This is a genomic window from Arsenicibacter sp. R0_47, assembly GCF_057652235.1.
The window spans coordinates 265,507-323,177 of record NZ_JBYFCJ010000004.1 but is presented as its reverse complement, the minus strand read 5'-3'; the positions used below and the strand labels follow the sequence as shown (position 1 = coordinate 323,177).

General features: G+C 51.7%; 43 protein-coding genes and 1 tRNA gene (1 of these 44 running past the window's edge). 19 read left to right on the top strand and 25 right to left on the bottom strand.

All coding sequences use genetic code 11. From position 1 onward, the window contains the following. On the bottom strand, positions 1-176 hold the beginning of the coding sequence (locus AC23NW_RS10040) for a type 1 glutamine amidotransferase domain-containing protein (protein ID WP_487449229.1). The gene continues 409 nt to the left of window position 1, outside the view; the window shows 176 of its 585 coding nt (coding positions 1-176); the start codon lies at positions 174-176; the stop codon falls past the left edge of the window. A gap of 176 nt (positions 177-352) precedes the next feature. On the opposite strand from AC23NW_RS10040, the gene AC23NW_RS10035 reads away from it, so the two are divergent. Further along, positions 353-835 carry a DUF4126 family protein gene (locus AC23NW_RS10035; RefSeq protein WP_293837436.1) on the top strand — a complete coding sequence of 161 codons (483 nt, stop codon included), beginning with the start codon at positions 353-355 and terminating at the stop codon, positions 833-835. 132 nt (positions 836-967) lie between these two features. On the opposite strand, the gene AC23NW_RS10030 is transcribed toward AC23NW_RS10035, so the two are convergent. Together AC23NW_RS10030 and AC23NW_RS10025 are read right to left on the bottom strand one after the other, a co-directional pair. Further along, positions 968-2,287 carry an ABC1 kinase family protein gene (locus tag AC23NW_RS10030; protein WP_487449227.1) on the bottom strand — a complete coding sequence of 440 codons (1,320 nt, stop codon included), beginning with the start codon at positions 2,285-2,287 and terminating at the stop codon, positions 968-970. Beyond that, complete coding sequence (locus tag AC23NW_RS10025; RefSeq protein WP_487449226.1) at positions 2,284-2,958, bottom strand: TetR/AcrR family transcriptional regulator; 675 nt, start codon at positions 2,956-2,958, stop codon at positions 2,284-2,286. Before AC23NW_RS10025 ends, AC23NW_RS10030 begins: the two co-directional genes overlap by 4 nt. A 284-nt stretch (positions 2,959-3,242) precedes the next feature. On the opposite strand from AC23NW_RS10025, the gene menD reads away from it, so the two are divergent. Continuing rightward, positions 3,243-4,943 carry a 2-succinyl-5-enolpyruvyl-6-hydroxy-3-cyclohexene-1-carboxylic-acid synthase gene (menD, locus tag AC23NW_RS10020; RefSeq protein ID WP_487449225.1) on the top strand — a complete coding sequence of 567 codons (1,701 nt, stop codon included), beginning with the start codon at positions 3,243-3,245 and terminating at the stop codon, positions 4,941-4,943. Positions 4,944-5,061: 118 nt separating this feature from the next. Here the strand turns inward: menD and AC23NW_RS10015 are convergent, their stop codons facing one another. Together AC23NW_RS10015 and AC23NW_RS10010 are read right to left on the bottom strand one after the other, a co-directional pair. After that, positions 5,062-6,573 carry a malate:quinone oxidoreductase gene (locus tag AC23NW_RS10015; protein WP_487449223.1) on the bottom strand — a complete coding sequence of 504 codons (1,512 nt, stop codon included), beginning with the start codon at positions 6,571-6,573 and terminating at the stop codon, positions 5,062-5,064. Positions 6,574-6,674: 101 nt separating this feature from the next. Further along, the gene (locus tag AC23NW_RS10010; RefSeq protein ID WP_487449222.1) at positions 6,675-7,763 is read right to left on the bottom strand and encodes a tetratricopeptide repeat protein; all 1,089 of its coding nucleotides are present in this window, start codon (positions 7,761-7,763) and stop codon (positions 6,675-6,677) included. Between the two features lie 123 nt (positions 7,764-7,886). On the opposite strand from AC23NW_RS10010, the gene AC23NW_RS10005 reads away from it, so the two are divergent. Then, complete coding sequence (locus tag AC23NW_RS10005) at positions 7,887-8,135, top strand: hypothetical protein (protein WP_293841891.1); 249 nt, start codon at positions 7,887-7,889, stop codon at positions 8,133-8,135. 109 nt (positions 8,136-8,244) lie between these two features. Here the strand turns inward: AC23NW_RS10005 and AC23NW_RS10000 are convergent, their stop codons facing one another. Beyond that, a complete protein-coding gene (locus tag AC23NW_RS10000; RefSeq protein ID WP_487449220.1) occupies positions 8,245-9,159 on the bottom strand; it encodes a sugar phosphate isomerase/epimerase family protein in 915 nt (304 codons plus the stop codon). 463 nt (positions 9,160-9,622) lie between these two features. Here AC23NW_RS10000 and gyrA point away from each other — a divergent pair, with 463 nt between their 5' ends. After that, positions 9,623-12,151 (top strand): DNA gyrase subunit A, encoded by a 2,529-nt coding sequence (gene gyrA, locus AC23NW_RS09995; protein ID WP_487449219.1) that lies wholly within the window; start codon positions 9,623-9,625, stop codon positions 12,149-12,151. Between the two features lie 131 nt (positions 12,152-12,282). After that, positions 12,283-13,713: a tetratricopeptide repeat protein gene (locus tag AC23NW_RS09990; protein WP_487449218.1), complete on the top strand. Its 1,431-nt coding sequence runs from the start codon at positions 12,283-12,285 to the stop codon at positions 13,711-13,713. An 824-nt stretch (positions 13,714-14,537) separates the two neighbouring features. On the opposite strand, the gene AC23NW_RS09985 is transcribed toward AC23NW_RS09990, so the two are convergent. Further along, positions 14,538-15,008 (bottom strand): helix-turn-helix transcriptional regulator, encoded by a 471-nt coding sequence (locus AC23NW_RS09985; RefSeq protein WP_293841879.1) that lies wholly within the window; start codon positions 15,006-15,008, stop codon positions 14,538-14,540. A 161-nt stretch (positions 15,009-15,169) separates the two neighbouring features. Continuing rightward, positions 15,170-15,991, bottom strand: a complete 822-nt coding sequence (locus AC23NW_RS09980) for a 2,3,4,5-tetrahydropyridine-2,6-dicarboxylate N-succinyltransferase (RefSeq protein WP_293841876.1) — start codon at positions 15,989-15,991, stop codon at positions 15,170-15,172. A gap of 1,190 nt (positions 15,992-17,181) precedes the next feature. Between AC23NW_RS09980 and gap the strand changes: the two genes are divergently transcribed. Then, entirely contained in the window at positions 17,182-18,177 is a 996-nt protein-coding gene (gap, locus tag AC23NW_RS09975; RefSeq protein ID WP_293841903.1) for a type I glyceraldehyde-3-phosphate dehydrogenase, read from the top strand. Between the two features lie 42 nt (positions 18,178-18,219). Here the strand turns inward: gap and trmB are convergent, their stop codons facing one another. From trmB to AC23NW_RS09945, 6 genes are all read right to left on the bottom strand, one after another. Next, positions 18,220-18,885, bottom strand: coding sequence for a tRNA (guanosine(46)-N7)-methyltransferase TrmB (gene trmB / locus AC23NW_RS09970; protein ID WP_487449216.1), 666 nt, complete (start codon positions 18,883-18,885; stop codon positions 18,220-18,222). A 2-nt stretch (positions 18,886-18,887) separates the two neighbouring features. After that, positions 18,888-20,177, bottom strand: coding sequence for a bifunctional folylpolyglutamate synthase/dihydrofolate synthase (locus AC23NW_RS09965; protein WP_487449215.1), 1,290 nt, complete (start codon positions 20,175-20,177; stop codon positions 18,888-18,890). A 68-nt stretch (positions 20,178-20,245) separates the two neighbouring features. After that, positions 20,246-21,178: an energy transducer TonB gene (locus tag AC23NW_RS09960; RefSeq protein ID WP_293838456.1), complete on the bottom strand. Its 933-nt coding sequence runs from the start codon at positions 21,176-21,178 to the stop codon at positions 20,246-20,248. Positions 21,179-21,486: 308 nt separating this feature from the next. Next, complete coding sequence (locus AC23NW_RS09955; RefSeq protein ID WP_487449214.1) at positions 21,487-22,725, bottom strand: HU domain-containing protein; 1,239 nt, start codon at positions 22,723-22,725, stop codon at positions 21,487-21,489. A gap of 22 nt (positions 22,726-22,747) precedes the next feature. Further along, positions 22,748-24,400 carry a TonB-dependent receptor gene (locus AC23NW_RS09950; protein WP_487449213.1) on the bottom strand — a complete coding sequence of 551 codons (1,653 nt, stop codon included), beginning with the start codon at positions 24,398-24,400 and terminating at the stop codon, positions 22,748-22,750. Positions 24,401-24,469: 69 nt separating this feature from the next. Continuing rightward, the gene (locus AC23NW_RS09945) at positions 24,470-27,508 is read right to left on the bottom strand and encodes a tetratricopeptide repeat protein (RefSeq protein WP_487449212.1); all 3,039 of its coding nucleotides are present in this window, start codon (positions 27,506-27,508) and stop codon (positions 24,470-24,472) included. Between the two features lie 208 nt (positions 27,509-27,716). Between AC23NW_RS09945 and AC23NW_RS09940 the strand changes: the two genes are divergently transcribed. From AC23NW_RS09940 to AC23NW_RS09930, 3 genes are all read left to right on the top strand, one after another. Next, positions 27,717-29,570, top strand: coding sequence for a M61 family metallopeptidase (locus tag AC23NW_RS09940; protein WP_487449211.1), 1,854 nt, complete (start codon positions 27,717-27,719; stop codon positions 29,568-29,570). A 452-nt stretch (positions 29,571-30,022) separates the two neighbouring features. Then, complete coding sequence (locus tag AC23NW_RS09935) at positions 30,023-31,510, top strand: capsule assembly Wzi family protein (RefSeq protein WP_487449210.1); 1,488 nt, start codon at positions 30,023-30,025, stop codon at positions 31,508-31,510. A 234-nt stretch (positions 31,511-31,744) separates the two neighbouring features. Continuing rightward, the gene (locus AC23NW_RS09930; RefSeq protein WP_487449208.1) at positions 31,745-32,287 is read left to right on the top strand and encodes an RNA polymerase sigma factor; all 543 of its coding nucleotides are present in this window, start codon (positions 31,745-31,747) and stop codon (positions 32,285-32,287) included. A gap of 105 nt (positions 32,288-32,392) precedes the next feature. On the opposite strand, the gene AC23NW_RS09925 is transcribed toward AC23NW_RS09930, so the two are convergent. The 4 genes from AC23NW_RS09925 to AC23NW_RS09910 form a co-directional block, all read right to left on the bottom strand. Further along, positions 32,393-33,259 (bottom strand): N-acetylmuramoyl-L-alanine amidase-like domain-containing protein, encoded by an 867-nt coding sequence (locus tag AC23NW_RS09925; RefSeq protein WP_293838436.1) that lies wholly within the window; start codon positions 33,257-33,259, stop codon positions 32,393-32,395. Positions 33,260-33,305: 46 nt separating this feature from the next. After that, the gene (locus AC23NW_RS09920) at positions 33,306-35,051 is read right to left on the bottom strand and encodes an alpha-amylase family glycosyl hydrolase (RefSeq protein WP_487449206.1); all 1,746 of its coding nucleotides are present in this window, start codon (positions 35,049-35,051) and stop codon (positions 33,306-33,308) included. 178 nt (positions 35,052-35,229) lie between these two features. Continuing rightward, complete coding sequence (locus tag AC23NW_RS09915; RefSeq protein WP_487449205.1) at positions 35,230-35,463, bottom strand: hypothetical protein; 234 nt, start codon at positions 35,461-35,463, stop codon at positions 35,230-35,232. Between the two features lie 58 nt (positions 35,464-35,521). Next, on the bottom strand, positions 35,522-37,114 hold the full coding sequence (locus AC23NW_RS09910) for a peptide chain release factor 3 (RefSeq protein ID WP_487449203.1): 1,593 nt from the start codon (positions 37,112-37,114) through the stop codon (positions 35,522-35,524). A gap of 300 nt (positions 37,115-37,414) precedes the next feature. Between AC23NW_RS09910 and AC23NW_RS09905 the strand changes: the two genes are divergently transcribed. Both AC23NW_RS09905 and proB read left to right on the top strand, forming a co-directional pair. Continuing rightward, positions 37,415-38,977 carry an FMN-binding glutamate synthase family protein gene (locus AC23NW_RS09905; RefSeq protein ID WP_293838430.1) on the top strand — a complete coding sequence of 521 codons (1,563 nt, stop codon included), beginning with the start codon at positions 37,415-37,417 and terminating at the stop codon, positions 38,975-38,977. A gap of 154 nt (positions 38,978-39,131) precedes the next feature. Beyond that, positions 39,132-40,166 carry a glutamate 5-kinase gene (gene proB, locus AC23NW_RS09900; RefSeq protein WP_293838427.1) on the top strand — a complete coding sequence of 345 codons (1,035 nt, stop codon included), beginning with the start codon at positions 39,132-39,134 and terminating at the stop codon, positions 40,164-40,166. 146 nt (positions 40,167-40,312) lie between these two features. Here proB and AC23NW_RS09895 read toward each other — a convergent pair whose 3' ends face one another. The 5 genes from AC23NW_RS09895 to AC23NW_RS09875 form a co-directional block, all read right to left on the bottom strand. Next, on the bottom strand, positions 40,313-41,002 hold the full coding sequence (locus tag AC23NW_RS09895) for a hypothetical protein (RefSeq protein ID WP_487449201.1): 690 nt from the start codon (positions 41,000-41,002) through the stop codon (positions 40,313-40,315). Next, on the bottom strand, positions 40,989-41,390 hold the full coding sequence (locus AC23NW_RS09890) for a GntR family transcriptional regulator (protein ID WP_487449199.1): 402 nt from the start codon (positions 41,388-41,390) through the stop codon (positions 40,989-40,991). Before AC23NW_RS09890 ends, AC23NW_RS09895 begins: the two co-directional genes overlap by 14 nt. A 2-nt stretch (positions 41,391-41,392) precedes the next feature. Further along, entirely contained in the window at positions 41,393-42,178 is a 786-nt protein-coding gene (locus AC23NW_RS09885) for a hypothetical protein (protein ID WP_487449197.1), read from the bottom strand. Between the two features lie 38 nt (positions 42,179-42,216). Then, entirely contained in the window at positions 42,217-43,101 is an 885-nt protein-coding gene (locus AC23NW_RS09880; protein WP_487449195.1) for an ABC transporter ATP-binding protein, read from the bottom strand. Positions 43,102-43,337: 236 nt separating this feature from the next. Continuing rightward, a complete protein-coding gene (locus tag AC23NW_RS09875; protein ID WP_487449644.1) occupies positions 43,338-45,818 on the bottom strand; it encodes a PIG-L family deacetylase in 2,481 nt (826 codons plus the stop codon). Positions 45,819-45,941: 123 nt separating this feature from the next. Here AC23NW_RS09875 and parS point away from each other — a divergent pair, with 123 nt between their 5' ends. The 4 genes from parS (at position 45,942) to AC23NW_RS09855 (ending at position 49,503) form a co-directional block, all read left to right on the top strand. Next, complete coding sequence (gene parS / locus AC23NW_RS09870; protein ID WP_487449194.1) at positions 45,942-46,430, top strand: type II RES/Xre toxin-antitoxin system antitoxin; 489 nt, start codon at positions 45,942-45,944, stop codon at positions 46,428-46,430. Further along, positions 46,430-46,879 (top strand): RES family NAD+ phosphorylase, encoded by a 450-nt coding sequence (locus AC23NW_RS09865; RefSeq protein ID WP_293841471.1) that lies wholly within the window; start codon positions 46,430-46,432, stop codon positions 46,877-46,879. The genes parS and AC23NW_RS09865 overlap by 1 nt, the downstream gene beginning before the upstream one ends. Before the next feature lie 70 nt (positions 46,880-46,949). Further along, positions 46,950-47,819: a carbon-nitrogen hydrolase gene (locus tag AC23NW_RS09860; protein WP_487449192.1), complete on the top strand. Its 870-nt coding sequence runs from the start codon at positions 46,950-46,952 to the stop codon at positions 47,817-47,819. Between the two features lie 67 nt (positions 47,820-47,886). Further along, positions 47,887-49,503: a hypothetical protein gene (locus AC23NW_RS09855; RefSeq protein ID WP_487449190.1), complete on the top strand. Its 1,617-nt coding sequence runs from the start codon at positions 47,887-47,889 to the stop codon at positions 49,501-49,503. Here the strand turns inward: AC23NW_RS09855 and AC23NW_RS09850 are convergent, their stop codons facing one another. Next, complete coding sequence (locus tag AC23NW_RS09850; protein ID WP_487449188.1) at positions 49,504-50,073, bottom strand: RNA polymerase sigma factor; 570 nt, start codon at positions 50,071-50,073, stop codon at positions 49,504-49,506. Between the two features lie 364 nt (positions 50,074-50,437). On the opposite strand from AC23NW_RS09850, the gene AC23NW_RS09845 reads away from it, so the two are divergent. Continuing rightward, a complete protein-coding gene (locus AC23NW_RS09845) occupies positions 50,438-52,654 on the top strand; it encodes a bifunctional alpha,alpha-trehalose-phosphate synthase (UDP-forming)/trehalose-phosphatase (RefSeq protein ID WP_487449187.1) in 2,217 nt (738 codons plus the stop codon). Between the two features lies 1 nt (position 52,655). Further along, entirely contained in the window at positions 52,656-54,056 is a 1,401-nt protein-coding gene (locus tag AC23NW_RS09840; protein WP_293841485.1) for a chloride channel protein, read from the top strand. 4 nt (positions 54,057-54,060) lie between these two features. Here the strand turns inward: AC23NW_RS09840 and pdxH are convergent, their stop codons facing one another. After that, positions 54,061-54,705, bottom strand: a complete 645-nt coding sequence (gene pdxH / locus AC23NW_RS09835) for a pyridoxamine 5'-phosphate oxidase (RefSeq protein ID WP_487449185.1) — start codon at positions 54,703-54,705, stop codon at positions 54,061-54,063. Positions 54,706-54,919: 214 nt separating this feature from the next. On the opposite strand from pdxH, the gene AC23NW_RS09830 reads away from it, so the two are divergent. Both AC23NW_RS09830 and AC23NW_RS09825 read left to right on the top strand, forming a co-directional pair. Then, on the top strand, positions 54,920-57,103 hold the full coding sequence (locus AC23NW_RS09830; protein ID WP_487449183.1) for a DUF349 domain-containing protein: 2,184 nt from the start codon (positions 54,920-54,922) through the stop codon (positions 57,101-57,103). Positions 57,104-57,500: 397 nt separating this feature from the next. Continuing rightward, a tRNA-Thr gene (locus AC23NW_RS09825) sits at positions 57,501-57,573 on the top strand. The last annotated feature ends 98 nt before the right edge of the window (positions 57,574-57,671 follow it).

Genomic DNA, 57,671 nt, shown 5'->3' with positions numbered 1-57,671 from the left:
ATGTCCCAGCCCTTCACTTCACCGCCTTTGGGGGCAATCAGGTGTGTGGTTGCGCCGGCCTGTTTCAGCGCCTCGCGCGGTTCGGTCATTTCAATTTGTTCAAAGCCATCTGTCAGGAGGATCGCGACTTTTTTACCGTCCAGCCGGTTGTTTTCCGTGTTTTGTTGATTGTTCATACGTACGTTGAGAAATTGACTACTCTACTATAACCGTAGAAATTGACTATTGTTTGGGGCCGGTGCCGGTATTTGTCCGGTTGCCGGCCGTGGGGCGCATTAGATAATGAAACCGAAACAAAGCCGTGTTACAGCGGGTATAGGGAGATACGAATTCACATTAAACAGAGAACAACATGCTACGATCATATCTCAACGCCTTTCAGATCGGTCTGGTAGCCGGTATGCGGGCCATGTCGGCTCCGGCGTTAGTCAGTCATAAATTATCGCATACATTGCTGAATCCGATGCCCGGTTCAACATTAAACTTCCTGACATCACCGGTTACGGCGAATGTACTGAAGGTACTGGCGGGCGGGGAACTGGTTGGGGATAAGGTACCGTCTGCACCCGATCGGATCGTCACACCACAATTGCTGGCGAGGCTGGCAGCGGGGGCAACAAGCGGAGCGGCCCTGAATGCTACCTCGGGTGAGCCGGTAGCAGCCGGTGCGGTAGCCGGCGGACTGGGTGCCTTGGTAGGGTCTTTTGCTTTTTTTCACCTGCGCCGCTGGCTGACGGAAGAAAAAGGAATGCCGGATACGGTAGTTGCGCTGGTGGAGGATGGACTGGCACTGGGTCTAGGCTGGCAGGCTGTCCAGTCAACGGAGGTGGTATAGCCAAACAATAGCTGTTAAACGACAGGACAGTCAATTATTAGTTTACCACATAGCCACATAGAAGACATAGCATTGGTTTAAAACGCTTTGTTTAGTTATGTGGTTATGTGGTATGTTTACTTATCGGTTCCGCTAACCGGTAACCGGCCTCAGCCAGTCCGGACGGGTGGTACGGACCTTTGCTTTAAGCTCATTTAAAATGGCGTAGAGGCCATAATAGGTACGGTTGATATAAAGGCCGTCCTGAGAGCCGCGTGCGCCGTTAGCGCTGCGTAATTCGTCCATTTTCGAGAGGTTATCCGCAAAGGCATAGACCTTATCAAAATAAGCATCATTGCCGAAATCAAACTCCTCAACTGCGAACGGTTCTCCAAGCATAATGATCATCTGCCGGAAAAGATCGGAGAAAAACGTACGCTCTTTAGCCGTATCCGAAGGGAGCAGGTATTCCAGCTTATCAAAAATCTGTTCGGTCAGGGCATTGTCCTTCAGGGTGTCGGGGTTAATGAGCCGGAAATAGTTTTCGTAATAATAATCCGGAATCACCTTTACACAGCCGAAATCAATAATGCCCATGGTGCCGTCGGGGCGCATCAGGAAGTTCCCGGGGTGCGGATCCGCATGTACCTGCCGCAGCGTATGGATCTGAAAATCGTAAAAATCCCATAATGCCTGGCCGATCCGGTTCCGTACCTCCTGCGACGGGTTGGTGAGTAAAAAGTCTTTGAGGTGCTGCCCGTCCACCCAATCCATGGTCAGAATCCGTTTGGCGGAGTATTCAGGATAATAGCGGGCAAAAACCAGATCGGGAATGTGGGCGCAGGCCGCCGAAATGTCCATTGACCGCTTCAGCTCCAGCGAATAGTCCGTTTCTTCCAGCAGTTTTGATTCTACCTCACCCATATACCGGTCAATGTCCTTCTCGTTGAGATTGAGCAGGCGGACGGCAAGGGGCTTGGCAATCCGTAGATCAGAGCTAACCGAATCGGCAACGCCGGGGTACTGAACTTTTACCGCCAGCCGTTTGCCGTCTTTCCACGCTTCGTGTACCTGACCGATGCTGGCAGCATTGCTGGCTTTGATAGCAAACGAATCAAAGAGCTCGCCCGGAGATTTACCGAAATACGTCCGGAAGGTTTTAACCACCAGCGGGCCCGACAGCGGCGGGGCGGAATACTGCGACATCGCAAATTTCTTGGAATAGGCCGTTGGCAGAAGCCCGCGGTCCATGCTCAGCATCTGCGCCATTTTCAGTGCCGACCCTTTCAGCTCACTCAGCGCGTCGTAAATATCAGCGGCGTTATCTTTATGCAGGTCTTCCTTCGTCAGCTCCGGATTGACCAGCTTTTTACTGTAATGCTTCAGGTAATTACCCCCGACTTTTACCCCGGCTTTAACGAACTGACCGGCACGGGCTACTTTGGAGGTGGGGATGGAGGTTTGTGCTTTCATCGGTTTTGGTACATAAACTTTGCCAGATCGAACAGCGAATCAAGCGGCGAACGACCAATGAGGTCGAAGGTTGTGTTGACGGCTTTTTCGATGACGGTATCGGTTTTTTCAAAGTTTTTGCTGACATCGCGGACCCAGAAGTCCAGAATCAGGAGCGTTTCGGCCCACAGGGCTTTCGGGTACCGGTCCGTAAGGAATGGCCGTGGTTCTACTTCCCGGCTTTCCCGTCCTTCGGCCATCAGGTCGCGGGCATAATCATCGAATGCCTCGCGGAAGGGCTGTAAGGCCATTGACCGGAGGGTATTCATCCGGTGCCGTGCCAGTGCAGGTCCTGCCGTGGCAGGCTGTTCACCTCGGATGCGGGAGAAACTATACACCACAAAACTGCGCTGCGATTTCAGTACTTCAATCCAGGTGTAAAAGAATGCCAGTACCTTTTCGCGTACCGAATAGGTTTGATAGGTCGGATCGGCCTCGACTGTCTGCCGTGCCTGCTCAAACGCCGCCAGCCATACATCGGCCTCGATAGCGTCGAAGGATGCATAGTGGGTATAGAATTCGGTTTCCGGAAGTTTGAGCTTTTTGACGAACTGAAAGACAGAGGCAGGTTGTTTCCCGTGTTCAAGGACATACTCTGTGTACGCCTTCCGTATTTTTTCGGTTGTTTCCATAAATCAAGTTAAGCCAGGCGGTAGATGGGAAATGATTAATGAATAATGAACAATGATTAATGAATAATGGGCAATGATTAATGGGGTTGATCACCGGTAACGGGCAGGCAACGGCATGGTAGAGCCTCATTATACATTATCAATTAGTCATTGTACATTATCAATCAGACATTCTCCTTTTATACATAGTTGTCAACGGTCTGTTAAGTGGAAAAGTTTGCGGATTTTTGCAGAATCATTGAGAAGAACCGAATCGTATGCCTATACTTCAACCCATAGTGAATATGGCGGAACTGCTTTCCCGGAAAGGGATGACGGATGTCATTGTTTCGCCCGGATCCCGGTCAGCGCCGTTAACCCTGGCAGTGGCACGACACCCCGGCCTGCGGGTTCGTGTTATCCCCGATGAACGGTCGGCAGGGTTTATTGCCCTCGGACTGGCGCAGCAGCAAAAGCGGCCCGTCGGCATAATCTGCACGTCCGGCAGCGCGGTCTACAATCTGGCCCCCGCCGTAGCAGAGGCGTATTTTCAGGAGATACCGTTGCTGTTGCTGACCGCTGACCGCCCGCGTGAATGGGTGCACCAGCAGGACGGACAAACGATGTTCCAGACCGGCATTTTCGGGCAACACGTCAAACGCAGCTATGAATTACCGGCCGACTACGGACATCCGGATTCCCGCTGGTTTATCGAACGCTCCGTCAATGAAGCGTATAACCTGACGTTGCTGGATGCACCGGGTCCGGTCCACATTAACGTGCCGGTCAGAGAGCCGTTTTACCCCGGGCCCGATGAATCCTACCGGTATGAACCGGCCCGGGTCATTGAGACATTGCCGGCCGAAACGACGCTTAAGCCGGAAGACTGGCACCGTATTCAGTCGATCTGGGAAGACAGCGACCGGAAGCTGATTGCGGTCGGACAGTTACCGGATAATCCGGTTCTGACGGAGCTGCTGCGTAAAATCAGTGACGAATTTCAGGTACCCGTGGTGGGCGAAATCGTCAGTAACCTGGGGCGGAACGGGCAGTTCATTACCTTCGCCGATACCTTTCTGGCACTTCCGGATGATACGCTGAAGCGTAGCCTGCAGCCGGATCTGCTCATTACCATCGGCCTGTCCTTTCTGACCAGAAACCTGAAGACGTTCCTGCGGCAGTTTCCGGCCAGCCTGCACTGGCACATTGCACCGGCTGTAGACAGGGTGACTGATCCGTTCCGGACGCTGACGACCCAGATTCCGATGGAACCCGCCGCGTTTTTCGGCAAGCTGTTCAGTGATCTCGACTACCAGCGGTTTCTGCAGGGGGATGAGGAGGAGGAAACCGAGGGATATCTGGAGCAGTGGCAAGCGGCCGACCGCAAGGCAGGGCGCGTCATCGGACAATCGCTGGCGGGAGAAACACTGACGGATTTCCGGGCGACCTCCCTGGTGCTGGATGCCTTGCCGGTGGGCTCTGAGCTTCATCTGTCCAACAGTATGCCGGTGCGCTATGCCAGTTTATGCGGTCTGGAGGCCGTGCAGCAGATTGCGGTGCGGGCAAACCGCGGGGTGAGCGGTATCGACGGATGCCTGAGTACCGCCGTCGGAGCCGCTCTGGGAACCGACCGGCTGGTTACGCTCCTGATCGGCGATGTGGCGTTTTTCTACGACCGGAACGGGCTTTGGAACAACTACCTGCCGGCCAACCTGCGGATTGTATTGTTCAATAACCACGGCGGGCATATATTCCGGATGATTGACGGGCCGGGGCAGCAGCCGGAGCTGGAAGAATTCTTTGAGGTAGCCCAGCCGCTGACCGCCGGACGAACAGCGGCCGATGCGGGGATCGGCTACCAGCTGTGCACGACACTTGATGAAGTCCGGTCAGCCGTTGGGTCATTCTTTGCCCCCTCGCCGGTAGCGCAGCTGCTGGAAATTAAAACCGATAAATACCGGAATCAGGAAGAGTTTGCCGCCTACAAAGCCGCTGTCCGAGCGTGAATTAATGAAAAAGGGCGACCGCATGGGGTATTGGGCGACCAAATGGGGAGAAAAGGGCGACCACATGGGGTCGCCCGTACGGGATGGGATATGGATAAAGCAATAAATGAAACGGATATTAAACGTGCACATCCAGCCCCAGGACACTGCCCGTCCAGCTGCGGATCTGCTGCACCATGACCGCGTCATCCTTAATGGATTTGCCGTAGGTCGGAATCAACTCCTGTAGTTTCTGTTGCCAAGCCGCCGACCGGAGCTGTTCCGGAAAGCAGCGTTCCAGCAGGGTGAGCATGATGGAAACAGCGGTAGACGCGCCAGGCGATGCCCCTAAAAGCGCGGCAATACTGCCATCGGCAGCACTGACGATTTCCGTACCGAATTCCAGAACACCGCCTTCTTCCTCGTCTTTTTTAATAACCTGCACCCGCTGTCCGGCAACTTCCAGTTCCCAGTCTTCCATCTTTGCATTCGGGAAGTACTCGCGCAGGGCAGTCAACCGGTCTTCCGGCGATTGTAACACCTGCTGGATGAGGTACCGTGTCAGGGGAATATTGTGCAGACCAGCCATCAGCATCGGGGCGATGTTGCTCATCTGTACCGATTTCGGCAGGTCTAAATATGAACCGTTTTTAAGGAATTTCGTTGAGAATCCGGCGTAGGGGCCAAACAGCAGTTCTTTCTGTCCGTCGATCATCCGCGTATCAAGGTGTGGAACCGACATAGGCGGTGCACCGACGGATGCCTTGCCATATACCTTCGCCTGATGTTGTTCGATGACCTCGCGGTTGGTGCATTTCAGCCACTGGCCGCTGACCGGGAAACCACCGTAGCCACGGCTTTCCGGGATGTCTGATTTCTCCAGTAAGCGGAGCGAACCACCGCCTGCGCCGATAAACACAAAATCGGACTGGACATCCCGCGTTTTACCCCCGTTCAGATTCTCCAGCCGGATTTTCCAGCCGCCGAGCGATTTTGACCGCCAGATATCACGGACTTCATAACCGAAATGGATAGTCACCCCGTCCATAGCGGCAAGTTTATCGAACATGAAGCGGGTAAGCGCCCCGAAATTAACGTCCGTACCAATATCCATGCGGTTAGCAGCAACTTTCTGTCCGGGTTCGCGGCCCTCCATCACGAGCGGAATCCATTCACGGATTACCTCCGGATCTTCGGAGTATGCCATGTCGGCAAAAAGGGGTGAAGCCTTCATAGCTTCGTACCGCTTGCGGAGGTAACTGACATTGTCGTCGCCCCAGACAAAACTCATGTGCGGAATCGGCCGGATAAACTGAGGCGCGTCTTCGAGGAAATGGCGCTGTACGAGCGAAGCCCAGAACTGCCGCGACACTTCAAACGATTCGGCAATTTTAACGGCTTTGGAGATGTCGATGGTGCCGTCGGGTTTCTCCGGCGTATAATTGAGCTCACAGAAGGCTGCGTGTCCGGTACCGGCGTTATTCCAGGCGTCTGAACTTTCGGCAGCAGCCTGATCAAGCCGCTCAAAAATGTCAATGGTAATATCAGGTTGTAGCTCTTTTAACAGGACGCCGAGGGTGGCGCTCATGATACCTGCGCCGATCAGGATGACGTCAGGACCTTTTTGTCCAGTTTTTTCGTGTTTTGGCATAATTTATCAGGAGAGACTTACTCCTAAAAGGTACACAGTATAAACAACCACAGAATATTGGAATAAGTTTAGTCTGAATACGTCTCTCCTGATGATACACCTTACCGGCATTGGACTTTTGCGAGTTCCTGCGCCATCGGATCACCGGCCGTTATACCGCGTTTCCACTGTTCGCAGGCCTTATTCCGGTCGTTTTTCAGTAACCACGCTTTCCCGGAATAACCATATAAATTGTCAACCGACGGATCGAGTCTTCCGGCTTCCGTTAATGACGCAATTGCCTGGTCAGGCTGTTGTTGACGGAGGTAATAAATACCCAGATTCCGGTGGGCCCAGGCATTTGCAGGGTCTTTTCGCAGGGCTTCCTGAATGACGGGTAACGCTTCCCCGTCCCGGTTCAGCATCAGCAGGCAGTAGCCTTTGTTGTTCAGGTAATATGGTTGGCCTGTCCGGATGGCCAGCGCCTGATCAACCAGCAGGAGCGCCTGCTGATACTGTCCGCTGTTTGCCAGCAGCAAGGCCTTATTGTTAAGAGCTTCGGGCTGTTCAGGATTCAGCGTAAGTGCCCTGTCAAGGTCCTGTCCGGCCTGTTCATAAGCTTTTTGCTGGTAAAAGAGGGCCCCCCGGTTGGTAAGCGCTTCAACATTGCCGGCATCGAGCCGGATAGCCTTATCATAGGCAGCCTGTGCCTGCCCCGGCTTTTTGAGCTGCATATACGCATCACCCAGCCGTGTCTGGTAAAAGGTTGAATCGGTATATGTTTTTTCAATGCGCTCGAGATCGGATAGTCCACGCAACGCGTGGTTTGATTCAAGCCAGATATCAGCACGGTTAAGGTATGCTTCCGCAAAATCGGGATCGGCATCTATGGCTTTGTCATAATCGGCCAGTGCGCCGTCGCGGTCACCGTTCCGGTATCTGGCGAGGCCCCGGTTGTTGTACGCATCGGCAAAGTCTGCTTTTTTATCAATGGCTTCGGTATAATACCGGATGGCTTCGCGGAATTCGCGTTTCTGGAGCTGAACATTACCGCGGAGAAAAAACTGTGCCGCTTCTTCCTGATCACTGTTACCACAGGAGACAGAACCGGTGAGAGCCGGAAGGCAGCATGCATAGAGGGCAAGCCGGCGTATGATCCGGTTAGGGATTGTGCGTTGTATAAACGATTTTTGCAGGCGTAACTGATTCATAAAACGTATCAGGTTATAGTATAAACCGTATCGTGCCACAGAAGACCTGCGTGTAACACACTGTTTACTGTGGCTGTCAGTATATTGTTAATACAAAGATGCAGTACGAATCCTGATTAAACGATGAGATATATCAAAGACATTCCCGATCCGCGGTTTAAAGTTGGTTTATATGCCTGGAACAATAAATACATTGTCAGGATTGAAGCCGGTATGCTTGAGCAAACCTATAAGATTTCTGAAATGGATATTACGGAGCCGGATGACGTGCCGGCCATGCTGGATCAGTCTTTTCTGGATCAGGTTGCTGCCCAGTTCGATACCATGCAGGCAGCCTGGAGCGCCGCTGCTGAACGGCAGGGGATTTTTTAACGGGTTGGCGGGGCGGCCGGTTACGGAGTTGCCGGTTGCAGCACGGGAACAGTAGCGCTGACACTGCATCCTGAAACCGGTACTGCCAACCGGCAACCCCGTACAAAAACTATAAGACTAAAAACTGCGCCAGGTAATTTCGTGCGGTGAGGATGGCAGTCTGTATATCTTCCGGACTACCTTCATAGGCCTTATCTTCTACTTCAATACATACCGGTCCCCGATACCGGACATCAGTCAGGGCCGCAAAGAACCTGCCCCAGCGGACATCACCAAGGCCGGGTAACTTCGGGGAGTGATACTCGAGCGGATTCGCCATAATTCCCACACGGTCCAGCTTGTCCTTATACAGTTTAACGTCCTTAAGGTGGATGTGATGCAGGCGGTCCTTGTAGGCGTAGATTGGGTTGATTTCATCCATCATCTGCCAGATCATGTGGGAGGGGTCGTAGTTCAGACCCAAAACAGGGGAGGGAATAATCCGGAAGAGTTCGTCCCAGATCGCCGGCGTGGTTGCCAGATTCTTACCCCCCGGCCACTCATCATTGGTAAACCACATCGGACAGTTTTCGATTCCGATCTTTACATTATAGAGTTCAGCTTCACGGACAATGGCCGGCCAGTGTGCTGCAACCAGCTTCAGGTTGTCGGAAACGGACAGGGAGGGGTTACGCCCGATAAAGGTATTTACCACCGGAATATCCAGTGCAGCGGCCGTCCGGATGATTTTCCGGATGTGTTCGCGGTAGAATGCTGCTTTTTCCGGATCAGGATCCAGCGGATTAGGGTAATAGCCGAGTCCGGAGATGGTTACCGGCTGTGCGGCAAGGGTTTGTTTAAGCTGAGCGATATCGACAGTATCAACATCAATATGGGTTACGCCGGCATAGCGGCGTGTATCCGCATTGGATGCGGGCCAGCACATGACTTCCACGCACGAAAAGCGGTGTTCTGCCGCAAAGCGGAGGACATAATCCAGATCGTGGTCGGCCAGAATTGCGCTGACAAAGCCAAGGTTTAACATAAAGTGAAGCGTTTTTGGGTCGTATTGTAAACAGCGATCATTGCGGACAAAAGTACGACATGCCGGCGGATTACTGTTGCCGGCCGGTAAAACACAGGCGCATAGCAATACGTTACAATTTGTCAGAAAAATCTGACAAAGCAACGGTTATCCGGAATACTCGTTTGATTGCACTATTCTGATGGAACCAAATTCGCCTGAACTGTGACATCGCGGCCTGAAAGGCATCTGTCAACTAGTCGTCAGGGGGGCGATAGAAAAAAGATCGGATCACCATGAGCCTGTAAAGGGCTGTTAAATGGCTATTTGCGCGATTATTTCCTGTTTTGCCAAAAAATGAGTATATTTGTCTAAAGCGCCGTACCCTTCCGGTAGAGCGCGTATTATTGTATAATTTCGAGAATCTCCCCGCCGTTCCCGTTTGGGTATGAACGGACCGGCGTCCGGAGATAGTTCCTGTTTTATGGCAGAAGAAACCACAGGTATTGATTCCACCGGTCAGGATGCGACCGGACCGGGCAACATTATTCCCATTAACATCGAAGACGAAATGAGGGGTGCCTACATTGATTATTCAATGTCGGTTATCATTTCGCGTGCGCTTCCCGATGTGCGGGACGGGCTTAAGCCGGTACACCGCCGGGTACTCTTCGGAATGGCTGAACTGGGGGTCAATTATAATAAACCCCATAAAAAATCAGCCCGTATCGTAGGGGAGGTGCTGGGTAAGTACCACCCCCACGGTGACTCCTCGGTTTATGATACCATGGTACGGATGGCCCAGGACTGGTCATTACGGTATCCGCTGGTTGACGGACAGGGTAACTTCGGGTCAATTGACGGTGATTCGCCGGCGGCGATGCGGTATACCGAGGCACGGTTACGCCGGATTGCGGAGGAACTGCTGGGCGATATCTACAAGGAGACGGTTGATTTCCAGCCAAACTTTGATGACTCGCTGGAGGAGCCGTCGGTGATGCCGGCCAAACTGCCGAACCTGTTGCTGAACGGATCATCGGGGATTGCCGTAGGCATGGCTACCAACATGGCGCCGCACAACCTGACAGAGGTGGTGAACGGCATCATTGCCTTTCTCGACGATCCGGAGATTACGGTTGAGGGCTTGATGGAGCACGTGATTGCGCCGGACTTTCCGACCGGTGCAACGATCTACGGGATGGAAGGGGTGAAATCCGCATTCCGGACCGGCCGCGGGCGGGTTGTTCTGCGGGCCAACGCTACCATTGAAGAGAATAAGGGCAAAACCCAGATCATTGTGACGGACATTCCGTACATGGTCAACAAGGCCGTTATGCTCGAAAAAACGGCAGATCTCATTAATGAGAAGAAGATTGAAGGCATCACCGCCTTCCGGGATGAATCTGACCGCGACGGTCTTCGGATTGTGTATGACCTGCGGCGGGATGTTATTCCGAACGTTGTCTTAAACAACCTCTATAAACATACATCGCTGCAGTCCTCATTCGGGATCAATAACGTGGCGCTGGTCAAAGGCCGGCCCATGTTGCTGAACCTGCGGGATATGATCCGGTATTATGTTGATCACCGCTTCGAGGTGATTACCCGCCGGACGCAGTATGAACTCCGGGAAGCCGAGAAACGGGCGCATATTTTACAGGGCCTGCTGATTGCGCTCGACCACATTGACGAGGTAATTGCGCTGATTCGCGGGGCTAAGGATCCGGATCAGGCCAAGTCGGGTCTGATTGAGCGATTCGGTCTCAGTGAGGTACAGGCCAAGGCGATTCTGGACATGCGTCTGCAACGGCTGACGGGTCTGGAGCGGGATAAAATCCAGCAGGAGTATGATGAGCTGATGGCGCTGATTACAGACCTGAAGGATATTCTGGCGAATGATACCCGCAAGCGGCAGATTATTAAAGACGAATTGCTGGAAGTAAAAGCCCGCTACGGGGACCAGCGCCGGACGGCAATCAATGCCCTGGGCGACGGTAATATCAGTGATCTGTCCCTGATTGCCGACGAAGAGATGGTCATTACCATTTCACACGAAGGCTATGTCAAACGTACCCCGCTGACGGAATACAAAACCCAGGGACGGGGAGGGGTCGGCTCCCGTGCCGCCGCCACGAAAGACGATGACTTTACGGAGCATTTGTTTACGGCAACCATGCATAACTACCTGCTGATCTTTACCGAGCGCGGGCGGTTATACTGGAAGCGGGTGCACGAACTGCCGGAAGGCAGCCGGATTTCGAAAGGCCGGCCGGTGCAGAACCTGATCAACATCGAAGCCGATGACAAGGTACGTACGGTCATTAACGTGAAAAACCTGGACGATCCGGACTACATCAACAACAATTATCTGGTGATGTGTACCGAGCATGGAACGATTAAAAAGACCATGCTGGAGGCATTCTCCCGTCCGCGTCAGAGTGGTATTATTGCCATTACGATTGAAGAAGGAGATCAGCTGCTGAGCGTGTGTCTGACCAACGGTGATAACGATATTGTGGTGGCGTCGAGTTCGGGCAAGGCGGCGCGGTTCCACGAAAGCCGTGTGCGGCCGATGGGCCGTACGGCAGCGGGTGTGAAAGCGATTACTCTGGACGAAGAGAATCCGGATGACCGTGTTATCGGCATGGTCTGTATTGTGTCAACGGATGCGCAGTTGCTGGTTGTTTCAGAGAAAGGCTACGGAAAGCGGTCGGAGGTAGACGAATACCGGGTGACTAACCGTGGTGCCAAGGGGGTAGGTACCCTCAAGGTAACGGAAAAAGTCGGCCGTCTGGTGGCTATTCTGGATGTGACGGACAACGATGACCTGATGATTATTAACCGGTCCGGGATTGCGATCCGGATGGCGGTGAGCGAAATCCGGGTGGCCGGCCGAAATACGCAGGGGGTGAAGCTGATCCGTCTGAATGAAGGCGATGAAATTTCATCGGTAACAAAGATAAAGCAGGAGGAAGGCGAAGATTCTGAACCTCAGCCGGCTACAGACGAATAAAAAAGCAGGGGGGTGGGGAATTAAACCTCATCCCCTTTGTACAATCTAAAGCATAAAGATAACTTTTTGCATCTTTGTGCAGAAACGTTTTTAATTTAGCAATACCTATCAACCAATTACAACCCAGTACAATGAAAAAAGTCGTAGTTGCAACGGCGCTCAGCCTGACCTCGCTGGTGGCCGCAGCCCAGACCAGCGCCATTCTTAACTTTCAGAATGGGACGCTTGACAAAGCGAAAACAGAAATTGATAAGGCGGTGACCGATGCCAAACTGTCGGCGAAAGCGAAGACATGGTATACCAAAGGTCAGATTTACGAAGCGATTGCTATCGATCAGACCGGCGTATATGCCAAGCTGGACTCGAGTGCGGCACTGGCGGCCTATGAAGCGTATAAAAAAGCGCTGGAAGTAGAGCCGAACGGCGGTAAGATGAATAAAGAGATTACGGAGGCATTGGCCGGCCAGAAGCTGTATCAGGCATTAATGGGACAAGGTGCAGCCAAGTATCAGAATAAAAACTTTAAGGATGCCATCAAAATGATGTCGCTGGCAGGAGAGGTGATGCCGAAAGACACCCTGTCGCCATTATATACCGGTATTTCGGCCCAGCAGGCGCAGGATGCGACACTGGCAAAGTCACAGTTTGAAAAGTATATGACAAACGGTGGTAAGGATGCGAGTGTGATTTATTCCCTGGCAACCCTGTACCGGAATGATAAGGAAATCGATAAGGCACTGGCCACGATTGACAAAGGGTTGCAGGTGCTGCCGACGAATAAGGATCTGGCGGCTGAGAAAGTAAATATCATGCTGTCATCAGGCCGGATGGAAGAAGCGATTGCGGGAATGAAGCAATTGATCGAGAAAGATCCGACCAATGCTACAAATGCCCTGAACTTAGGTATCGTCTATACGCAGGGAGCTGATAAGCTGGGTGACGAACTAAAGAAACTGAACGACGATGCAAAGCGTGGCGGTGATCTGAAGAAGAAGGTGACAGCCGAAAAAGACGCTTTAGATGCGATTAACGGAGAGATTGCCCGGTTGAGTGCTGCGATCAAGAAAAACCCGAAGGCAGCTGATTTAAAGCGCCAGTTAGCGGATGTACAGAAGCGTCAGGGCGAAGCGGCTGCGAATGTGAAGCAGGCAGAAGAAGCGCTGAAAGCTGAAGAAGCAAAAGGTATCAATCCGGCCGCTAATGACCAGAAAATTGCTGAGACGCGTAAGAAGATGGAAGATCAGCGTAACATGGCAAAGGAATACTACGCAAAAGCGCTGTCAATCGATCCGAATAATTACGATGCCAACTTTAACATGGGCGTTGCTTTCTTTAACGAAGCGGCTGAACTGAACCGTCAGTTGAGCAACATGGATGTTAAGGAATATCAGGCAAAAGGTAAAGAGGTCGAAGGCCGTGTTTGTGGTAAATTCAAAAAAGCGTTACCATACTTCGAAAAGGCAAAAGCAGTAAAAGATGATACTGAAGTGCAGGAAGTACTGACATCGCTGCAGAATAACCTGAAGCAGATGGAAGAGAAGAAAGTAGTCTGCGTAGAATAAATGTAGGGGCGATCCCACGTGGTCGCCCTTTTAAAAGAACAATCTAGTTAACATAATATAAATTATAAAACAATTGGTATGGGTCTGTTAAAATAGATTAGTTTATATATATGTAAAAGGCAAATGTGTTATGTTGAAATACTACCACTCGGGATGTGTTAAGTGGAGAACATAAACATAATCGTATCGATCTTGCATAAAGTGATGGATTGATGGAAAGACCCAGGGATGTGGTTCGCAAAAAGTTTGATAGTATTTATAATTGTAAACGTACTGTGAATCGAAACTAATCCGAATTTCTGCTTCAAACAAAAAACTAAAACAGCGTCGAATGATAAATCAATACCAGTGATCAGAAACCGGTAATAGTTGTGACTCCATATTGACCGCAGAAACAGTTCAGCTTAAGCGTCACAAATTGTTGTCTGAATAGTTTTGCGGGTGAACGGTCCTTCCCTAACTGATTGCCGGAAATCAGATATTTTAGTATTGTACAAAACTTTCTTGATCACCCCCAATGCCTGTGAGGTGATTAATCTTTCCTGAACTGAATGCGACAAATTGTTAACAGGTATAGCGTTGATGTAGTTAACCGGGGAGTTTTTTAGCGCTTATAGTCTGGATTAGTCAGCATAACTTATACTTTACAGAAAGGTCAATTCACGTGAAACGTTAAAGTATTGCTTTACAGGATGTTACAAAAAAGGGCCAAAACATTGCGTTTTGGCCCTTTTTTGTATAAAGTCTATTTAGCCTATTAGGCCTATTATACAGATATATAATATAAAAAAGCGACGTTCCGTCGCGATAACATCCGTTATCCCTTACATCGGCGAGTATTCCTTGAACGTGCCGTCAGAGTAAAAAATAAGAATGCGCTCAACCGTTTTATTAATGTTTTTTTCTGGTTCAGGCAGTAGTTCATCAGCCGGATAAGCAGATGGCATTGGCGGAATTTCGGCGCGTTGAGAGCGTATCCCTGTGTTGTTATAGCCTGAACTCTGGTAATTTCCTCCACCCTGATTTGGGATCGCAATTGCCCGTTGTTGCTCTGTAAACCGATTTGGATTCCGGAACGTGGGCGTTGTTGGTACAGGTTCTTCTTCCAGAATCCAGTCGAATCCCAGGTCAGGAAACCGGCGGATTATTTTTTGAATGATGTCAAAACTCGGGCGGTTCCGACCAGACAGGATATGTGAAATACTGGATCGCTGTACACCAATTTCATCTGCGAAATGCGATGGTGACAGGTTTTTTTCAATCAATATCTGTTTAATCTTATCGTTGATGTTCATTGTCAATTGCAAGTTATACGCAAATATAATCACAAATATCAATTTACAGTAAATATATGCTAGTTACAATTGTTTTTTGTATATAAAAAAAATCTCACAATTTGTAAATTATACAATTGTGAGATTTATAAGTGTGATTTAATATTGTGTATTGTTAATTATCAAACCGATACATTATTTTCACGCAGTGCGTCATTCAGTGATGTCTTTAAATCGGTAGATGCTTTACGCTTCCCGATTATTAACGCGCACGGGACATCAAATGTCCCTGCTGGAAACTTTTTAGGATAGCTACCGGGAATCACGACCGCATCTTCAGGCACAAATCCTTTATATTCCACCGGTTGTTCACCGGTTACATCAATTATTTTTGATGAGCCGGTAATGGTAACGCCAGCACCAAGTACGGCGCGTTTACTAATTCTGGCTCCTTCAACAACGATACAGCGGGAACCAATGAAAGCACCGTCTTCTATAATAACAGGAGCTGCCTGTGGTGGTTCCAGCACTCCTCCGATTCCTACTCCCCCACTTAAGTGAACATCCTTCCCGATCTGTGCGCAGCTTCCGACAGTTGCCCATGTATCAACCATTGTACGTTCATCTACATAAGCGCCTATGTTAACATATGATGGCATTAGTATTACACCTGCAGCCTGATATGAGCCATAACGGGCAACCGCTGGCGGTACAGCACGGACGTTTGCGGCAGCAAAGTTAGATTTCAGCGGGATTTTGTCATGGAACGTAAAAATGCCAACTTCCTGTACACTCATTTTCTGGCTCACGAAATAAAGCAGTATGGCTTTTTTTACCCATTCATTTACCAGCCAGTCCCCTGTTTGCTGACCGGAGGGCTGTGCCACCCTCAGTGTACCTTTATCTAATTGGTCAATAACACTCAGAATGTTTTCTTTGGCAGATGGGTCCTGTAGTAACTCACGATTACTCCAGATTTGTTCAATAGATTCCTGAAGAGACATTGCAGATTAAAGTTGTAATTTAATATGTACTATGTAAACTGCTTATAAGCAGTCATATAAGCGTAGTTGCCAAATATTATTTTGGGCTTTATTTTGACGTAATAGCCGATTGATAAATTCATACTCAGCCCTACAAATGTAGGTCTTTGTTGTTAAAAATTTATTTTTATCTGTCAAAATCTCTATTCTCCTGTATAGGCTCTTACCGGTGATTGCCTGGTATATATTTTGACTCTAATCTTCAGTATGTAAAGAGTCTTACTTTCATGATTTATGGGAATGGATATTGATTCAAGAGTCTTATATTGTAACAAGCAATATACCATCTCAAACGCTTACATGTCTAAAGTCTATCTTTTAGTCAATCAGGGCGCTTTCAAAAGCGGACAAACAACAGGGGCTGTATCGGATCGGCCGATTGAGTGGATTTTCCCCTGCTGCTGACTAAACAGGTCTTCAAAGTCGGAGACTCTGAGCAAGGGGTGCTCAATCTGGTAACAAACGACTTGACGGCCGATACGGTCAGCATATAAGGTCAAACACAGTGTATGCCTGCTCTTCGGCTCACACAGTACGCCCGCAGATTTATCTATGTTGGCCTTCGTTAGGTTGGAAGTTCTGCGGTTGTCAAAAAATAATTTCTATTGACTAATGCTGCGTAACATCAGTTAGTAACAAAATACAGCATGCAACTTTTTGTAGTTTATTAAACCCTTCCGGAAGATTATCCCCACCCCCTATACACATATACAATTAAAATAAATTCTGAGATACTATAAACTGTTTATGTGTTGAAGAAAACCTTAGGATATTGTTATTTCTACTAACCTAAATAATTGTGTTAAAAAAGTAGAATAGATTCCTGCCACTATTTCCAATAGATATAAAACTAGCATTAGCAAATAGTAAAAAGCGACTATTTAGCAATACTTTTATTTAGTAAATACTAGTAGAACGCTAATTTATTAGTAATAAGTATAGTATTTAGCTAAATTTATACTATTAAAACCTAAATTGTCTTAATTGGATACTAATCGGATGCTAACGTGTTTATAGTGTACTAATATGATCCAAACCAATTATAGATTCCAGATTGAATTGGTTTGTGTATCTCCAAAATGACAAGAAAAGCCTTCATTTATTCGAAAAGGCATATATTTGAGCCGAAAATCAAACAATTAGTCAATTCAATGGGAAAAATTCGCGTAGCCATCAACGGTTTTGGTCGAATTGGACGGTTATCCTTCCGCAGACTGTTAGAAAAAGAGAATGTCGAAGTAGTTGGTATCAACGATTTGACAGACAATGCTACACTTGCGCACCTGCTGAAATACGATTCAGTACACGGCAAATTCAACGGAACTGTTACTTCTGACAGCGAAAGCCTCACTGTAAATGGTGTCCGGATCAATGCTTATGCAGAACGTGATCCAAAGCAGCTTCCTTGGAAAGAACTTAACGTAGATGTTGTTCTGGAATCAACAGGCCGCTTCGTTGACGAAGCCGGTGCTGGTCAACACCTGACAGCCGGTGCTAAAAAAGTAGTAATCTCTGCCCCTGCTAAAGGAAATATCCCTACAGTAGTATTAGGTGTAAATGAAGACACACTTACAGGTGACGAAACAATTGTTTCGAATGCTTCATGCACAACCAACTGTCTGGCCCCGATGGCCAAAGTGCTTGATGATGTTTTCGGTATCGAAAAAGGATACATGACAACCATCCACGCCTACACAGCGGATCAGAATCTGCAGGATGCGCCTCACTCCGATCTTCGCCGTGCCCGCGCAGCCGCCCTGTCAATTGTTCCTACATCTACAGGAGCCGCAAAAGCAGTTGGTCTGGTACTGCCGCAGCTGAAAGGTAAACTTGACGGAAACGCCATGCGCGTGCCGACGCCGGACGGATCACTTACGGACCTGACTGTAATACTGAAAAAAGAAGCTTCGGCTCAGGAAATTAATGATGCGCTGAAACAGGCATCGGAAACGTACCTGAAGGGTATTCTTGAATTCTGCACAGACGAAATCGTTTCTGCCGATATCGTTGGGAATCCTCACTCATGTATTTTCGATTCGAAGCTGACAACAGTTAACGGAAATCTGGCGAAAGTTGTAGGCTGGTACGATAACGAATTCGGTTATTCAAGCCGCGTGGCAGACTTAATTGAGCGCTTAATTAACTAAATTAAACGCTCAATCCGGGAATGCCTTTAAAAGGGTGTAAGCTTAATTGCTTGCACCCTTTTTACATTGTAAATAATTAATTAAAAATCCCTTCTCTGTGAATATACCTTCGTATTTCGTTTTAATGCCCAGATGAATCAGATTCATGGGCGATGTATACAGGTCTTTCGTCCATACCAGATCCGTAAAACCATGCTGTGGAAGGGTTTCCAGTGAGTAATCGAAGAACGGCAGATTATCCGTTTTTAAATGTAGTGTTCCGCCGGGCTTCAGAATCTGTTTATAGCGGTCAAGAAACCGCGGATGAGTCAACCGGTGCTTTTCCTGCTTATCTCTCGGCTGCGGGTCCGGAAACGTTATCCAGACCTCGTCTACCTCTAGGTCTTCAAAAAACTCCGTCAGGTATTGAATATCGGTTCGCAGAAAGGCAACGTTTTGCAGACCAAGATCTGAAGCCGCCCGGGATCCTCTGGCAATACGGTCTCCTTTTATATCAACCCCAATAAAATTTTTCTCCGGAAATGCCTGACCGAGCCCTACAGTGTACTCTCCTTTACCGCAGGCAAGCTCCAGTACAATCGAATTTACATTTCTAAAGTAATTCTCTCTCCATTTACCCTTGATAGTTTTGTAAACTTCCTTTCCAGCCTCAATTACATTTGTACTTAAGGCATTTTGCCTGAATCGCTCTAATTTTCGTCTAGTCACAATTATAAACAGTTTAACTCTGACACAATGTAATTACTTCCTACTGTGACAATTACATCATTTACATCTGTATTACCAATCGCTTCACTGATTGCCTCGTTGACATCAGTGAACACGCTTCCGTTGAGTCCAAATAGGGAGGCTTCCTTTTGTAAATCGGTTGATTTTAGTGAACGGGGACTATCCGCTTCACAAAAATAATAACGGGCCGTTCGAGGCAGCTCAGCCAGCATAGCCCCTGGATCCTTATCGGCAACCATCCCGAAAACGATATGCAGTTCCCGCTTCGGAATTGAATCCAGCGCGTTAAAAAAGGCCCGCAGCCCCGGCTTGTTATGCGCCGTATCAATGACTATCGTTGGTGATTGCTGAATAATCTGGAAACGTCCCTTCAATCCGGTACGCGGCACAACCGACGATAAGGCATCCGTAATCGCCGCCTCTCCTACCGGAAACTGATCCTGCAGTATGTCCGTAGCCAGTAACACGGCCGGAAGATTCAGTGCCTGATAATCGCCGGCCAGATCCAACTCCAGCTTTCTGGTTAATCCTGTTTTACGGGCTTCTGCAGCCACCTGTAGCCGACCGTTCAGATGACCTTCCACCGTTACGGAATAGTACTGGCCGGCGCTGAATAACGGAGCATCTTTCAGGGCGGCAGTCTGCGCAAAAACCGGTTCGGTTTCGGGCAGCAATTCACCAATAATTACCGGAATTTCCGGCTTGATTATACCTGCTTTTTCCGCCGCAATTTTGTCAAGTGTATCGCCCAGAATATCGGTATGATCAAACCCGATATTGGTAATAACCGATAATTGCGGAATAATAATATTGGTGGAATCCAGCCGGCCGCCAAGCCCTACTTCGATGATGGCAATGTCAACGGCATTCTGCGCAAAACAACCGAACGCCATAGCGACGGTTACCTCAAAAAAAGAAGGGGAAATCGCCTCGATTAATGCTTTATTCGTCTCCACAAAATCCGCCACTTCCTGCTCCGGAATTGGCTGGCCGTTGATACGGATTCGCTCGGTGAATGATTTTAAATGCGGCGAGGTATAAAGCCCTACCCGGTAACCGGCAGCCTGATAGATGGACGCGAGCATATGGGAGGTACTCCCCTTTCCATTGGTTCCGGCGACATGAATGCTTTTAAACTTCAGATGCGGATTACCGAGCGCTTCACACAGCCGCTCCGTATTCTGCAGACCGGGCTTAAAGGCTTTCGGCCCGATCCGGTGAAAGACGGGCAGCCGGCTGTACAGATAGTCGATTGCTTCCTGATACTGCATAAAAAGAAAAATGGCCGGCGCGTAGCCATGAAACCCTCAGAAAGGGCCCATAACCTTGCGCTGACCACTTATTTTGATTTAATAATAAATGTAATCGTTCCGGTAGAAACAGGCGGTGCAGAAGACGATTTCGGCACCAGCCGTAAACGCTGCACGGCCTTGCGGTATACTTCGACAACCGCCGGACTCACCGTGCTCTGTACCTGACGTACCGAGACAATATCCCCGCTGCTGTCTACTTTCAGCTGAAAAACAATCTTTCCCGTCTCGTCTGAATCATCATTTACATTCGGACGGCTCGCCAGGGACCAGCCCGATACGTCAAAGGAAACCCCGCTTCCGGTACCGCCCGGCTGGCCGTAAAACTGGCCGCGGTCAATTTTACCGTCCGGATGGCCCTTATCACCGACTCCGCTTGCATCATCACCGTTATTGTTACCGCCAACGCCGCTGCCGCGACCGACTGTTCCGTTCGACCCTGCACCACCCGACGAACGCTTATACAAGGCATTCGGGTCAACCGTCTCCACTTTTTTGGCCGGTTCGGTCCGCGGCGGGGCCGGTGTCGGCTTCGGAGCTTCGGTTTTCTTAGGCTCTGCCTTTTCCGGAACGGATACCGGACTTTCGGTTTTACTCGCAATCACCGGCTTTTCCGTAACTGTCTTGCCCGTTTTAACCTCTTCTACCTTAGGGACAGGCGTTACCGGTGTCTTCTCCACCCGCGGAGTTGTCGTTACTTTGGGATTCGGGCGGTCTTCGGCCTTCTTAACGTCTACGTCATTCTTTGAATCATTCGCCTTGTTATAGGTCTGTATCTTGCCGCTGCCGACCGCATCAGTTCCGAAATTCACTTCAACAAACTGAATCGGCGGCGGATCAGGAATGGATTGCCAGAGCCGGATATACACCAGAATAAAGATTAACAACAGATTGATGGCAAATGCACCGGCAAATGCCACAACCCGGACTTCTTTTTCATTTTCAAATGCCGTGCGAATCATGCGCGCCTTGGTTGATGTTTTGCGTACTAACGATGAAAAGGTGCAATTTGGTTTATGTTTGCTAAAAAACTGCTACTAATCCCTAACTTTCCTCGCTGTGATTTGCTAATCGCTTCATATTCTATAAGTATAATATGCTTTATATTTCAGATAGACTTATAAGAATCTGACAGCTGTGATCTATTGGGCGACCACGTGGGGTCGCCCCTACGGCAATGTTTCCGCTACGCTGTCCGAATACAGGAATATAAATAAAAAAAAAGGCAACCCATCCGGATTGCCTTTTCAACCTTGTGTTTTCAAGTGAATCAATTCCGCATTACCCACGCCGGAATCCCGGTTAGCTTGCTGAGACTATCGACACTTGCCACAGCCTCCGCTTTCTGCGGAAAACCAAGTGCGGCAACTTTGTATAACCGGGTCGACTGATCCGGTAGTATAATATATGCATCTGAATACCCTGCCTTCATTAACGATTTACGGAAACGAACCGCATTGGGGCGGCTGGCAAAACTACCGGCCACAACAATAAACGCAGGCCGGTCCTCACGCATCGCCGGTTGACCTGTTTCCTCTGTTGTTGCGGTGACGGTTTGTTCAGGCTGAGCAGGTGCGGCTTTTTCAACAGCGCGCAAAGGCTTTTGTGTTTCAGGCTTCGCGACGGCTGCAACAGCTGCAACGTCTTTTACCGTAGCAGGCGTCTTCACCACCGGTTCGGCCGGAACGGTTTCCGGCGCCGGCGTTGCAGCCGGCTCAACCGATGGCGGTGCCACAGGTACGGTCATTACCGGTAAGTGCTGCGGTTCGGTCAATACCGGAGCCGTCTGCTGCTGTACCGGCTTTTGAACCGGCGTTACCTGTGTCAGCCGGTTCCAAGTGCTCGTCAGGGCAGCCGGTATCTGAAAAACGGACGCGGGGTTAAAACTGCTTTGCAGCGGCTGCCCCGGCTGAATCACCGAGAAATAACTCAGCACCCCCAGGGTACCCACCACTACCGCAGCCGCTACCCAGCGGATATATACCCGCTGCGGACGATGCACGACCATAAACGGCGTCTGCTCTACCACCTCTTCCGCTAAAACCGGTCCCAGCGACACAACGGATGCCGTTTCGGCAACCACCTCTTCCGTCAGCCGGACCGCCGGAATGGCCGTCATTCCGAATACCTCTCCGTAAAAGTTATGACGCAGTTCAGGGTCAAACTGCAGGCTGCCTTCATCATTCAGGGTAAACAAGCCGATCCCCTCCAGAGCGAAACGGCCGGTTTCCTGCACCTGTAAACGAAGGCCGGTTACGAACTGACTGATTTTCCGCTGTGCCTCATCCCGTGTCAGCTGATCGTGCAGCATCACATAATTGAGTAACAGTCCGTCATCCAGCCGCAACGCTTCATTAAACCCTACCCGCTTCCGTGGTGGCAGAAACTGACCCGAACCAGCCACAAACGTAGCCGGTTGATAGTTCGTCAGAAAACCACCCAGCTCCGGTACAATCACACAGTCGTACTGGTACAGAAGCTTTCGCAGATAGGCGCCAACAGTAGTCATAACTTCGTTATTTATAGTTACTTCAGAAAGAATAACTGATTCCTCCCAGAAAGTTAAGTCCCTGAACCGGATAATACAAATAACGCTGGTAATTTTGGCCGGCGATGTTATTCAACGATACAAAAGCCGCAAACTGTTTACCAAGGAAGTAATCAATCTTCAGGTTTGCATCCCAGATTACCGGTAACTGATAGGTCGTATTCGTTACAAAGTTCTTTGCCTGAATCCCTTCATACATATACAGGTCGGCCGTAATAAACAACTTCCTGTTGAGGATAAACGAGTTTGTCCAGGTGGCTGTCGTCCGCGGCCGGTGGTAGGCAATCGCCATGCGGTCCAGACCGTAGCGATAGAACTCCCCTTTCAGCGTTGACCGGAATTTATCCTTCAGGGCGTAGCCCAGCTGCCCGCTGATGGTCAGTACCCGCGCTGTTCCGCCGTCGTAGAGCACAAAGAATTTTGAGGTATCCGGCCAGCTGTTGTTGAAAGCGTAAAAGTTCCGGTAGGTGGCATAGGACACTTTCCCTTCGTAGGTAAAACCACCGCCGATTTCGCCTTTTGACCCGCCGTAAAAATCGGCTGACTTGATAGTATTCGCCAGCAGTACGTTCGGAGCCAGCCAGCGGTTTTCTTTCAGCAGCGACCGCAGGGTGTTCCGCATGATGTCCCCGTCGATACCGGCAAAGAAGTGTATGTTCCCGGTCGGCACCGCATCCACGCTAACCACCGGAAACGCCTGCGTCCGGTTAATGCCCAACCGCTTGTCGGTTTCATTCACCGCATTGACCCCGACCGTAGCCGTAAACAGCGGCGAGGCATATTTAAAGGTCGGGGTAACCCGGAACAGATTCCGGTTATCGACCAGCTGATCGGTACGCTGGGTTACATAGGCATCGGCCGTCAGCAGGGCATACACCTGATCCGTGATGGCCATCGACGCATTAAAGTTTGTCCCCCAGTCAAGCTCTGAGGCACTGTAATAATCCTTTAATACAGTCACCCCGGTTTTCAGCGAATAATCGACGGCCGTTTCATTATCGGTATTTTCAAACCCCAGCTTAAAATTGAGCGTATTCAGCCGCTGGCGGATACTGTCCCGCGGCGGGGCTTCCGTCCGCGGACGATACCCGTAAAATCCGTATACATCGCGGTTATACCCCAGCTCGGCCGAAAACTTCAGGGCATTCAGGGCATAGTTCCCCGCCAGCCGGAACCGGTTTTCACTCTGTCCCGAATTGCGGCCGTCTTTGGGGCCCAGATTTGACGACAGATGCCGGAACGATCCCTCCCAACCCAGATTCGACGTATTAGGTGAGGCAACAAAGGCTTCCCCGAGAAAAGAGCTGTAGTTCCCCGCCCCAAGCTTGACATAGTTGTTGAACGGTACCTGCTGATCGGGTTGGGTAACCGACGGGGGCAGTACGTTCGGGGTTGTTTTCGGATCGGCTACCGTCAGCGGCCGGTCCTGAAACTCGTACGTAATCTTCCGCTGCTCTTCAGACGGCTTCAGTGAAGGTATTTTGTTGAAAAGCCGGTTTGCCTGCGGCAGCTCAATCTTCCGGCTTTTCTCAACGGTGATTTCCTGATTCTCGATTTCACCTTCTTTCTTTGGCGGACGGGGCTGCTGGTTCTGGGCCAGCAGCGGGCCCGTTGCCATCGAAAAGGCAAGGGCCATGATATATATCGGATGTTTTTTTAATACCAGCATATGTGTTTCCGGCAATAATGAATGTACAGGGCGTGATTAGTTTTTAGATTCCAGAGAGGCTAGTTTCTGTTTGGCTTCGTCAACAATAGCCGGTTCGGGGGAATTATCAATAATTGAGCGGAGCACACCTTTAGCCTGCACCAGTTCATTCATCGCCACGTTGTTTTCCGCAATCAGCAGGAAGGCTTTTCCTTTCCAGTATTCCAGATCGCTGAACTGCTCATTGAACTTTAACAGCGTCGCAATCGACTCCTTATATTTCTTCTGCCGGAACAGGATATCCCCGATCAGATAATTGGCCTCGGCCCCGTAGACATCCTTGGCGAGGGCAATGGTTTTTTCGAAATCGGCCTGCGCGGTCTTAAAATCGTTCTTGGCCAGCGCCACCTTACCGGCCATCAGCTGGGCGCGGTTCTGGGCACCCGGCACGACATTGCCGATGCTGAGAATTTCCCTGGCAAAATGGGCCGCCGAATCCAGCTTCGGATACTGATAATAGGTATCCATCAGCCCCAGCATCGCCGTTACCTGCTCATTTTTACCGTCGGTCAGACCAAGCACGTAGTAATAGTTCTTAACCGCCCGCGGATAGTTCTTCAGCTGGGTTTCCAGCTCGGCGGCCCGGACACCCGCCCGGACACTGAAATCCGATTTCGGCGAACCGGTTACCAGACTATAGTAGCGGAGCGCGTTCTGCCCATCCTTTGTCTGCCGGTACGCTTCGGCCAGGTAATAACGGGCTTCGCCGGTACTGCGGCTGCCCGGATATTCCTGCATGAACGACAGGAAGGATTTGATAGCCTGCTCGTACTTCTCGTTAAAGAAGATGTTTTTGGCATTTTCAAACTGCACCCGCTCCACTTCCGTGCTGTTCGGGTTCGCCGTCTTGTAATCACCCAGTACCTGCGAGAACTCCTCCGGCCGGCCGGCATCATTCAGGGTATTCTGCAGGCCCAGTAAAGCACTCTGGGCCTGGGTAGTACCCCCGAATTCGTTCAGGATCCGGCGGTAATCGGCAACGGCCTGATCATACTGTTCGAGGTTACTGTAGGCAATTGCCCGTTTCAGCAGGGCCGCCGGAATCAGGTAACTCTTCGGTTTCTGCTGGATCAGCCGCGAAAAGCCGCCGATGGCCACCTGATAGGCTCCCTTTTCAAAATCAACGTTGGCGGCCTGAAATTCGGCATCATCGGCAAAACGTGACCCCGGGTACTGGCGCTTGAGCTGATCAAACTGGGCCTTCGCCTCCTGATCACGGCCGACATAGGTCAGGATAATGCCTTTCTGATAGGTGGCATAATCACGGTCACCCCGTCCCTGCGAAATCACCATGTCGTAATACCGCATCGCTTCGTTATACTGCTTACCGGCCAGATACGCATCCGCCACGCGCACCAGCGCATCATCTGTGGCAGCCAGGTCGTTGGCCTGCGCACTTTTACTGAGGAAATCCCGGAAATAGGTCAGCGCGCGGCTATAATCCTTTTTATTATAGTAGGCATAGCCTAACCCGTACAGGCTTTTCGCTCCGGTCTCTCCGCCGGCCTTACTCAGCTGGTTATAGAGCGGAATGGCACTGTCATACTGCTTCTGGGCCGAAAAGGATTCTGCTTTCCAGAACCGGGCCAACTGCTGCAGACCGGCGTCGGTGGTAACGGTTAACGATTTGTCAAAATTACGGATGGCAGCCTCGTACCGCTCGGCATTGTAATCATTCACGCCCTGATTAAAGGTCAGCCGCTGGTAGGTGGCGTTAATCTTTGCCGTCCGGCGCTTTAAGCCTTCAATGTACGCAATGGCAACCGGATAGTTATTGGATGCGAAATAGGCCTCCGTGAGCAGTTCGTTTGCTTCGTTCTCAAAGGACCCGTTCGGGTATTTACGCAGGTACTCGTTTAATTCCTTCACGGCGTCAGCGCCGTTATTCATGTCAAGCTGTACCTTGGCGTGGTTAAAAAGGGCCTCTTCCTGAATCGGAGCGCTATACGATAACCGGCCGGCCTGATCAAAGGCGGTCAGGGCATACGACGGATTCTGGCTCTGCAGGTAACTGATGCCGAGGGTATAGGCCGCATACTGTGCCACCGTGTCCTTACCGGCTGCCAGCGGCTTGAGCTGGGTAATGGCATCGGCATAGGCCGCCGTCCGGAACAGCGACTGGCCGTAGCGGAACTTCACTGGTCCGGGCACCTTCGCCCCTCTGGCCGCCATATACTGTTTATAATACGGAATGGCGCGGGCGTACTGGCTTTGCTGGTAATATACCTCCGCCGTAACCAGGGCCACATCCCCGTACTGACCGCCCGTATTCCGGCGCAGCAGCGGTTCGGTATACCGCAGCAGGTCATCAAACCGCTGCTGCCGGTAATACGACTGGGCAATCCAGTTCGGTACATCCTGCTGGTAGAGCGGATTCTGCTCTACCCGTTTAAAATCGGCAACCGCTTCGTTGTAGCTGTTATTCCGGTAGTTAATTACCCCGGCATAATACGAGGCGGCCGGCGCGTCCTTCAGGCTGGCATCCGTCTTAATCTGATTCAGCAGCGGCAGGGCGCGGGCAAGATCCTGGGTATTGAAATACGAGATGGCCAGCTGGTATTTATACCCTGCCATCTGCGCATAACTCCCGTTTTGCTTTACCGCCTTTTCCAGAAAGCTGATGGCTTTGGTATAATCCTCTTTCCCGTAATAATAGGCACCGAGGTCACCATACAGCTGCCCGGCTTTCGGGTGCTGGCTGTGGTTCTTTACAAACCGGTCGACCTGCACTTCTGCCCCCGGCTCATCCATATACAGACTGCTCAGGGTAATGTAGTATTCAGCCTCGACGGTATTCGGGTCGGCGGCCGGCGTACCAACGGTATTCTGCGTCTGTTTACGCCGGTCGAGGTATTGCCGGAATTCAGCACGGGCCGCTGCGTAATTATTTTTTTCGAACAGCTCCACGCCGTTCCGGTAACTATAATCCGCTTCGGTATAGCTCAGCGTACGCTGGGCCACCACGCCGAAGGGGGTGACGATCGTACTGGTAACGACCAATGAAACACCGCAGATGCGGGAAAGGGAACGCTGCATAGATGCGCTGGGGTTGTGAATCCTGGGAAAGCGTTGTAGATTCGCTACATGTCAATTGATTACCCCGGACAGCCTGCACCGGGCTTTTCAGCCTCCGGACAGTCCGGTCGGGGAAACCGGCAACCGGCTGCCTTGCCAACGCTCCGCCGATGCGGACGGGTGCGGGGCAGCCTGATTGCTGAAAAAACGAATGTATTACGTTTTCCGTATGAAAAACAAGTTAGAGTATCTGTTTTTAACGATCATTCTGGTGTTTAGTAGCTACCGGCCCCTGCTGGCCGGTGACCCAAAGGCCGCTCCGTCTCCCGTTATCCGGTATACGGTAGCTATGCCGCAGCCTCAGACGCATTATGTTGAGGTGGACATGCAGCTGTCCGGTTTTGCGCAGGCGGTTAACCTGCAGAAGACCGGCTATATCGATCTGAAAATGCCGGTCTGGACCCCGGGGTCTTATCTGATCCGCGAATATGCCCGTCATGTGGAAGGATTTACCGCGCAGAGTAACAACCAGCCGGTGCGGGCCGAAAAAATCCGTAAAAATGCGTGGCGTATTTACACAACCACCGATCAGATAACTGTCCGCTACCGGGTTTATGCCTTTGAACTGAGCGTACGGACATCATTTGTCGACGAATCCCACGGGTATCTGAACGGAGCCAGCCTGTTTCTCTTCAACGACGCCCTGAAAGCATTACCCGCTCAGCTCACTGTCGTACCCTTCTCCGGCTGGAAAAAAGTTTCGGTTGCCCTGCCGCTGGTCCGTACCGCCAACGGTGCCTTTACCTATGACGTGGCCAATTTTGACCTTCTGGTCGATTCACCGGTCGAAACCGGTAACCACGCTACCTTTTCGTTTACGGCAGCCGGTGTGCCGCACACCGTAGCCCAGTACGGCGAGGTCGTCTATGATGAACGGCGGCTGGCCGCCGACTACCGGAAAATCTGCGAAACTGCAACCGGTATCTTCGGCGAACATCCGTGTAAAGACTATACCTTTATTGTCCACCACACAACGCTGGGCGGCGGCGGGCTGGAGCACCAGAACTCGACGACCTTACAGACCAACCGCGTTGCCTATGCAACCGAAACCAACTATAAAGGGTTTCTGACCCTGGTGGCGCATGAATATTTTCATCTCTGGAACGTCAAACGGCTGCGTCCCGTCGCCCTCGGTCCCTTCGACTACGAAAATGAAAACTATACCCGTTCGTTGTGGGAAGCAGAAGGATTTACCTCCTTTTACGAAGACTACATCCTTCGCCGGGCAGGTTTCCATACTCCTGAACATTACCTCAACGTAATCGCCGCGGACATTAACGGCATCGAAAACCTTCCCGGTAACCGGGAGCAGTCCGTCGCCGAATCCAGCTACGATGCCTGGATCAAGTATTACCGGCCGAACGAAAACTCGAACAACAGCACGGTATCCTATTATAATAAAGGGAGTGTGCTGGCGTCCCTACTGAACCTGAGTATCCTCAGCAGTACAAACGGTGAACGCAACCTCGACGATGTGATGCGGTTTATGTATAACGAGTACTACAAAAAACAAAAACGCGGCTTTACCGACGAGGAACTGAAACAGGCACTTGAACAGATTGGCGGCCGTAAACTCGACGATTTCTTCAGTAAATACGTATACGGTACCGAAACCATCGATTACAACGCTTTTTTTGCACCGGTAGGCCTACAGCTGGTCAACAACGCGGCACCGGTACAGGATGGCTTTCTGGGCGTTTCACCCGGTACGGCCGGGGGGCGGCTGACCATCGCCGGTGTCCGGCGCGATTCACCGGCCTGGCAACAGGGCCTGAACGTAGGCGATGAACTGCTGGCCATCGACAGTGTCCGGCTGGCGGGAACAGTTGACGATTTTAACAAACAGCTTGCCGGCCGGCCCAAAGGCCAGACCATCCGCGTACTGGTAAACCGGAACGGATTTGTGCAGGAGTTTCCGGTAATCCTCGGCCAGAACCCGCTGGTGGCTTACCGGCTTGAACCGGTCAACGCGCCAACCGACCGCCAGCGGATGCTTTTCCGCAAATGGCTTTACCTCAACTAAAGTATCTGACTCCTTCTTTCATAAGAAAAGCCCGGTCCTGCGACCGGGCTTTTCTTATATACCTCTTATTTTAATTTTCTTTTAATCCGGATTCCGTCTGCAGTACTGTACTTTTGGGGCAGAAAAAACAAAACCTCCCTTCAGTGAAGAGAGGCTGTCCCTTTCTAATCTTATCTTATCTTAAAAACAACCGGCTTCCGTAACCGGTTATTTTTACCAAAAGTAGAAAAAATAGCTGAACTAGGCACACCATAATAGACGATATTGCCATTTTTGCCGATTAAATATACGGTTTTCCCCGATAAAACTACTTAACACCTCTCCACTGCTTCTCTGATTCTTTATATAAGGTGTACCCTGTATAGCTATACAATCAGTCCATTTTTTGCACCATTTTTGCGGTAGCCTGTGCGGTCCAACCTATGCGGTCCAACCTGTGATCTAAGCTGCCTATGAGAAAGCTGTATTGTACTGTTTCTTTTTGCCTGTTATCAACAGTTGCGCCCGCCCAACTGCGCAAGCCTGTCCGGCTCATGGGGGAAGTGGGCACCTATTTTGCCACATCCGGAGAAATCCCCTTCTGGCTACGGGCAAATCAGTACGGTATCGTTCCGAGGGAGCACGCGCTGATGACCCTCCGCGCAGGCATTCAGGTAGATTACCACAAACCACCGAAAACCAGACTGGACAGCCTCAAGGCCCGAAACCGGTGGGCCGACTGGGGCTATGCCGTCAATGGTGTGGTCAACGCCGGGTATGATTATAAATTTGTCTTGCCGGAGGCGTACGTAAAGGTCCGGCTCGGCGTCTGGGAAATCTGGGCAGGCAGGCGGCGGGAAATCATCGGTCTGGCCGACTCGACCCTCGGCACCGGTTCCTATAGCTGGTCGGGCAACAGCCTGCCCATGCTCAAAATCCAGCTGGCCATTCCCGAATACTGGCCCAAAAACGGTGTCATTGCCATCAAAGGGCTGTTTGCCCACGGCTGGTTCGAAGAAAACCGGTTTGTTAAAAATACGCTGCTGCACCAGAAAGCCCTCTACGGCCGGATCGGCAAACCCGCGTGGCGCTTACAGTTGTTCGGCGGCTTTAACCACAACGTGCAATGGGGCGGCACAACCGACCGGCTACCGAACGGGCTTATCCGGAACGGGCAGCTGCCGAATTCATTCCGGGATTATATTGATGTCATAACCGGCACCAGTCTGGGTACCCGTTCACAGGTTGATACGAGCCGGATCAGTACCTTCGACCGGGAAAACCGGATCGGCAACCACCTGGGTACGATTGATGTGGGCATGACCTACCGGAGCCGCCGCCGTACCCTTTTTATTTACCGGCAAAGCATTTATGATGATGGTTCTCTATATTACCTCACCAATCTGAAAGACGGCCTGAACGGCATTTCCGTACGCAGTCATACGCCCGTTAATCCGGACGGCTTTCAGATCCGGCAGATTACCCTAGAATACCTGTCTACCTATAGCCAGGGAGGGAATGCCTTTATCGATAATGATCCGCTGCTGCGGGGCAAGGACAATTACTTTAATCATTCCCAGTACCGCGACGGCTGGTCAAGGCTCGGGCAAACAATCGGGACCCCGTTTATCACCCCGTCAGCCCAGCTCCGGAACGACCTGCCCAACTATCAATTCTCCAATAATAACCGGGTCGCGGTATGGCATATCGGGGTGGCCGGACAGGTCCTTGACTTCTTTTCGTTTAAAACCAAACTGTCGTACAGCCTGAATAAGGGCACGTATGAAAACCCCTTCCCCGTAACCGTTCCCCAGTTTTCCGGACTGTTTACGGTAAGCGCCCCAGTTGACTTATTTGGCGGTGTGACGGCTATGGCGTCCTTTGCCGCCGATTTCGGGAACCTCTTCAGCCGGAATGCCGGGTACTACTTCAGTCTGCGGAAGGAAAGCCGGAACCGGTAAAAACCCGCCAAAACTAATTTTATCTGTCACTACGCTTACCTTTCTGTAAATCCGTCACCCGTTTTTTTACGCAAATTCAAATTATCCTGTTTTTTTCTGGGCAATATCTGACACTTTGATTATACTTGTATGATATAAACAGTTGATTGTTCAGTCATTACCGCGAATGTAGCGGCCCTGGCAGACAGCAATCTGTTTGTAGCATACCTAAAGCACAATTATACCTTTACACCCATGAAAACCCGACTCAAAGATGAAGAGTTGGTGACGCAGTATTTGGTCACCAGCCAAAGTATGTATACCGAAATTCTCTATAGACGGTATGCCCAGAAAGTTTACAGGCGTTGTTTTTCATTAATTAAAGATCCGGTCCTGGCCGAAGACTTCACGCAGGAGATTTTTCTCAGGGTTCTGCACAACCTTCCCAATTTTAAGGAACGCTCCTCTTTTTCTACCTGGCTCTATGCCATTGCCTACAACTACTGCATGGACCAGATCCGGCATACCCACCGGCAATCGACCATTGGTATCGGTGAAGAATTAATACAGACGCTTACGGATGATGACAGTGATACCATTGACTTCCAGCTTTCCCAGCTGGCGCAGGTCCTGCAGTATCTACCGCCTGACGAGATCAACCTCCTGCGGTTAAAATACGAACAGGATCACGATATAAAGGCGCTGGCGCTCACGCTCAATATTAAGGACAGCGCCATCAAAATGCGGCTGAAACGCTCACGGGACAAAATCAGAAGACTTTACTATAACCTGGCCTGATTAATAATGTGTAATGAATAATGTTCAATGGATAATGAACGATCACCGGCAGGAACACGCTCTCGCTGCATTATTCATTATCCATTTTTCATTACTACTTATCCATTACTCATTCACTGACGCTGTCAGCCGGGTGTTCGGGCTGATGCGGGCTACGCGGATGCCCGAAAGCCGTTTGTTAGCCTGTACGTACTGAATTAACGGCTGGCGGGTCAGCATGACCATGCCGAAATCGGAGGAGGCATGTAACAGGTAGACCTTTCCGTTTTGCCAGACGGCGAAACCACAGTGTTTCATATCCAGACCGGTGCGGGCCGCCGTCAGCATGATAATATCACCGTCGCGCAGCTGGTTTTCGGCCTGCCGGAGGTTTTTCTTCGGAATAAAAGAGAAGGTTTGCTGGCTGATTTCATTCTCGGCCTGCGCGATCTGCTTATAGACCGCAGGATCCTGCATCGCCGGATATTTCCAAGTAGCGGCCGTCATGTAGGAAACAGGTTTGGAGACCTGCATGCTGCCTGTAATGTGCCGGGTAATATCCCGGATCAGCCCTTTGCGTTCATTATCAGCCAGCCACTCCGAGAAATAGTGCAGCCGGCTGGCATAGCCGTCCAGCTGCCCGTTCCGGTAGCGGATTTTTGTCAGGTACCGCCGGTAAATGTCGTCCAGGCTACCCTTCGTGGCTTTTAGCTGGGCATCGTGCCAGGCAAAGGACAACCCCATTACCGACTCGACAAAGGTAGTACAATCAAACTTCCGGAAATTGACGACCAGCTGCTCGGTCGGGTTTCCTTCAAGGGTATGGGCAACGTACGGTTTTCCGATAAACGACTTCCCGAAAACCAGCACCGACTCGCTGATGGTTTTACCACCCTGCACCTCAGGCAAGGCACTTTCAGTTACCGGCGCTTCCTGCGCGTATCCCATCCATCCACAAAAAAGCAGTATAAGCGTAGTAAAGGTTCTCCTCATAGGGGTTCCGGTCAGGTCTTTGTTGATCAATAGGCAAACAGCCGCTTTAGCTGATTTCCAGCACGAGAACACCGAGGGGCGGCAGCGAGATTGCCACATCATCCCCGGCCTGTGCTTCCAGCCGGGTTCCGGTCAGGAAAATATCCGTAAACCGGCGGGGGCGTTTACCATCCAGCCCGATCGTCTGCCAGGCATGGTCCGGAATATGCAGCCGTGTCTGGCAGTGCTGTGTTTTATCAAAGTTGCAGATGATCAGCAGCTTTTGTTTAGCGGTGTGGCGCAGATACGCATACTGACGGTCCTGATTATAGCCGGCGGTCTGGCCGTTTGCCCACTGCAGGTCGTAGAATTTACCGTTCTGAATGGCATCGCTGCCGTTCACCAGGTGATTCAGTTGCTGGTAAAACGCCCGGAGTTTCTTCTGATCATCTGTTAACCCGCCGCCGTCAAAGCGGCCGGCCGCTTTTCCTTTCCGGTTAAGCCAGCCCTGCCATTCCTTCACACCCCAGTAATCAAAGATGGTCGTACGGCCGTCGTCGCCGCTGAAACCTTCGCTGCCCTCAGCCCGCACCCCGACTTCCTGGCCGAAATAAATCATCACCGGTCCCGTATGCAGGGTTGCCGATAAGGTCATTGCCGGCACGGCTACCCATGGATCATTGGCAAAGAAACGGGAAGCAATCCGCTGCTCGTCGTGGTTTTCGAGAAACCGGAGCATATGCTCACTATAGTCTCCCGACTCCTGCTGCCATACCTTTGTAATGTCCCGGCAGGTGCCCTGGCCTTCCATCAGCCGGCGAAGGGCGTCATACAACCCTACCTTGTCGTAGAGGTAATCAAAACCGCCTTTAAAGATATACGGACGGTATTTATCAACTTCGTAGATTTCGGCAATGAAGATAATGCCCGGATGGACGGCTTTGACCCGCTGAATGGCCCACTCCCAGAACTCGACGGGCACCATCTGGGCCATGTCGCACCGGAAGCCGTCCACGCCTTTGGCTGCCCAGTAAAGCAGAATGTCCAGCATCTGCTGCCAGGTTGCCGGTACGGGGTCAAAGTAGGTTTTGCCCTGATCAAAGATATCCACGCCATAATTCAGCTTGACTGTCTCGTACCAGTCGTTGATCGACGGGCTGGCCGTTACGGCATCATTACCGGTCACCTTTGCCGGAAACTCCTTCAGTTTCGGGGCATGAACCGGTGTCCCGTCTGTAGTCACGACGCTGGCGGGAACCTGTAGCGCCTGCCCGACCAGGTAATAGAAATTATTATCCCGTTTAAAGCCAACGGTCTGATCATCCTGCTGGCCCAGATCCACCACACCGGCCGGCTTAACATCGGAATGATACTGGCGGGCAACGTGGTTGGGAATAAAATCAATAATGACTTTCAGCCGGTTGGCGTGTGTGCGGCGAACCAGCGCCTCAAACTCGGCCATACGGTTTGGCACCGCTACGGCAAGATCCGGGTTAATGTCGTAATAATCCTTGATGGCATAGGGCGAGCCGGCTTTCCCTTTCACCACGGCAGGATCATCGAGAGGAATGCCGTTTGCCGTATAATCCGTCTGAATGGCGTGCTCAATCACCCCCGTGTACCAGACGTGCGATACGCCGAACTGCTTTAATTCCTGCAACGCCTTATCCGTAATGTCGTTAAAGGTACCGACACCGTTTTCATCGCGGCTGCCCCAGGATTTATTAGTGGTATTATTATTCCCGAATAAACGGGTAAAAATCTGATAAATAACGAGTTTGTCCATCGTGGCTACGGGCGACGTTGTATTCATAACAGGTTAAAAAAGGCGTTACGGCTTCAGCAGGTAATCGATTCTCTACAAAACTACCCGCTTGGGGGGGAAAAACAAAGAGCGAAAGTGTGAAAGAGATAAAGAGTGCAGGATCATGCTGCGCTACTGTATCCCCGTCGCTCTTTCACTCTTTGTCTCTTTCGCTCTTTATTCTTTATCAGTTCTCCGCGTCTCTGGCGATTTTTTTGGCTTTTTTAGCAGCCTTTTTGGTTTCTTTCGCCATATCTTTCGCGGCGTCATTATCCATTTTATCGGCGTCCTTTTTCATGGCCTTAGCTTCTTTCTTAGCCATTTTCGCCGTTTGCTTTGCTTCCTTTTTGTTCACGTCCTGAGCCAACACTGCGCCGGATACCATCAGTACCGCAACAACAGCCATCATCATCTTTTTCATTGTGCTGAGTTTATGATTTTACTCTACAAACCCGACCTGATAAAAAATGTTTTCCGGCTTACACCTCGGCAGCGTTAAACTCCGACGTCAGGTGGAACTGAATATCCGGATTATTATCGCGGTTCATCCGCAGAATCCAGTCAGATTCGGCCAGAAACACCGGATGCTGGTCTTTGTCGTAGGCGATCTGGTTGCCTTTCAGCCGGATAAACTCACCGAGCTTCTGGGCATTGTCCGAGGTAATCCAGCAGGCTTTTGAGTAGTTCAGCGGTACCCAGCGGCATTTGGCGCCGTATTCATGCTCCAGACGGTACTGGATAACATCAAACTGGAGCTCGCCCACCGTACCGACAATCTTCCGGTTACCCGATACGAGGGTAAAGAGCTGGGCAACCCCTTCGTCGGTTAACTGCTCAATGCCTTTATCCAGCTGTTTGGCCTTCATCGGATCAAGGTTGATGAGCTCCTTAAAGATTTCCGGCGAAAAGCTCGGAATTCCCTGGAACTTCATGTCTTCGCCTTCGGTGAGCGTATCCCCGATTTTAAACGTACCGGTATCATACAAACCCACTACATCACCCGGAAAGCCTTCATCGAGAACGCTTTTGCTGTCGGCCATGAAGCTGAACGGGCTGCTGAAGCGGACGTTTTTGTCGAGCCGGGTATGGCGGTAGAATTTCCCCCGCTCAAAAACCCCTGAACATACCCGAAGGAACGCAATCCGGTCGCGGTGGCGGGGATCGAGGTTAGCGTGGATTTTAAAGATAAAGCCGCTGAATTTGTTTTCGTCCGGCTGCACCACCCGCGTATCGGTCGTCCGGCTGATGGGCTCCGGTGAAATCTGGCAGAAGGCATCCAGCAGTTCTTTCACCCCGAAGTTATTCACGGCCGAGCCGAAGAATACCGGAGCAATCTTACCGTCGAGGTACGCCTGCCGGTCAAAGTCGTCGTATACGCCTTCAATCAGCTCAACGTCTTCCCGCAGCTGATCGGCATCCCGCTGGCCGACTTTGGTGTCCAGCACCGGATCACCGATCTCAATCGGCAGCACGTCATCTTCCACCCGCGTTTTGTTCACCTTGAAGAAGTTCAGCTTTTTGTCGTACAGGCTGTATACCCCTTTAAAGTCCGATCCCATGTTCACCGGCCAGGCCAGCGGACGTACGCGGATGTTCAGTTTTTCTTCCAGTTCGTCAAGCAGGTCAAACGGGTTACGGCCTTCGCGGTCAAGCTTGTTGATGAAAATGATCACCGGCGTGTCGCGCATCCGGCAGACTTCCATCAGCCGCTCGGTTTGTTCCTCAACCCCTTTTACACAGTCGATCACCAGAATAACGCTGTCGACCGCCGTCAGCGTCCGGTAGGTATCCTCTGCAAAGTCCTTGTGACCGGGTGTATCGAGAATGTTGATTTTTAAATTATTGTATTCGAACGTCATTACCGACGTTGCGACCGAGATGCCCCGCTGCTTCTCGATTTCCATAAAGTCAGAGGTCGCTGACTTCTTGATTTTATTGGATTTTACCGCTCCTGCGGTCTGGATGGCCCCGCCGAAAAGCAGTAATTTTTCGGTGAGCGTGGTTTTACCGGCATCCGGGTGACTGATGATCGCGAACGTCCGCCGGCGTGCAATTTCCTGTTCTTTATTCATGTCAAACAAATACTGCCCGCGTGTCTGATGCACGTCTATCCGGCAGGGGTTTGTACTATTCTCAGAATGAAGCCACAAAGATACAACATTTTAGGCGCATCCCTATGGAAACGTTAATCGGGCGACCACGTGGGGTCGCCCCTACGATGGGGCGGCCCGATTCGTAAAATTTACACGGGCATGGTGATGCTTCGGGTAAAAAAGGCCATTTTACCAACTTTAACAGACGGTATCCGTTAACAGATAAACCATTCATCAGGCGGCAGGCTAACCCCGCCGGCCTGTTATACACGTACATTTATGCATCAATTCACCGACTGGCTTACTGATTTTCCGTGGTGGGGATGGGTATTGCTGGTACTCGTCATCGTTGCCCTCCGCGACATTCTGCAGCGCAAACATACTATCCGGCATAATTTTCCGGTCATCGGTAATTTCCGGTACATGATCGAAACCATCGGCCCTGAGCTGCGGCAGTACATCGTTGCCAATAACCGCGAAGAGCTGCCCTTTAACCGGCGGCAGCGCTCCTGGATTTATGCGTCGTCGAAAAAGGAAAACAATTTTCAGGGATTCGGTACGGATCAGGACATTCACAGTGCGGGCTACGTCTTTATCAAACCGGCCATGCTACCGCTGCGCCTGCCGAAAAATCACCCGACGGTAAAAGATCCCTATCACTGCCCGTCGGCCAAAGTCATCGGACAATTCCATAACCGTCGCAAACCCTATCATCCGGGCTCGGTCATCAACATCAGCGGCATGAGCTTCGGCTCGCTCTCGGCCTCTGCCATTCAGGCACTCAATCTGGGCGCCAAAGCCTTTGGCTGTTATCATAACACCGGCGAAGGCGGACTGTCGAACTACCATAAAAACGGGGCTGATGTGGTCTTCAACATCGGCACAGCCTACTTCGGCATCCGCGACGACGACGGTAATTTTGTGATGGACAAACTCGTCCGGCTGACCGAACAGTATCCCTTTATCCGGATGCTGGAGCTGAAGCTGTCACAGGGGGCCAAGCCGGGCAAGGGCGGGGTGTTGCCTGCCGCCAAGATCACGCAGGAGATCTCGGACATCCGGCACATTCCGGTGGGGAAAGACGTGATCTCCCCGGCCGCCCATTCGGCGTTTTCCAACATTCCGGAAATGGTCGCTTTCATCGAGGCCATGGCCGACAAAACCGGGCTGCCGGTCGGGATTAAATCGGCCGTCGGGAAACTGGAGATGTGGGAGGAGCTGGCCGACTACATGCAGGCCACCGGCAAAGGCCCCGACTTTATCGCCATCGACGGCGGCGAGGGCGGTACGGGAGCAGCCCCGCCGTCGTTCGCCGATCATGTGTCACTGCCCTTTGTCTACGGATTCAGCAAGGTCTACCAGATCTTTCAGAAACGGGGACTGACCAAACACCTGACCTTTATCGCGTCCGGCAAACTGGGTCTGCCCGATGCGGCGGTGATGGCCTTTGCGATGGGGGCCGATCTGGTGAACATCGCCCGCGAAGCCATGCTGTCGATCGGTTGTATTCAGGCGCAGATCTGCCATACCAACCGCTGCCCGTCGGGGGTGGCTACCCAGAATAAATGGCTGCAGGCCGGCATCGATCCGACGCTGAAAAGCGAGCGTTTTCAGAACTACATGAAGACGCTTACCAAGGAGGTCCTCGACATCTGCCACGCCCTCGGCTACGAGCACCCCTGCCAGTTTACGATGGACGACGTTGACGTGGCCATGGGCGATAACAACCATACGAAACCGCTCTCGGTCACCTACGGCTACGACAAGGATCCGGTGGCGTTCGGCGGGTTTGCTCCGCTGCTGGAAAGCCCCTATCTCGCCAAAAGACCGGCAGACGCCTGACCCGTCACCGCAGGTATAGCACAAGGCCGTTTGCCCGCTTCTGCCGGGCAAACGGCCTTTTTTTGACCGGTATTTTATCATCTAACACTGTTAAGTAGCCCTGAAATCCGGTTTTGGCAGGTATTCATCGAAAAACATCCGGTATATTTGCCGCATGGCTAAGCCCGTTTTAGTACTTAAATTTGGTACGGCATCGATCACCAAACCGAATGGTGAACCCAACGAGCCGGTTCTTGTTGACATTGCCCGTCAGATTGCTATCCTCCATCAGCAGTACCGGATTGTGCTGGTCTCGTCGGGGGCGGTCGGTGCCGGTAAGGCGTCCATCCGCGATTTCCGGGGGGACATTATCCAGCGCAAGGCTGCGGCGGCAGTCGGCAATCTGCTGCTCCTGAATATTTACAGCCGCTTCTTTGCCGTCTATGGCGTATCCATCGCCCAGAGCCTGTGCGAGCGCCATCACTTCGCCAACCGCGATCAGTTTTTACAGCTCAAACAAACCTACGAAGAGCTCTGGGAAAACGGGATTATTCCGATTGCCAACGAAAACGACGTAGTCAGTAACCGCGAGCTGAAGTTCTCCGACAACGACGAACTGGCCACGCTGATGGCTGTCGGGTTCGGAGCCGAAGCCATGCTGCTGTGCACGTCGGTGGGCGGGCTGCTCGACAACGAAGGGCAGATTATCCGCCACGTCCCCGCCCTGACCGAAGACGTGTTCGGGGTGGTCCGGACGGATAAGTCGGCACAGGGGCTCGGCGGGATGTCGTCGAAACTGACCTTTGCCAAGCTGGCGACCCGCATGGGGATTAAAGTGGTTATTTTCGGCATCAACCAGCCGGATGGTATCCTGCGTGCCCTGGCGGATGAGACCGGCACCCGGTTTGATCCGCAACCGGTATCGCTCTCGGCCCGTAACCGGTGGCTGGGCAGCGGCAGTCTGGCGGCCGGACAGCTGCGCGTAGATGCGGGTGCGGTCAAGGCCCTGTTGCGCCGGAGTAGTCTGCTGGCCGTCGGTGTACGCGAGGTTATCGGGGAATTCGAAGCCGGTGAGGTGGTGGAAATCGTCGATGAGGCCGACCAGTCGGTGGCCGTTGCCAAGGCCCGGATTTCATCGGCGGAACTGTCCGGTCAGTTGCAGCAACCCAATATTGAAGTGGCGAACGCCAGCGATATTGTGCTGTTATAAGTGCAAAACGGGCGACCATATATGCCACTAAGCTATACAAAATGGGCGACCACATATGCCATCAATCTATACAAATTGGGCGACCACGTGGATATGCAAAATGGGCGACCACGTGGGGTCGCCCGTACATCAATGCTGGAATGCTCTCAGAGGCGTTTCCAGTTAAGCCATTTCAGGGTTTTGCCCTGTAGCCGGACTTCAGTTTTATCCGAAATGGCAGGCTCAAAACCGGTTATGTCCGCACTCTGCAAATCAAAGCCGCTGGCGTCATAGACGTTCAGCTTCAGCGTCCCGTATTTTCCGCCCCCGAACTGCATAAAGCTTTCCTTCCGTAGATCAACGTTCAGCAACCGCGTCACATCGGTGTGATCAAGACTCATCCGCGTAAATGACCCGCCGACCGTTAACGAATCCAGGGAAAAGTCCTGCACGAATAGGTGCGCGCGGTCGCCTTGTATAGAACGGAGTTCAGGCGTACGCACAAGAACCCGTACCGGAAACGAGTGTGCGGTGATCTCCTTCGGCCGGATCGAATACCGGTCCGGCGCAATAGTGATAAATAACGTATCGGCTACCTGACGGCAGGTAATCCGCGCCGTATCCTCCGGATATACCAAGGCTTCTGTTTTATCACTATGCTGAATCAATACCTCCATGTAGGGCGAGCCGGTAACCACAACCGCCCGGATGGCCTGCACCGGTACCGGCTTATAGAACTGATAGGGGTTTGACCAGTCAATTTTCTCGGCCTCCCGTTTGAACAACAGGTTAAACGATGTCATGCCCGCTACAATCACGGCAAGGGCAGACAGGAAGAGTACACTACTGGTTTTCATTTTTTTCGTGGCTGGTGTGGTTAAAGTTCGATTCAATAAAGGCGGTATACCGGTTACCGATTTCATGCAGATCAATACCGAGCAGGTACATATTTCTGAACAGCTGCGGCAATTCGGCCTCCATGAACTGCTCACGGCGGAAGGCTTTAATCCGGTTTTCGGCATCGTCGGTAATGAAGTTTCCGATGCCGCGTTTATTGGTAATGATTTCTTTCTGGTTCAGGAAGTCAATGGTTCGCATGATGGTATTGGGATTAACGGCCAGTTCGGCAGCCAGGTCACGGACGGACGGTAACCGATCACCGGCCGGCCACCGGTTCAGCAGAATCTGCTCGCTGATGTATTCGGCAATCTGCAAATAGATCGCCTGCTTATCTCTGAACTCCATACCTATACCTCCCTTTCTTTAAACCTGAAATAAGCCGCCGCATACATAAACCCTACCGACAAAACTCCGGCAAGTGCTCTGATTATGTTGCTCAGACTTCCGGATACGATTAAATCACGGCTTCCTCTTACTTCTCTATTCGTACTATATACTGTCACAAGTGTTTCAAATGGATAATTAGCATGATATCCGGTAATTTGATAAAAGATCTGCCCGTTAAGCATAACACCTTCAGCCATTACCCCGACTACTAACAATAAACCAAGAATAAGGCTATATCGCCTGAAAAACAGCGTAGCGAACATCGACAACGGATTGATCAGGCATAAAAAAACCAACAAAGCGGCTCTGTTCATATCCTGCAAGGCAAACGCCCTGACGGGAAGTGTTTCGCCATATTGTTTTATCTGCCGCAATTCTTGCGGTGACCACGTTTTCTGATTTATATAATAGGTACCCAAACTATCGATCAACATGAAGCTCAAGGTGTACCACAGGGCAAACCCAAGTCCGGTAATAAACCAGAGCGACAGCACCTTTTCAAAAACCGAAGCAGGCAGCAACCAGGTCATCATACTTTTCTCCCGTTCATTGAGTTCGTTTACAATCTGCCAGGTAAAAATTCCCCACAACAAGACCCCCATAATCGCGAAAAGATTCGCCCTGATCGATTCCGTGTTCCCCGGCATTCCGCTATACAACACAGCAATACCGAATGCTGCCTGTATCAATGTAGTTACCAGAGCAGCCCCCAGCAGGGCAGCCCGCTGCTCCCTGACATTCTTCATCAGCAGGAGCCGGAAGCGTGAAAATGAAAAAAACTGGTTCATGCGTGTGTGAGGGTTTTGGTGTCAGAAAAAAGGGTGTGCATATAGTCGGGATGTGCCTGTACAGCATTGAATAACCACTCCAGATCGATCCGGCCTGACGCGGCCCGGCCTGACGCGGCCCGGCCGGCTACATTTGGCTGAGCCACAACCGCATAGCCTCCGACCGCCCGCTCGGCGTAAAAAATGGTTCCCTGAATGTCTTCCAGGCGCGGCACGAGGCCAAACCAGAGCCGTTCGCCGATGACTTCCATCGGAGCCTGAATGACCTGATGCCCTTCCGTCAGAATAATCACCGGATCAATCAGTGCCTCCAGATCGCGGACCTGATGCGTGGAAATCACCACAATCCGGTTTTCGTCGGTTGCTCCGGCTACTAACCGGCGAAACTGCGCTTTCGACGGAATATCCAGCCCGTTCGTAGGTTCATCCATCAGCAGCACGGCCGTATTCGTCGCCAGCCCAAACCCGATCAGGACTTTTTTCTTTTGTCCGTACGAAATCTCGTTCAGGCGTTCGTCTTCCGTCAGGCCGAATTCCGCCAGATAACCCGCAAACTGCCGGTGATCAAACCGCGGGTAGAACGGTGCATTCAGCGTCACATATTCCCGGATCCGCATGGCCGGTGTGTAGACTTCTTCGGGCAGCAGAAAGATATCCTGCAAAAAAGCCGGCCGTCGTTTGGCAGGATCGTGCCCTGCCACCTGAATTGTTCCCTGTTTGGGAAACAGCAGCCCCGCCATCAGGCGGAAAAGTGTGGATTTGCCGGCCCCGTTGGGCCCTAACAGTCCGTAGATCGAACCGGGGGATAAGGTCAGGTGCAGGCCGTCGTACAGCACCCGCCGCTTCCCGTACGCAAAGTGTAGATTGGTGATCTGGATCATCTTGTACTGTTTTAGTGTATTAGTTAAATAGTACACTGCAATAGTACGGGATATTTTTGATTCCGCAAGGGGGCATGCAAAAAAAAGTGGTGGCACGACCAGGCAGGCGAACCTGTCTCCGTCGTACCACCACTGCTGGTGATTTCGCTATATGGGCGCCCACATGGTGCATATGCATACATGGGACAACCACGTGGGCGTGGGGCATGGGCGACCACGTGGGGTCGCCCGTACGGTTATTTTTTGCCGACGGAAATCATGTTGGCAAACAGTCGGTAAGCTCCTTCGACGCCGGCCGGTAGCTCACGGAAGAACACCAGACCGGTATACATGAAGTGGCCTTTACCGTATTTTGCGTAAATCAGGCTGCCGTCTTTCGGGGCTTCGCCGGTATCGTTGGCCGCAAAAATAGGTTCGTAGTTTTTGTCTGCGTCCACGGCGAAATAAATTCCCCGCTCCTGAATCCAGCCGTCGAAATCGCGGTCAGTGATTTTGTTCGGGGTATTCAGCAACGGATGCTGCGGCTTCAGGAACGTCATTTTCGCATCTTCTTCCGTTACGCGGTCGCGGCCGACATTAAACGGATACGGCCCCATCTGCTTTACTTTCAGTGTATTACCAGGACCACCCGCCGTTACATACTGGACAATCATGGTGCCACCGTTTTTGACGTAGTCCATCAGCTTTTCCTGCTCATATTTCAGCCAGTCTTCGGTATTATACGCCCGGACACCGACCACAATGGCATCGAACTGACTCAGGTCCTTGTTCAGATCGGCCTGCGTCAGCATCGTTACCTTGCAGCCCATCTGCCGCAGGGCAATGTTTACCTCATCACCGGCACCCATGATGTAACCGATATTTTTCGCCGTCACCTTCACATCCAGTTTTACCAGCTTTGCCTCTGCCGCCGGAAAAACAGTCTGGGTCGGGATGTGTTTGTACTCCACTAAACGTAAGCCGGTCGAAAACGCCCCCGCAGCCGTTGTGGCAATGGCTTTCAACTTTCCGTCTTCTGCCCCGCTGCCGGGCGTTACGGTAAAGGTCACCCGAAGCTCCTGGCCTTTCTCTTTCAGGTCAAACGGAATATCAGCCGGCTGCACTTTCCAGCCCGACGGCACCGAAAGCGCCAGTTTACCCGACACACCAGCCCGGCCGGCTTTCACAATTACCTCCACCGGTTTGGCGACGTTGTCGCTGTAGACGTATACTTTTTCGGCAATGTTGGCCATCACCTCCGGCTGAATCACAAACGGACGGTAAATCTCGCCGTCCACCGGATCGGTCGTTTTGTAGATCCACGGACGGGTAAACGTAAACGGCTCCCCGTCGATGTCGAACGTAAAGGCGGCGGTCAGTGCCGGCGGATTTTCCGGCAAGCCGATCAGCTGCTGGTCATCAACCTGAAACAATCCTTTCTGTAATGGTTTTTCGAGCCAGTACGGCTGCGAAATCTTCTGCGCGGCCGGAATCCGCATCATCATCGGCAGCGTCACCTGGTCATACGGTTTCAGCGGCAGATTCAGCGTGGTATCCTTACCGGTCGAGAACCGCACATGCAGCAGCCTGACCGGCGCTTCGGTACGGGCAACCACCGTCGTATTCAGGCGTATGGTTTCGCCGGCCGTTGCGGCATAGTCAACAGGATTAGCCTCAAACCATAGCCCCAGACATTGCTGAATCAGGCTCTGCACTTCCTGGCGCTTGGTCTGCACCAGCAGATTAGTCGTATCCAGCTGGCTGATGGCGCGGTAGACCTGCACCAGCGCGGGCACTGATGCCGCCGGCCGATCCGCTTTAAAACCGGCAATGGCCTGATTGACCAGCTCCTGCACCCGCTCACTTTTTGCCACCCGCTTCCAGGACATGTCTACCCCGTCGAACGGATCTTTTTCGGCCGGCTCACCCGCTTTCAGCAGCAGGTAATCCATCCGCACGTTCCGGCTGCCGGCTACACCAAACCCCTGGCTTTTGTGCTGACTGCGGCTCTCGGCCGCGATTTCGCCGTAGGAACGGCCGATCATCGGATTGTAGACACCGGTTTCGATTCCGATCAGGTTACCGGCTTCGTTTGGTTTGGCATTGCTGCCGAACGCGTTGGGGATAAACACATTCCACATAATCCGCTTTGCCTGCCACGGCTTCACGTACCGGAGCTGTTCCGGAAATTTCGTCGGGTCAGCCGCAATTTTAAACGCCTCTTCGGCCAGAAAACCGGATGCGCTGTGGTGGCCGTGACCGGCACGCGGGTCGGGCGGGAACCGGGTGATGATCACATCCGGCTGGAATTTACGGATCCGCCACACCACATCGGCCAGCACCTGATCGCGACCCCATGTTTTCACGGCCTCGTCCGTTGATTTTGAAAAGCCGAAATCATAGGCACGGCTGAAATATTGTTCCGGTCCGTCGACGCGGCGGGCGGCCAGAAGCTCCTGCGTCCGGATCACCCCGATGTATTCGCCCTGTTCGGTCCCGATCAGATTCTGCCCGCCGTCGCCGCGGGTCAGGGCCATGTAGGCCGTACGGGCGAGCCGCTCCCTGGCCATATACGCCAGCAGCAGCGTATTTTCATCGTCGGGGTGAGCCGCCACGTACAGGACGGACCCCAGGACATTCAGTTTTTTCAGATTCAGCAGAATTTCGCCCGACGACGGGTTTTTGGCCGTCCCATAGGGCACTTGTGCCTGTAACGGCTGATACAACAGGGCGCTCATGGCCCAGGCAAGATACAATCCGGGTTTTCTCACAGTGTAACGTAGTGGTTGTACCGACAACGCGGTTGATGCTTTTTAACAAAAATAGCGAAAGAGAGAGAGAGTGAAAGAGCGAAATCCGGTATGTTAACAATCTTAACAGGCTTTCCGGTGGTAAACCGCTTGGTAACCGGTGAACAAAAAGACATTTTTCTCTGTTATCCGGACAAATTTCCTATTTTTGCTGACATGGTAATTCAGGATCGTACAACGCTTGTTTTATTGGCGCTTAAGGGTGTTCCGGCAAAGTTGTTCTTCGACATTGCCGACCTGACCGGCTATCGTCGTGAGCAGCTGGCAGAAATTTTTGACACGTCGCTCAAAACCTTTCAGCGGTACGAGCGCGAACAGAAAAAGCTCAATCCGCAGGACAGTGAGAAAGTGCTGAAAATAACGGCGCTGTTTCAGAAGGGTGAACAGGTCTTCAACTCAGTCGATGCGTTCCGGCGGTGGATGGACAAACCTGCCTATGGCCTTGGCTACCAGATACCGTTTGAGCTATTACACACATCCGGCGGCATTGACCTCATCATGGACGAGCTGATCCGGATTGAATACGGCGATCTGGCATAATGGAGGTTTTCCGCATTACGAAAACGCAGTATGCCGACCGGCTCGTTGCGTCGGGTGGGGCTGCCCGCTGGAATGCGCGGGGCCGGTTCGTGATTTACACCGCTGCCACACGGGCCCTTGCCTGCCTCGAAAACGTGGTTCACCGCTCCGGCGAGGGCTTGCAGGACAGTTTCCGGGTCATGGTCATCCAGATACCCGATACCATCCGTATCACCACGATTCACCCCGACAGCCTGCCGACCGACTGGTTTGCCTTTACGAATTACGCGCAAAGCCAGCTCCTCGGCGAAAACTGGCTGCTCAGTGGCCAAACGGCGGTATTACGCGTTCCCTCCGCCATTGTCACTCAGGAATGGAATTACCTGCTCAATCCCGTACACCCGGATTTTTCAAAAATCCGGCTCATCCGGACCGAACCCTTTATCTTTGACCCGCGTATTAAAGAGTGATTGGGTGATTGAGCGATTGAGTGGTTTGCTCATTCGCACAATCACCCAATCACTCACTCGCAATTAAACTATGTCTAAAAAAGTAAATATCGGTTTAGTGCAGATGGCGTGCTCGGCAGATGTCGACGCAAACGTGCAGAAAGCCATCGACGGCATTCGTGAGGCTGCGGCAAAAGGCGCGCAGATCGTTTGCCTGCAGGAGTTGTTTACGTCGCTTTATTTTTGCGATGTTGAAGATCACCATAATTTCAGCCTTGCTGAGCCCATCCCCGGTCCGACGACCGACCGGATGAGTGAGGTGGCCAAAGAATGCGGGGTTGTCATCATTGCGTCGCTGTTCGAAAAACGGGCGCAGGGACTGTATCATAATACCACCGCCGTGATCGACGCCGATGGCACCTATCTGGGGAAATACCGGAAAATGCACATCCCGGACGATCCGGGGTATTACGAAAAGTTCTACTTCACTCCCGGCGATCTGGGCTATATGGTCTTTGATACCAGATTTGCCCGCATTGGTGTGCTGATCTGCTGGGATCAGTGGTATCCGGAAGCAGCCCGTATCACGGCGCTGATGGGTGCGGAGGTGCTCTTCTACCCAACGGCCATCGGCTGGGATACGACCGAAACCGATCCTGCCGTTAATCAGGAGCAATACAATGCGTGGCAGACCATTCAGCGGAGCCATGCGATTGCCAACGGCGTACACGTCGTGTCGGTCAACCGCGTAGGCAGGGAAGCGGATCAGCAGTTCTGGGGCGGCTCGTTTGTGGCCAATCCGTTCGGATCGCTGCTGTATCTGGCCCCGCATGAAGGCGAAACGGTTCACGTACAGGAGATTGATCTGGCCTTGTCGGACCGTTACCGGACAACGTGGCCGTATTTCCGCGACCGCCGCATCGACTCCTATCAGCCGATCACCAAACGATACATTGACTAACTCCTGTCACTAAAGGTTGCTGCGTTCCGGGTTCTGTGCCGGTAACGCAGCAACCCCGAAACCGTATATGTTCCGCATCCTTATTCCATCCCTGCTCCTCATCGGTGCATTGTATGCCGCTACCCGCACGCCGGAATCCGGTAACACACAACCCGCCGGCCGGCAACCCGTGGCCAGCGTCCGGCAACTGCCGCTGACCGCGCTGACTCCTACACCCCGTACGTCGTTCCGCCCGTCGAACCGGAAAGGCTACTGGAATATTGATGTGGTGGATGACTTTACGCTGCCGGCGAATAAAACGCTGATTTTCTGCGGGGCGGGCCGGAACCTGCACGTTGACAAGGACTGGAGCAAACTATTCCGGCGGGGCTTTTCGGCCATCGACATGAGCCGGATGGTGTTGGGTCAGGAATATGCCAATGATCCGAATGCGATTCCGAAGGGCTGGAAAAGCCGGCTGAAACAAAGCCAGCGGGCTCAGTGGCTCACACAAGGCTATTTTGCCGAAGACCCCTTCCGGCTGGGCTGGGCTGCCAACAGTGAACTGGCCGAAGAAACCTATTATAAGCGGCCGCAAAGCGACCCCAACTGGCGGCAATCGCTTTTTCAGGCCTCGATGGAACTCTGCGGTTCCTGCGTCGGCTACGGCGACTGCCCCCCGGGCCTGATGAAAAACACCAATGGTTTTGTTATTCTGGATATTGAAAATGAAGGCGTCAGTATGTTCAAACAACAGGAACAGGCCAATCTGTATGCCTATATGATGAAAACCATCAAGGAAAACGCCAGTCCGGCGACCCAGATCGGATCGATTGCACCGGTACCACATAACAGCTACGGCGCTTCACGGGCCTCCGATTACCGGGCGGGGCTGGAATGGCTATGGAAGAAGCCCGCACAGCATACACGGACAAGCCGTCAGCGGGGTATGTCCGATGATATTATCGGCAAATCGTATGCCGACTATGCTGATTTTCAGATGCCCGGTACGTATTACGTCTATCCGGATTTTGACTATTCGATTGATCACAGCGCTGACAACGGCCGCCACTGGCTGGCGTCGTTGCTGGGCGAGCAGGAAGTAAATAAAGTTCTCTCACCGAAAAAGCGGATCGCCTGGCAGTGGTTATATAATACCCAAAGCTCCGACTTTCCGAACAGTGGAAAGGCGTCAAACGCCGCGCCGCCGGCCATTGCGGAGGGAATGGGTGTCTTTTACTGGTTTACGGGCGCCTACGGGGCCATTTTCTGGGATGATCACAACGCCCTTACCCCCGATCAGCCAACGCCGACGGAAGGAGCCCGCATCGGTCTGGGCAACGACCGCAATTATGCCTGCTACGAACACTATATCCACGGCTTGTGGCGTCTGTTTAAACACCACGGTGATCTGTTTAACGGGCGGGAGAAATACCTGAATCAGGCGACCGAGTGTTCATTCGACGGCGGGCAGACCTGGCAGACCCTCAACGCGAATCAGTTAAAAACCAGAAAACTCCCCTATGCCCGTGCCATTGTCAACGGGAACCAGATCCTGATTACCGCCACGATGCCGTATGCCCGGCCGGATCAGCAAACCTCCGTATGGGTACGCTACCTGAAGGATGGTTATTCATTCTATACCGAGATAAAACTCAAAGGCGATGAAATCTATCTGGGGCGTGCTGCCATGCCAACAGCTTAGTTACGCATAGGCCTCTGACTCCGACCAGGTCAGAATCTGTTTTTTAAGTTTTGCCCGCGACCGGTTCAGCCGCATTTTTATGGCGCTGATACTGATAGCGAGTTGCCGGCTGATTTCCGAAAACGCAAGCCCCTCGTAATAACGCATTACCAGTAACCGGGCCTCTTCGCTGGACAGAACACTCAGCGCTTTGGGTAACAGAAACAATTTAGGGTCAACACCTCCCTCGCCATATTCATCGGCAATGGACTCCAGCCCGTCGAGCGAAATGCTTTTGGCCCCATCATGGGTCCGCAAACGGGTCAGGACAAAATTGCGGGTCAGTGCATATAACCAGGTTGAAAACGAAGACCGGCCCTCGAAATGGTTTATTTTCTGCAGCAGGTGCATGAATACATCATGTGCATAATCCTGCGCCAGATACTCGTCTTTCGTAATCTGCAGACATTTCTGATAAACACGTCGGTTGTAGCGGTGGTAAATTACCTCAAAATAGCGTTGTGAGCCTGTTGCCGAAAACAACCTGACCAGTTCCTCATCCGTAATAGTTTTCAATGCTGTCGGTTTCATAGCGTTATGATGGTTTTCACAGCATAAAAACTACTTTCGTGCCACCGTCAGGCACCGTTACTACTCCCCCGGCACAGGAACGCTGTTCAAGCTGTCTTACAGGCATTTATCGTAAAGACCAGCGGCTGATTTCAGAGCGAACGGTAATAGATCCGGCCAATAGGAAAACCACTTTTTTCTTCAAAATAGATTCTGTTCCATTATATGGAATTTACTTTATTCTGGAACATATCTTCTAACTAACTGACTTGCTGGCAGTTTACCGGAGGCTCTCAGGGTTTTCTAAGATTTGGTTAAGGAGTCTCTAAGAAGTAGTACCGACCTTTGCAGGCTGACACTGAGCGCTCAGCTGCGCACAAACCACATGACCAATGCAAAGAACCCGTACAATCGTCTGCTCATCGTTGCCAACCGCCTGCCATTCTCCGTTAAACAGACCAGTGAAGGAACCGAACTGATTCAAAGTGCAGGCGGGCTGGTTTCGGCCGTTCTGTCCATGGCGGAACAAATGGGTCAGTCCGGCGACGAACAGACGCCTAAAATTCACTGGGTAGGTTATGCCGATGCTGCTGTCCGTGACCTGGAGACTACCGCACTGGAAAACGACAATTTTGTAGCGCACCCCGTGTACATCGATGACGCTACCTATAAAGACTACTACGAAGGCTTCTGCAACGATCTTATCTGGCCCCTTTTCCACTATTTCCCGTCTTTCGCTTCCTTTCAGGATGTTCATTTTGAGCGGTATCAGCAGGCGAACGCCCGGTTTGCCGATAAGGTACGGGAAATTGCCCGGCCCGGCGATCTGATCTGGGTACACGACTTTCAGCTGATGCTTCTGCCGGGCATGATCCGGCAGGCGATACCGGAGGTTACGATCGGCTATTTCTTCCATATACCGTTTCCGACCTACGAAATCGTGAAACTCCTGCCCCGCACCTGGCGGCAGGCCTTGCTCAACGGCCTGACCGGAGCCAATGTCATCGGGTTTCACACGGCCGATTATGTTCAGCATTTTATGCAGAGCGTCACGGAAGTACTGGGTTTACCTATTCTCGGCAACCGGATTGTGCTGCCTGACCGGTCTGTCATCGCCGGTGATTTTCCGATCAGTATTGACTTCAATAAATTCAACATGGGTGCGCAGACCAGTGCCGTGCTGGATACCAAAACCCGTTTCAGGGAAGAACTCAGGACACAGAAAGTGATCTTTTCGGTCGACCGGCTCGATTATGCCAAAGGTATTACCTACCGCCTGCAGGGCTATGAACGCTTTCTGACACAAAACCCCGAATGGCACAACAAGATCACCTTTGTGATGACCGTTGTCCCCTCCCGTGATCAGATTCCGCATTATCAGGAAATCAAACGGGAGATTGAAGAAACCATCGGCCGGCTGAACGGACTATTCGGGACAATCGGCTGGCGGCCCATTGTCTATTCCTACATGTCGCTTTCGTTTACGGAACTTCTTGCCCTGTACACCGCCTGTGACATTGCCCTGATTACCCCGATCCGCGACGGCATGAATCTGGTCTGCAAGGAATTTATCGCCAGCCGTTCGGATGATCAGGGAGTCCTTATCCTGAGCGAATTTGCAGGAGCGGCACAAGAGCTCACCGACGCCCTGCTGATTAATCCGACCGATACACAGGAGGTTGCCGACGCGATTCAGCAGGCGATCAGTATGCCGGCCGACGAACAGGCCGCACGCATGCATACCATGCGCCGGCACATACAGAATCATAACGTTTTCCGGTGGAGTCACCAGTTCCTAACAGTGTTAGATGAATCTATAACCTTGAAGACCAGCATTGAGACAAACTTACCACTGGTATCCTTCTGCAATGCCTTCGAAGGGGCTTCGCGGCGTTTATTGCTCTTTGATTTTGACGGAACCCTGTCGGCGCTCGTCGATAATCCGGCAGATGCCCGCCTGTCGGACGGCACCGCCGCCGCCTTACAGCGTCTGTCAGAGACCTGCGAACTGGTCGTCATCAGCGGCCGGAACCGGGCCTTTCTCGAGAACACCTTCCGGCACCTGCCCGTCCATTTAGTGGCCGAGCACGGCGCTTTTCTGAAGCAGCCGGAGCAGGACTGGCAGCGGCTTGACCTGACGAGCGGGAACTGGATTGATTCCGTAAAGTCGATCATGCAGCCTTATGTTGATCAGTTCCCCGGCTCGTTTATCGAATCAAAGGAAACAACCATTGCCTGGCACTACCGGATGGTACAGCAGGACGACAGCGAACTTAACGCGGTTGAACTTGCCAGCCAGCTCCGGAACCTGCCCATATCCGTTCCGCTGACCGTCATCCAGGGCAACAAGGTTATTGAAGTAAAACCCGCCCACCACAGTAAAGGCACCGTTGCCCAGCTGATTGTGGAACAAACCCCGTTTGACTTTATCGTCAGCATCGGCGATGACACCACTGATGAGGACATGTTCCGGCAATTGCCGAACTGGGCCTATACCATCAAGGTCGGTCCGGGCCATTCATTTGCCCGCTATCGGCTGGCCCGTCAGATAGATGTTGACGAGCTGCTGGCACAAATGAGCAAAATTCCCGTAGTCTTGTAAAATGGCAGCCGGAAAAACGTCATTCTATCATACTGTACTGGACTATCTGGACAGGCGGCTTTTTCACCGCATCTATTCAGACAGCGTCCGTAAACTTGTACTCCAGTCAATTCCCTTCTGGGTGGCCTCGGTACTGACCGGGCTGATTGCGGTTGGCTACGAACGGATCTTCAGCTGGGCGGAGGCCACCTGCCGCCGCTGGATTGTCTATACCCCCACATGGGCGTTCGTAATTACCCCGCTCAGCTTTCTGGCGGCCTGGGGCTGCGTGTACCTGCTGGCTCCGGCCGCCCGTGGCAGCGGTATTCCACAGCTGATGGCCGCCATTGACCTGGCGACCCCCTCGCAGCACCGGCGTATCCGCTATTTACTTGGCCTGCGGGTGGCTTTCGTTAAAATTGTCAGCAGTGCCGTATTACTGCTGGGCGGCGGGGCCATCGGCCGCGAAGGACCGACGATTCAGATTGCCGGCTCGCTGTTTCAGGTTATCAACCGGCTGCAGCCCAAAGGCTGGCCGCAGCTATCCCGTAAAATTGCGTTGATTACCGGTGGGGCCGCCGGTCTGGCAGCAGCCTTTAACACGCCGCTCGGGGGGATTGTATTTGTGGTTGAAGAACTTACGCAGACGCACATTACCCGGTTCCGGACCGCCATTTTTACGGCCGTAATCATTGCTGGCATGACGGCTCAGGCCATTCTGGGGCCCTACCTCTATCTTGGTTACCCGCCGGTTCCGGCAACCGGCTGGACGTTTCTGGGTGTTGCCTTTATGACAGCGCTTATCTGCGGATCGGCCGGCGCCTTGTTCGGCAAACTTCTGCTCTGGCTTAACAGACAGCGTAAACGGTGGAATAGCGTACCGCAACAGGTTGTTTGGGTCGCCGGATGCGGTCTGCTGCTGGCAACCCTTATTTACAGTGCGGGTGAGTATGCGGCGGGGACCGGAAAACCACTGATCAACCACCTGCTGTTCCGGCATCCGGAAGCCATTCCCTGGTATGTTTTTCCGGCCCGGATTGCAGCCATGGCCTTAAGTTACAGCAGTGGTGCAGCCGGCGGCGTGTTTGCCACCTCGCTGAGTGCCGGGGCCATTCTGGGCAACCTGACGGCAGAACTGGCCAATATCACCCCGCAGGACACTACTGTTGTCGTGTTAGTTGGTATGGTTAGTTTTTTAACGGGTGTTGTCCGCTCCCCGTTTACGGCAGCGATTCTCGTACTGGAAATGACCGACCGGCATTCAGCCATTTTTCCGTTACTGCTGGGTGGGCTTACCGCACAGATGGTGGCTACCATTGTAGATCCGCACTCCCTCTACGAGCATCTGAAGCTTGTTTTCTATCAGGAAGCTCTGGACGCGACACAAGAGCCGCATCCGGAGCCCCTAAAATCAATCCGGTAATACGTTAAGGCGACAGCCGGGCAATCTGCCACGAATTGTCTGCTGTTTTTGTAAACTGTATCCGGTCATGCAGCCGGCTTGGCCGGCCCTGCCAGAACTCAATGACGGTTGGGATCACCCGGTAACCACCCCAGTGTGGCGGACGGGGAATAGCCTGGTCCGCAAACTGCGCTTCCAGCTCGCGCTGGCGCTGCTCCAGAACCTCACGGCCGGCAATTGCATCACTCTGATGCGACACCCAGGCCCCGATCTGACTCCCGCGGGGGCGAACGGCAAAATAAGCATCCGATTCTTCGGCACTTACCTTTTCAACGGTCCCTTCGATCCGGATCTGCCGCTCCAGTTCTACGTAAAAAAACGTCAGGGCCGCAACCGGATGTGCGGCCAGTTCGTGACCTTTACGGCTTTCATAATTTGTATAGAAAACAAACCCGGTTTCGTCTGCTTCTTTTAGCAGTACGATCCGGCCGGCCGGTTTTCCTGCCGCATCGACCGTAGCCAGGTGCATGGCATTTGGTTCGGGCAGCCCTGCCGTACGGGCATCGTCAAACCACCGGTGAAACTGCCGGACCGGATCCGGCAGCACATCGGTAATATCTAATCCGGCAAGGGTATAATCCCGCCGCATACCGGCAATTACAGTTGACATATTTTTAAAAAGTTAAAGACTGCGCCTGTGGCGTCTGAAATCACCGTAAAATGAGTAAATTTCTCGCTTTCAGCTACTGATAAAAATCACCCTGCTGTCCGAAACAGGACCCGTTCCCGAAAAAAAAGGGGGAATTAAGTTGGCATATGACGCCAAATCCCATATTTCCGCTTTTTCTTTGTACTTTTGCAAAAGTAATCGGTACGCTCCCAACATGGCAAACGAAGAAAAAGAAATCAAAGATCAAGAGGATTTGACCAGTAAGTCAGCCGGTATGTTGGAACTGGATGTAACAGAAGACGCTGCTGCCCGCTCTGCGGATCAGGATGTAACAGAAGACGCTGCTGCTCAGTTCAACCAAACCGAAACAGCAGAATCCGCTGAACCTACAGTCCCTGAACCCGCAGCATTAGCCGCTGCTGAAGAAACACCCGAAGAGTCGGTTACCGCCGAAGTGAGTAACGAAGCCCCTGCAGAAGAAACGGCTCCCGCCGCGGAAGCTGCTGCTGATGTTACAGAAACGGCTCCCGAAGCGACGGCTCCCGAAGCTTCTGTTCCTGAAGAGCTTGTTGCCCAATATGCAGACATTCCCGACCTGGGCGATGATGCAGCGGCAACGGCTGTAGCTGACTACAGCCAGTTCTCGAAACAGGACTTTGTTGATTTGCTGGATAAGCAGCTGACAACCCTGAAGGCCGAAACGGTCTCACCCGGCGATTTTAAGCGGGCTGACGACGTGCTCAAGGAAGTTAAGCCGCTGTTCGATCAGATCAAGCAGGGAGAGCGTTCGGCTGCACTGCAGAAATATGTTCAGGAAAACGAGTCAGAAGAAGGATTCAGCTTCAGGTTTGATGGCACTGCCACTCAGTTCGATGACCTGTACAAGCAGATCAAGAACCTGAAAAACACGTTCTTCCAGAACTTAGACAAAGCTAAAGACGCCAATTTCGCCAGTAAAACCGAGCTGCTCCGTCAGCTTCGCGAACTGGTTGAAAATGACGAGAATAACGCCGGTGATCCGAAAACCAGCTGGAATGAATTCAAACGGATTCAGGACGAATGGAAGGCTGCCGGTAATATCAACTCGCCGCATAACGCTACGCTGTGGGCTACGTACCACGCGCTGGTTGACCGGTATTACAGCAACCGGAACATCTACTTCGAACTGAAAGAACTCGACCGCAAGCGGAATTCATCGCTGAAAATCGAGGTGATCGAAAAAGTAGAAACACTGGCAAAAGATGCGGCCGGTAAATCAGTAACCCGTCAGGTAATTGACGAAGCCAACTCGCTGTTTGAAGAATACAAGCACATTGGCCCTGCTCCTAAAGCTGAGCAGGAGCTGTTGTGGCAGCGTATGAAAGCCGCTCTGGACGCGTTGTATGAAAAACGCCGCGAACAGACGGAAGAACAGCGTAAGGAAGCCGCTCAGCTTTACGAAGCAAAATCGACCATTTACGAAACACTGATTCCGTTTACCTCATTCACCTCATCGTCAATCAATGAGTGGAATGATAAAACGAAAGAGGTGATGGCGATCCAGGAGCAATGGAATGCCATTAAAGGCTCTATGCCGCGTGAAGAAGGGAAAGAGCTGAGTAAAAAATTCTGGTCATCGCTGAAAACGTTCTTCCACAACAAGGGCGAGTTCTTTAAAGAGCTGGAAAGCAAGCGCGAGCAGAACCTGAAACTCAAAACCAGCCTTTGCGAGCAGGTAGAAGGCATTCTTGAATCCGGCGATGACACCCCTGAAGCAACGCAGACAGTTATCGAACTGCAGCGTCAGTGGAAATCAATCGGTCAGGTTCCGGAGAAACACAAGAATACGATTTTCGACCGCTTCAAGCAGGCCTGTGATTCGTTCTTTAACCGGAAACGCAATAAGAATCAGGAAGTTGAGCGCGAGTTTGAAGAGAATCTTGCCAAGAAAATCGCCCTGATCGAACGAATTGAAGCAACGGCTAAAGAAGGTGGTGACCTGTCTCAGCTGAATGCCTTCAAGAAAGAATGGTCAGGCATCGGTTTCGTACCGAAGAAAGATATGCAGAGTACGCAGAAACGGTATATCAACGCGATCAACTCACTCGTTGGAGCAACAGGCAAACTTTCGTCGAAAGAGAAAGAGCGTGTGATGCAGGAAAACGAAGCCGAGTTCTCACGTGATCGCGGTGACCGTGACGGTGGCTCGCGGGGTGGTAATTTCAACCGTGGAGAAGGTGATATCCGTCGCCGCATCTCTACCCTGGAAAACGACATCGCTACGTACCGGAATAATATCGAGTTCTTCGCCCGCTCTAAAAACGCGGACAAACTGAAAGCAGATATCGAAAAGAAAATCGCTTCAGCTCAGACCCAGCTGAATGACCTTCGCCAACAGCTGAAGGCATCGCAGGGGTAAGCAAACCGATATATACCTAAAAAATAAGAGACTGGCCTGAGGTCAGTCTCTTATTTTTTAGGCTTTACTTCAACACCGGACAAATGCTGAAGCCAGCGTCAGGCACGAGTCTGGCAAACGGTATAACCCTGTTCAGTTTTCTGAATATCCCGGACGTTGGTTTATAACGACATGCTCCGAAGTCATTTTCAAAACTTTTGCCACCGGAGTTAATATAGAGAATATTTTTTGCTTTTTTTCAACCAAATAAGCGTCTATTTTTCAGGATAGTACGTTAATTTGGGATTTATTTAAGGCTTTTTTTTCAAAACAGGTATTGCGTCATATCATAAAACGCACTACTTTTGTGCCACAATTAAGGAAAACGATCCGGTAACGGACAAACCTTAAACGTAAAGCCTCCATAGCTCAGCTGGTAGAGCAACTGACTTGTAATCAGTAGGTCGTTGGTTCGATCCCGACTGGGGGCTCTAAATCAGAAATGATTTAGCAATTCAGGGTCACATATCGTTAATCGCCCGTTAACATTGCCTCCATAGCTCAGCTGGTAGAGCAACTGACTTGTAAT

Coding starts and splice junctions, on each gene's coding strand:
- AC23NW_RS10035 (WP_293837436.1), top strand. CDS start 353: ATGCTACGATCATATCTCAACGCCTTTCAGATCGGTCTGGTAGCCGGT.
- AC23NW_RS10030 (WP_487449227.1), bottom strand. CDS start 2,287: ATGAAAGCACAAACCTCCATCCCCACCTCCAAAGTAGCCCGTGCCGGT.
- AC23NW_RS10025 (WP_487449226.1), bottom strand. CDS start 2,958: ATGGAAACAACCGAAAAAATACGGAAGGCGTACACAGAGTATGTCCTT.
- menD (WP_487449225.1), top strand. CDS start 3,243: ATGGCGGAACTGCTTTCCCGGAAAGGGATGACGGATGTCATTGTTTCG.
- AC23NW_RS10015 (WP_487449223.1), bottom strand. CDS start 6,573: ATGCCAAAACACGAAAAAACTGGACAAAAAGGTCCTGACGTCATCCTG.
- AC23NW_RS10010 (WP_487449222.1), bottom strand. CDS start 7,763: ATGAATCAGTTACGCCTGCAAAAATCGTTTATACAACGCACAATCCCT.
- AC23NW_RS10005 (WP_293841891.1), top strand. CDS start 7,887: ATGAGATATATCAAAGACATTCCCGATCCGCGGTTTAAAGTTGGTTTA.
- AC23NW_RS10000 (WP_487449220.1), bottom strand. CDS start 9,159: ATGTTAAACCTTGGCTTTGTCAGCGCAATTCTGGCCGACCACGATCTG.
- gyrA (WP_487449219.1), top strand. CDS start 9,623: ATGGCAGAAGAAACCACAGGTATTGATTCCACCGGTCAGGATGCGACC.
- AC23NW_RS09990 (WP_487449218.1), top strand. CDS start 12,283: ATGAAAAAAGTCGTAGTTGCAACGGCGCTCAGCCTGACCTCGCTGGTG.
- AC23NW_RS09985 (WP_293841879.1), bottom strand. CDS start 15,008: ATGAACATCAACGATAAGATTAAACAGATATTGATTGAAAAAAACCTG.
- AC23NW_RS09980 (WP_293841876.1), bottom strand. CDS start 15,991: ATGTCTCTTCAGGAATCTATTGAACAAATCTGGAGTAATCGTGAGTTA.
- gap (WP_293841903.1), top strand. CDS start 17,182: ATGGGAAAAATTCGCGTAGCCATCAACGGTTTTGGTCGAATTGGACGG.
- AC23NW_RS09965 (WP_487449215.1), bottom strand. CDS start 20,177: ATGCAGTATCAGGAAGCAATCGACTATCTGTACAGCCGGCTGCCCGTC.
- AC23NW_RS09960 (WP_293838456.1), bottom strand. CDS start 21,178: ATGATTCGCACGGCATTTGAAAATGAAAAAGAAGTCCGGGTTGTGGCA.
- AC23NW_RS09955 (WP_487449214.1), bottom strand. CDS start 22,725: ATGACTACTGTTGGCGCCTATCTGCGAAAGCTTCTGTACCAGTACGAC.
- AC23NW_RS09950 (WP_487449213.1), bottom strand. CDS start 24,400: ATGGCCCTTGCCTTTTCGATGGCAACGGGCCCGCTGCTGGCCCAGAAC.
- AC23NW_RS09945 (WP_487449212.1), bottom strand. CDS start 27,508: ATGCAGCGTTCCCTTTCCCGCATCTGCGGTGTTTCATTGGTCGTTACC.
- AC23NW_RS09940 (WP_487449211.1), top strand. CDS start 27,717: ATGAAAAACAAGTTAGAGTATCTGTTTTTAACGATCATTCTGGTGTTT.
- AC23NW_RS09935 (WP_487449210.1), top strand. CDS start 30,023: ATGAGAAAGCTGTATTGTACTGTTTCTTTTTGCCTGTTATCAACAGTT.
- AC23NW_RS09930 (WP_487449208.1), top strand. CDS start 31,745: ATGAAAACCCGACTCAAAGATGAAGAGTTGGTGACGCAGTATTTGGTC.
- AC23NW_RS09925 (WP_293838436.1), bottom strand. CDS start 33,259: ATGAGGAGAACCTTTACTACGCTTATACTGCTTTTTTGTGGATGGATG.
- AC23NW_RS09920 (WP_487449206.1), bottom strand. CDS start 35,051: ATGAATACAACGTCGCCCGTAGCCACGATGGACAAACTCGTTATTTAT.
- AC23NW_RS09915 (WP_487449205.1), bottom strand. CDS start 35,463: ATGAAAAAGATGATGATGGCTGTTGTTGCGGTACTGATGGTATCCGGC.
- AC23NW_RS09910 (WP_487449203.1), bottom strand. CDS start 37,114: ATGAATAAAGAACAGGAAATTGCACGCCGGCGGACGTTCGCGATCATC.
- AC23NW_RS09905 (WP_293838430.1), top strand. CDS start 37,415: ATGCATCAATTCACCGACTGGCTTACTGATTTTCCGTGGTGGGGATGG.
- proB (WP_293838427.1), top strand. CDS start 39,132: ATGGCTAAGCCCGTTTTAGTACTTAAATTTGGTACGGCATCGATCACC.
- AC23NW_RS09895 (WP_487449201.1), bottom strand. CDS start 41,002: ATGAAAACCAGTAGTGTACTCTTCCTGTCTGCCCTTGCCGTGATTGTA.
- AC23NW_RS09890 (WP_487449199.1), bottom strand. CDS start 41,390: ATGGAGTTCAGAGATAAGCAGGCGATCTATTTGCAGATTGCCGAATAC.
- AC23NW_RS09885 (WP_487449197.1), bottom strand. CDS start 42,178: ATGAAGAATGTCAGGGAGCAGCGGGCTGCCCTGCTGGGGGCTGCTCTG.
- AC23NW_RS09880 (WP_487449195.1), bottom strand. CDS start 43,101: ATGATCCAGATCACCAATCTACACTTTGCGTACGGGAAGCGGCGGGTG.
- AC23NW_RS09875 (WP_487449644.1), bottom strand. CDS start 45,818: ATGAGCGCCCTGTTGTATCAGCCGTTACAGGCACAAGTGCCCTATGGG.
- parS (WP_487449194.1), top strand. CDS start 45,942: ATGTTAACAATCTTAACAGGCTTTCCGGTGGTAAACCGCTTGGTAACC.
- AC23NW_RS09865 (WP_293841471.1), top strand. CDS start 46,430: ATGGAGGTTTTCCGCATTACGAAAACGCAGTATGCCGACCGGCTCGTT.
- AC23NW_RS09860 (WP_487449192.1), top strand. CDS start 46,950: ATGTCTAAAAAAGTAAATATCGGTTTAGTGCAGATGGCGTGCTCGGCA.
- AC23NW_RS09855 (WP_487449190.1), top strand. CDS start 47,887: ATGTTCCGCATCCTTATTCCATCCCTGCTCCTCATCGGTGCATTGTAT.
- AC23NW_RS09850 (WP_487449188.1), bottom strand. CDS start 50,073: ATGAAACCGACAGCATTGAAAACTATTACGGATGAGGAACTGGTCAGG.
- AC23NW_RS09845 (WP_487449187.1), top strand. CDS start 50,438: ATGACCAATGCAAAGAACCCGTACAATCGTCTGCTCATCGTTGCCAAC.
- AC23NW_RS09840 (WP_293841485.1), top strand. CDS start 52,656: ATGGCAGCCGGAAAAACGTCATTCTATCATACTGTACTGGACTATCTG.
- pdxH (WP_487449185.1), bottom strand. CDS start 54,705: ATGTCAACTGTAATTGCCGGTATGCGGCGGGATTATACCCTTGCCGGA.
- AC23NW_RS09830 (WP_487449183.1), top strand. CDS start 54,920: ATGGCAAACGAAGAAAAAGAAATCAAAGATCAAGAGGATTTGACCAGT.